At 68.0% G+C, this 53,943-nt stretch carries 73 protein-coding genes (1 of these 73 only partly in view); 57 read left to right on the top strand and 16 right to left on the bottom strand.

The genetic code is table 11. The annotated features are described in order from the left end of the window. The 39 genes from IEY93_RS00365 to IEY93_RS00175 form a co-directional block, all read left to right on the top strand. A protein-coding gene (locus IEY93_RS00365; RefSeq protein WP_189160884.1) for a hypothetical protein crosses the window boundary here: on the top strand, positions 1-304 show its 3' portion. It extends 56 nt beyond the left edge of the window; only the last 304 of its 360 coding nucleotides appear in the window; its start codon lies off the left edge, out of view; it ends in the stop codon at positions 302-304. Between the two features lie 80 nt (positions 305-384). Next, a complete protein-coding gene (locus IEY93_RS00360) occupies positions 385-546 on the top strand; it encodes a hypothetical protein (protein WP_189160883.1) in 162 nt (53 codons plus the stop codon). A gap of 410 nt (positions 547-956) precedes the next feature. Next, positions 957-1,196 (top strand): hypothetical protein, encoded by a 240-nt coding sequence (locus tag IEY93_RS00355; RefSeq protein WP_189160882.1) that lies wholly within the window; start codon positions 957-959, stop codon positions 1,194-1,196. A gap of 193 nt (positions 1,197-1,389) precedes the next feature. Continuing rightward, on the top strand, positions 1,390-1,671 hold the full coding sequence (locus IEY93_RS00350; RefSeq protein WP_189160881.1) for a hypothetical protein: 282 nt from the start codon (positions 1,390-1,392) through the stop codon (positions 1,669-1,671). A 1-nt stretch (position 1,672) separates the two neighbouring features. Then, entirely contained in the window at positions 1,673-2,065 is a 393-nt protein-coding gene (locus IEY93_RS00345; protein ID WP_189160880.1) for a phage tail fiber protein, read from the top strand. Positions 2,066-2,098: 33 nt separating this feature from the next. Continuing rightward, complete coding sequence (locus tag IEY93_RS00340; protein ID WP_189160879.1) at positions 2,099-3,589, top strand: hypothetical protein; 1,491 nt, start codon at positions 2,099-2,101, stop codon at positions 3,587-3,589. Between the two features lie 19 nt (positions 3,590-3,608). Continuing rightward, positions 3,609-3,896, top strand: coding sequence for a hypothetical protein (locus tag IEY93_RS00335; RefSeq protein ID WP_189160878.1), 288 nt, complete (start codon positions 3,609-3,611; stop codon positions 3,894-3,896). Between the two features lie 10 nt (positions 3,897-3,906). Further along, positions 3,907-4,587, top strand: a complete 681-nt coding sequence (locus IEY93_RS00330) for a glycosyltransferase family protein (RefSeq protein WP_189160877.1) — start codon at positions 3,907-3,909, stop codon at positions 4,585-4,587. 8 nt (positions 4,588-4,595) lie between these two features. Next, entirely contained in the window at positions 4,596-5,150 is a 555-nt protein-coding gene (locus IEY93_RS00325) for a class I SAM-dependent methyltransferase (RefSeq protein WP_189160876.1), read from the top strand. Between the two features lie 2 nt (positions 5,151-5,152). Further along, a complete protein-coding gene (locus tag IEY93_RS00320; protein ID WP_189160875.1) occupies positions 5,153-5,728 on the top strand; it encodes a methyltransferase domain-containing protein in 576 nt (191 codons plus the stop codon). Further along, complete coding sequence (locus tag IEY93_RS00315; protein WP_189160874.1) at positions 5,725-6,591, top strand: NAD-dependent epimerase/dehydratase family protein; 867 nt, start codon at positions 5,725-5,727, stop codon at positions 6,589-6,591. Before IEY93_RS00320 ends, IEY93_RS00315 begins: the two co-directional genes overlap by 4 nt. Continuing rightward, on the top strand, positions 6,588-7,268 hold the full coding sequence (locus tag IEY93_RS00310) for a galactosyltransferase-related protein (protein ID WP_189160873.1): 681 nt from the start codon (positions 6,588-6,590) through the stop codon (positions 7,266-7,268). The genes IEY93_RS00315 and IEY93_RS00310 overlap by 4 nt, the downstream gene beginning before the upstream one ends. Next, a complete protein-coding gene (locus IEY93_RS00305) occupies positions 7,265-7,930 on the top strand; it encodes a hypothetical protein (RefSeq protein WP_189160872.1) in 666 nt (221 codons plus the stop codon). Before IEY93_RS00310 ends, IEY93_RS00305 begins: the two co-directional genes overlap by 4 nt. Beyond that, on the top strand, positions 7,920-8,618 hold the full coding sequence (locus IEY93_RS00300) for a hypothetical protein (RefSeq protein WP_189160871.1): 699 nt from the start codon (positions 7,920-7,922) through the stop codon (positions 8,616-8,618). Before IEY93_RS00305 ends, IEY93_RS00300 begins: the two co-directional genes overlap by 11 nt. A gap of 352 nt (positions 8,619-8,970) precedes the next feature. After that, the gene (locus IEY93_RS39500) at positions 8,971-9,693 is read left to right on the top strand and encodes an endonuclease VII domain-containing protein (RefSeq protein WP_203967881.1); all 723 of its coding nucleotides are present in this window, start codon (positions 8,971-8,973) and stop codon (positions 9,691-9,693) included. After that, on the top strand, positions 9,578-9,886 hold the full coding sequence (locus IEY93_RS39650) for an HNH endonuclease (protein ID WP_372444377.1): 309 nt from the start codon (positions 9,578-9,580) through the stop codon (positions 9,884-9,886). The genes IEY93_RS39500 and IEY93_RS39650 overlap by 116 nt, the downstream gene beginning before the upstream one ends. A 97-nt stretch (positions 9,887-9,983) precedes the next feature. Next, positions 9,984-10,286, top strand: coding sequence for a hypothetical protein (locus tag IEY93_RS00285; protein ID WP_189160868.1), 303 nt, complete (start codon positions 9,984-9,986; stop codon positions 10,284-10,286). Continuing rightward, positions 10,279-10,488, top strand: coding sequence for a hypothetical protein (locus IEY93_RS00280; protein ID WP_189160867.1), 210 nt, complete (start codon positions 10,279-10,281; stop codon positions 10,486-10,488). Before IEY93_RS00285 ends, IEY93_RS00280 begins: the two co-directional genes overlap by 8 nt. Further along, a complete protein-coding gene (locus IEY93_RS00275) occupies positions 10,485-10,811 on the top strand; it encodes a hypothetical protein (RefSeq protein WP_189160866.1) in 327 nt (108 codons plus the stop codon). Before IEY93_RS00280 ends, IEY93_RS00275 begins: the two co-directional genes overlap by 4 nt. A 38-nt stretch (positions 10,812-10,849) precedes the next feature. Beyond that, positions 10,850-11,986, top strand: a complete 1,137-nt coding sequence (locus tag IEY93_RS00270; protein WP_189160865.1) for a hypothetical protein — start codon at positions 10,850-10,852, stop codon at positions 11,984-11,986. A gap of 115 nt (positions 11,987-12,101) precedes the next feature. After that, positions 12,102-13,043, top strand: a complete 942-nt coding sequence (locus tag IEY93_RS00265) for a hypothetical protein (RefSeq protein ID WP_189160864.1) — start codon at positions 12,102-12,104, stop codon at positions 13,041-13,043. A gap of 666 nt (positions 13,044-13,709) precedes the next feature. After that, positions 13,710-13,970 (top strand): GIY-YIG nuclease family protein, encoded by a 261-nt coding sequence (locus IEY93_RS00260; protein WP_189160863.1) that lies wholly within the window; start codon positions 13,710-13,712, stop codon positions 13,968-13,970. A gap of 562 nt (positions 13,971-14,532) precedes the next feature. Next, positions 14,533-15,123 carry a bifunctional DNA primase/polymerase gene (locus IEY93_RS00255; protein ID WP_189160862.1) on the top strand — a complete coding sequence of 197 codons (591 nt, stop codon included), beginning with the start codon at positions 14,533-14,535 and terminating at the stop codon, positions 15,121-15,123. Between the two features lie 32 nt (positions 15,124-15,155). Continuing rightward, complete coding sequence (locus IEY93_RS00250) at positions 15,156-15,665, top strand: phage terminase small subunit (RefSeq protein ID WP_189160861.1); 510 nt, start codon at positions 15,156-15,158, stop codon at positions 15,663-15,665. A 74-nt stretch (positions 15,666-15,739) separates the two neighbouring features. Then, positions 15,740-17,344, top strand: a complete 1,605-nt coding sequence (locus IEY93_RS00245) for a terminase large subunit domain-containing protein (RefSeq protein ID WP_203967878.1) — start codon at positions 15,740-15,742, stop codon at positions 17,342-17,344. Continuing rightward, the gene (locus IEY93_RS00240) at positions 17,341-18,783 is read left to right on the top strand and encodes a phage portal protein (protein WP_189160859.1); all 1,443 of its coding nucleotides are present in this window, start codon (positions 17,341-17,343) and stop codon (positions 18,781-18,783) included. The genes IEY93_RS00245 and IEY93_RS00240 overlap by 4 nt, the downstream gene beginning before the upstream one ends. After that, the gene (locus IEY93_RS00235; RefSeq protein ID WP_189160858.1) at positions 18,758-19,522 is read left to right on the top strand and encodes a VG15 protein; all 765 of its coding nucleotides are present in this window, start codon (positions 18,758-18,760) and stop codon (positions 19,520-19,522) included. Before IEY93_RS00240 ends, IEY93_RS00235 begins: the two co-directional genes overlap by 26 nt. Positions 19,523-19,618: 96 nt before the next feature. Beyond that, positions 19,619-20,365 carry an endonuclease domain-containing protein gene (locus tag IEY93_RS39645; protein WP_372444376.1) on the top strand — a complete coding sequence of 249 codons (747 nt, stop codon included), beginning with the start codon at positions 19,619-19,621 and terminating at the stop codon, positions 20,363-20,365. 149 nt (positions 20,366-20,514) lie between these two features. Beyond that, positions 20,515-21,147 (top strand): hypothetical protein, encoded by a 633-nt coding sequence (locus tag IEY93_RS00225; protein ID WP_189160856.1) that lies wholly within the window; start codon positions 20,515-20,517, stop codon positions 21,145-21,147. Between the two features lie 13 nt (positions 21,148-21,160). Beyond that, positions 21,161-22,117 (top strand): phage major capsid protein, encoded by a 957-nt coding sequence (locus tag IEY93_RS00220; protein ID WP_189160855.1) that lies wholly within the window; start codon positions 21,161-21,163, stop codon positions 22,115-22,117. Then, positions 22,117-23,247: a glycosyltransferase family 4 protein gene (locus IEY93_RS00215; protein ID WP_189160854.1), complete on the top strand. Its 1,131-nt coding sequence runs from the start codon at positions 22,117-22,119 to the stop codon at positions 23,245-23,247. Before IEY93_RS00220 ends, IEY93_RS00215 begins: the two co-directional genes overlap by 1 nt. Before the next feature lie 11 nt (positions 23,248-23,258). Continuing rightward, entirely contained in the window at positions 23,259-23,657 is a 399-nt protein-coding gene (locus tag IEY93_RS00210; protein WP_189160853.1) for a hypothetical protein, read from the top strand. Between the two features lie 5 nt (positions 23,658-23,662). Next, on the top strand, positions 23,663-24,004 hold the full coding sequence (locus tag IEY93_RS00205; RefSeq protein ID WP_189160852.1) for a hypothetical protein: 342 nt from the start codon (positions 23,663-23,665) through the stop codon (positions 24,002-24,004). 12 nt (positions 24,005-24,016) lie between these two features. Continuing rightward, positions 24,017-24,349, top strand: coding sequence for an HK97 gp10 family phage protein (locus IEY93_RS00200; RefSeq protein ID WP_189160851.1), 333 nt, complete (start codon positions 24,017-24,019; stop codon positions 24,347-24,349). Then, a complete protein-coding gene (locus IEY93_RS00195) occupies positions 24,342-24,719 on the top strand; it encodes a hypothetical protein (RefSeq protein WP_189160850.1) in 378 nt (125 codons plus the stop codon). The genes IEY93_RS00200 and IEY93_RS00195 overlap by 8 nt, the downstream gene beginning before the upstream one ends. Before the next feature lie 65 nt (positions 24,720-24,784). Then, positions 24,785-25,366, top strand: coding sequence for a phage tail tube protein (locus tag IEY93_RS00190; RefSeq protein ID WP_189160849.1), 582 nt, complete (start codon positions 24,785-24,787; stop codon positions 25,364-25,366). Continuing rightward, a complete protein-coding gene (locus IEY93_RS00185) occupies positions 25,366-25,728 on the top strand; it encodes a hypothetical protein (protein ID WP_189160848.1) in 363 nt (120 codons plus the stop codon). The genes IEY93_RS00190 and IEY93_RS00185 overlap by 1 nt, the downstream gene beginning before the upstream one ends. A 32-nt stretch (positions 25,729-25,760) precedes the next feature. Continuing rightward, positions 25,761-26,225 (top strand): hypothetical protein, encoded by a 465-nt coding sequence (locus IEY93_RS00180; protein ID WP_189160847.1) that lies wholly within the window; start codon positions 25,761-25,763, stop codon positions 26,223-26,225. Positions 26,226-26,268: 43 nt separating this feature from the next. Continuing rightward, positions 26,269-30,969, top strand: a complete 4,701-nt coding sequence (locus tag IEY93_RS00175) for an NlpC/P60 family protein (protein WP_189160846.1) — start codon at positions 26,269-26,271, stop codon at positions 30,967-30,969. Between the two features lie 54 nt (positions 30,970-31,023). Here IEY93_RS00175 and IEY93_RS00170 read toward each other — a convergent pair whose 3' ends face one another. Continuing rightward, positions 31,024-31,665 (bottom strand): DUF4352 domain-containing protein, encoded by a 642-nt coding sequence (locus IEY93_RS00170; protein WP_189160845.1) that lies wholly within the window; start codon positions 31,663-31,665, stop codon positions 31,024-31,026. Between the two features lie 158 nt (positions 31,666-31,823). On the opposite strand from IEY93_RS00170, the gene IEY93_RS00165 reads away from it, so the two are divergent. The 14 genes from IEY93_RS00165 (at position 31,824) to IEY93_RS00100 (ending at position 40,715) form a co-directional block, all read left to right on the top strand. Continuing rightward, the gene (locus IEY93_RS00165) at positions 31,824-32,069 is read left to right on the top strand and encodes a hypothetical protein (RefSeq protein ID WP_189160844.1); all 246 of its coding nucleotides are present in this window, start codon (positions 31,824-31,826) and stop codon (positions 32,067-32,069) included. After that, the gene (locus tag IEY93_RS00160) at positions 32,056-32,517 is read left to right on the top strand and encodes a hypothetical protein (RefSeq protein WP_189160843.1); all 462 of its coding nucleotides are present in this window, start codon (positions 32,056-32,058) and stop codon (positions 32,515-32,517) included. The genes IEY93_RS00165 and IEY93_RS00160 overlap by 14 nt, the downstream gene beginning before the upstream one ends. A 65-nt stretch (positions 32,518-32,582) precedes the next feature. Further along, entirely contained in the window at positions 32,583-33,044 is a 462-nt protein-coding gene (locus tag IEY93_RS00155; protein ID WP_189160842.1) for a hypothetical protein, read from the top strand. Between the two features lie 11 nt (positions 33,045-33,055). Beyond that, positions 33,056-33,283, top strand: a complete 228-nt coding sequence (locus IEY93_RS00150; protein ID WP_189160841.1) for a hypothetical protein — start codon at positions 33,056-33,058, stop codon at positions 33,281-33,283. Between the two features lie 2 nt (positions 33,284-33,285). Continuing rightward, complete coding sequence (locus IEY93_RS00145; RefSeq protein ID WP_189160840.1) at positions 33,286-33,981, top strand: hypothetical protein; 696 nt, start codon at positions 33,286-33,288, stop codon at positions 33,979-33,981. Positions 33,982-33,991: 10 nt separating this feature from the next. Next, a complete protein-coding gene (locus tag IEY93_RS00140) occupies positions 33,992-35,059 on the top strand; it encodes a phage distal tail protein (protein WP_189160839.1) in 1,068 nt (355 codons plus the stop codon). Positions 35,060-35,095: 36 nt separating this feature from the next. Then, positions 35,096-36,922: a hypothetical protein gene (locus IEY93_RS00135; RefSeq protein WP_189160838.1), complete on the top strand. Its 1,827-nt coding sequence runs from the start codon at positions 35,096-35,098 to the stop codon at positions 36,920-36,922. Continuing rightward, positions 36,922-37,329 (top strand): hypothetical protein, encoded by a 408-nt coding sequence (locus IEY93_RS00130; protein WP_189160837.1) that lies wholly within the window; start codon positions 36,922-36,924, stop codon positions 37,327-37,329. The genes IEY93_RS00135 and IEY93_RS00130 overlap by 1 nt, the downstream gene beginning before the upstream one ends. Before the next feature lie 132 nt (positions 37,330-37,461). Continuing rightward, positions 37,462-37,842, top strand: coding sequence for a hypothetical protein (locus tag IEY93_RS00125; RefSeq protein WP_189160836.1), 381 nt, complete (start codon positions 37,462-37,464; stop codon positions 37,840-37,842). 16 nt (positions 37,843-37,858) lie between these two features. Further along, complete coding sequence (locus tag IEY93_RS00120) at positions 37,859-38,233, top strand: hypothetical protein (RefSeq protein WP_189160835.1); 375 nt, start codon at positions 37,859-37,861, stop codon at positions 38,231-38,233. Positions 38,234-38,236: 3 nt separating this feature from the next. Beyond that, the gene (locus IEY93_RS00115) at positions 38,237-39,061 is read left to right on the top strand and encodes a CHAP domain-containing protein (protein WP_189160834.1); all 825 of its coding nucleotides are present in this window, start codon (positions 38,237-38,239) and stop codon (positions 39,059-39,061) included. A gap of 119 nt (positions 39,062-39,180) precedes the next feature. Continuing rightward, complete coding sequence (locus IEY93_RS00110) at positions 39,181-39,960, top strand: phage antirepressor N-terminal domain-containing protein (RefSeq protein WP_189160833.1); 780 nt, start codon at positions 39,181-39,183, stop codon at positions 39,958-39,960. 99 nt (positions 39,961-40,059) lie between these two features. Beyond that, entirely contained in the window at positions 40,060-40,335 is a 276-nt protein-coding gene (locus IEY93_RS00105) for a holin (protein WP_189160832.1), read from the top strand. 116 nt (positions 40,336-40,451) lie between these two features. Continuing rightward, complete coding sequence (locus tag IEY93_RS00100; protein WP_189160831.1) at positions 40,452-40,715, top strand: hypothetical protein; 264 nt, start codon at positions 40,452-40,454, stop codon at positions 40,713-40,715. 390 nt (positions 40,716-41,105) lie between these two features. Here the strand turns inward: IEY93_RS00100 and IEY93_RS00095 are convergent, their stop codons facing one another. From IEY93_RS00095 to IEY93_RS00035, 13 genes are all read right to left on the bottom strand, one after another. Then, positions 41,106-41,447 carry a hypothetical protein gene (locus IEY93_RS00095; protein ID WP_189160830.1) on the bottom strand — a complete coding sequence of 114 codons (342 nt, stop codon included), beginning with the start codon at positions 41,445-41,447 and terminating at the stop codon, positions 41,106-41,108. A gap of 3 nt (positions 41,448-41,450) precedes the next feature. After that, positions 41,451-41,675: a hypothetical protein gene (locus IEY93_RS00090; protein ID WP_229690740.1), complete on the bottom strand. Its 225-nt coding sequence runs from the start codon at positions 41,673-41,675 to the stop codon at positions 41,451-41,453. Positions 41,676-41,788: 113 nt separating this feature from the next. Further along, complete coding sequence (locus tag IEY93_RS00085; protein ID WP_189160829.1) at positions 41,789-42,229, bottom strand: RapZ C-terminal domain-containing protein; 441 nt, start codon at positions 42,227-42,229, stop codon at positions 41,789-41,791. 31 nt (positions 42,230-42,260) lie between these two features. Further along, positions 42,261-42,527 carry a WhiB family transcriptional regulator gene (locus tag IEY93_RS00080; protein ID WP_189160828.1) on the bottom strand — a complete coding sequence of 89 codons (267 nt, stop codon included), beginning with the start codon at positions 42,525-42,527 and terminating at the stop codon, positions 42,261-42,263. After that, positions 42,521-43,063, bottom strand: coding sequence for a hypothetical protein (locus IEY93_RS00075; protein ID WP_189160827.1), 543 nt, complete (start codon positions 43,061-43,063; stop codon positions 42,521-42,523). The genes IEY93_RS00080 and IEY93_RS00075 overlap by 7 nt, the downstream gene beginning before the upstream one ends. 146 nt (positions 43,064-43,209) lie before the next feature. Next, entirely contained in the window at positions 43,210-45,387 is a 2,178-nt protein-coding gene (locus tag IEY93_RS00070; RefSeq protein ID WP_189160826.1) for a hypothetical protein, read from the bottom strand. 34 nt (positions 45,388-45,421) lie between these two features. Next, positions 45,422-46,429, bottom strand: a complete 1,008-nt coding sequence (locus tag IEY93_RS00065; protein ID WP_189160825.1) for a hypothetical protein — start codon at positions 46,427-46,429, stop codon at positions 45,422-45,424. Beyond that, complete coding sequence (locus IEY93_RS00060; RefSeq protein WP_189160824.1) at positions 46,426-46,653, bottom strand: hypothetical protein; 228 nt, start codon at positions 46,651-46,653, stop codon at positions 46,426-46,428. Before IEY93_RS00060 ends, IEY93_RS00065 begins: the two co-directional genes overlap by 4 nt. Beyond that, the gene (locus tag IEY93_RS00055; RefSeq protein WP_189160823.1) at positions 46,650-46,841 is read right to left on the bottom strand and encodes a hypothetical protein; all 192 of its coding nucleotides are present in this window, start codon (positions 46,839-46,841) and stop codon (positions 46,650-46,652) included. The genes IEY93_RS00060 and IEY93_RS00055 overlap by 4 nt, the downstream gene beginning before the upstream one ends. 98 nt (positions 46,842-46,939) lie before the next feature. Further along, complete coding sequence (locus IEY93_RS00050; protein ID WP_189160822.1) at positions 46,940-48,520, bottom strand: hypothetical protein; 1,581 nt, start codon at positions 48,518-48,520, stop codon at positions 46,940-46,942. 137 nt (positions 48,521-48,657) lie between these two features. Next, positions 48,658-48,909 (bottom strand): hypothetical protein, encoded by a 252-nt coding sequence (locus IEY93_RS00045; RefSeq protein WP_189160821.1) that lies wholly within the window; start codon positions 48,907-48,909, stop codon positions 48,658-48,660. A gap of 139 nt (positions 48,910-49,048) precedes the next feature. After that, a complete protein-coding gene (locus tag IEY93_RS00040; protein WP_189160820.1) occupies positions 49,049-49,273 on the bottom strand; it encodes a hypothetical protein in 225 nt (74 codons plus the stop codon). Continuing rightward, positions 49,270-49,569: a hypothetical protein gene (locus IEY93_RS00035; RefSeq protein WP_189160819.1), complete on the bottom strand. Its 300-nt coding sequence runs from the start codon at positions 49,567-49,569 to the stop codon at positions 49,270-49,272. The genes IEY93_RS00040 and IEY93_RS00035 overlap by 4 nt, the downstream gene beginning before the upstream one ends. Before the next feature lie 176 nt (positions 49,570-49,745). On the opposite strand from IEY93_RS00035, the gene IEY93_RS00030 reads away from it, so the two are divergent. Next, a complete protein-coding gene (locus IEY93_RS00030) occupies positions 49,746-50,024 on the top strand; it encodes a winged helix-turn-helix domain-containing protein (RefSeq protein ID WP_189160818.1) in 279 nt (92 codons plus the stop codon). A 304-nt stretch (positions 50,025-50,328) separates the two neighbouring features. On the opposite strand, the gene IEY93_RS00025 is transcribed toward IEY93_RS00030, so the two are convergent. After that, positions 50,329-50,715: an ATP-binding protein gene (locus tag IEY93_RS00025; protein WP_189160817.1), complete on the bottom strand. Its 387-nt coding sequence runs from the start codon at positions 50,713-50,715 to the stop codon at positions 50,329-50,331. Positions 50,716-50,900: 185 nt separating this feature from the next. Between IEY93_RS00025 and IEY93_RS00020 the strand changes: the two genes are divergently transcribed. From IEY93_RS00020 to IEY93_RS00010, 3 genes are all read left to right on the top strand, one after another. After that, positions 50,901-51,152, top strand: coding sequence for a winged helix-turn-helix domain-containing protein (locus IEY93_RS00020; RefSeq protein WP_189160816.1), 252 nt, complete (start codon positions 50,901-50,903; stop codon positions 51,150-51,152). Between the two features lie 158 nt (positions 51,153-51,310). Beyond that, complete coding sequence (locus tag IEY93_RS00015; RefSeq protein WP_308425719.1) at positions 51,311-52,174, top strand: helix-turn-helix domain-containing protein; 864 nt, start codon at positions 51,311-51,313, stop codon at positions 52,172-52,174. Between the two features lie 11 nt (positions 52,175-52,185). Next, positions 52,186-52,389 carry a DUF397 domain-containing protein gene (locus tag IEY93_RS00010; protein WP_189160814.1) on the top strand — a complete coding sequence of 68 codons (204 nt, stop codon included), beginning with the start codon at positions 52,186-52,188 and terminating at the stop codon, positions 52,387-52,389. A 701-nt stretch (positions 52,390-53,090) separates the two neighbouring features. Here IEY93_RS00010 and IEY93_RS00005 read toward each other — a convergent pair. After that, on the bottom strand, positions 53,091-53,768 hold the full coding sequence (locus tag IEY93_RS00005; protein WP_189160813.1) for a M15 family metallopeptidase: 678 nt from the start codon (positions 53,766-53,768) through the stop codon (positions 53,091-53,093). Between the last annotated feature and the right edge of the window lie 175 nt (positions 53,769-53,943).

The following is a 53,943-nucleotide window of genomic DNA, read 5'->3' as shown; positions in this document are numbered from 1 at the left end:
GGTCGAGGACGCATTCGGCCATGTGCCGTACTTGGTCGGTTCGGCCGCTCAGGGCAAGGTGTGGCGGGACGTGGACGTCCGGCTGATGCTGCCTGACGAGGAGTTCGACGCCTTGTTCCCCGGCCACGGCAAACCGGACATCACGGATGGCCGCTGGTCGCTGCTGTGCGCCGCGCTCGCCGAACTTGGACGGGTCCGCACGGGCCTGCCGATCGACTTCCAGATCCAGCGCGCCACCGAAGCCAACGAGCGCTACAACGGCGTCCGGCACGCCTTGGGCCTACGGCTCCACTGGGACGCCTGACCAACACCCCCTGAACCCCCCGAAGGGCCGATGACCACCACCGCTGACTCCACTTCGCTCAACCCCCCCCCGGAGTGATCGTGAACATCTTCGAAGCTGACCGGGCCTACCAGGGCTTCGGTGTGGACGGTCTTGTCCTGTGTGCCGCCTGCGGGTTGGCCGTCGTCGACGGCTGGCAGCCGGAGCACACCCGGTTCCATGAGGCACTCGCTGCGCTCGTCCCGCTCAACCCCACCCCCTAACCCCCTGGAGACCTCGATGGCTACGTCTGCGCCCACATCGAACACATCCGTCGCGCCGGGCTGGGAGGGCACCGTCGGCCCGTTCGAGAGTCAGTACGGTGAGCCTCACGTGTACGCCCGTGACGTGCACTCTGGCTCGGGGAACTGCGTCTGCGGCGCGGCGCTCGGACATCGCCGGCATGTCCAGGCCGCACCCGGTGTTCCAGTCCCTGATTGGGCACGGTCGTGAGCAACAGCCGCAAGCGGGCGATCCGTGCCCTGATGGCTGAGACGGGCTTGAAGTACACCGCAGCGATGCGCGAGCTGGACCGGCGAGAAGCGGAACGGGAGCAGGGTACGGCGGAGCCGACGGCATCGGATCACCGGACCCCTGTCGAATAAGTGTTCGAACATCTGGGTAACCTGCACCTATGCAGGACCGCCCACCCGTCGTCTGGCTCCCCAGCCTCGACCATGGCGCCCACCTGCTCGCCTGGCTGCTCCGAGACGACGGCGAATGGTGGGCGCACCTCCAGGTGATCCACTTCGTCCCTGACGCTGGGTTCGGCCAGCGGGGCACGTTCTACGGCTGGGAGCTCACCGCACACTCCTCGCTGATCGAGCAGCGCGCCGGTTGGGACTACTCCGGGGTGCCTCGCCGCCGTACGTGACCGGCCGGGAGGTGCTCGTGAGCTGCCTCCTGTTCTTCCACCGCTGGCAGGACGTTCCAGGCACGCGGGTCGGCCGGATCGTCAACCAGCGGTGCTCGAAGTGCCATAAGACCCGCGTCCACATCTCCTGATCTTCAGACCAGCAAGCGCCGACCTCTCCGGGTCGGCTCTATCGCGTGCCCGGAGGACATGAATGACCACTGTGTGGCTCGGCAACCGCAAAGCGGTCGAGGTGACTCGCAAGTCTGACGGCTCCGCCGAGCGCCGGCCCTTGAAGGGGAAGCGCTGTACGACGGTGTCCCCACCGGAGGGGCAGCCCATCGGGGACACGTTCACCGCGATCACCGGCGCGGGCGGTCTGTGGCCCTACCATTCCGACGCTCCCGCTCCGGCCTGGGTCGCGTCCACCGATCCTGCTCTCGCCCAACTGCTCGCCTCCCACTACGGGTGCGAGCTCCGCGACCCGGAGGCCTGACATGTTGACCAACGGCGGCCGTGATTTCGTCGCTGACTCGCTTGGGAAGTCGGCTTCCCGGCCCGCGGTCGCGGACTACATCGCGCTGACCGCGAACTCCACGTCCCCGTCGGCGGCGGACACCACCCTGTCGGGCGAGATCACTACGAGCGGTGGCGGCCTGGTCCGCGCGCAGGCGACCTACGCGCACACCAACGGCCAGGCGACGTACACCCTGACCAAGACCTTCACCGCGAACGGCTCGGATTCGCTCCCCGTTACGATCGCGAAGATCGGCGTGTTCAACGCATCCTCGGGTGGCACGCTGGTGTACGAGACGTTGCTGGGTGCCACGGCAACGCTCAGCGCCTCCGGTGACGCCCTGGCGATCACTGAAACCGTCACGATCTCCTAGCGCCCTGCCGGCTCCTACTTTGGAGGTTCGGCTGTGGCGTGGAGTCTCGTCGCGTCGGACACCGCCGCGTTCGCCGACGGCAACGCCGGCCACATCTTCGATCTGGGATCGGCGCCGACCGTCGGTGACATCGACGTCCTGTTCGTCAACTCGGACACGGTGGTGTCCACCCCGGCCGGGTGGACGCTCCCTTCGGGCGGGTCGCTGGTCACCAACCAGGGCGCGTACGTCTTCTACCGGATCGCCGTCGGCGGCGAGAGCAGCACGGTCACCATCACCACCAGCGGTGACTTCAACGCCGCCGCGGGCTGGTCGCGGTGGCGCGGTGGCAAAGCCTTCGACGTGGCCGGCGGCGCGCAGGTCAACTCCGCGGTGGGCGGCGCGACCCCGTCGCTGACGTTGGGCCCGCTGGCCGAGGCCAACGAGCTGGTCGTCGTCGCCGCGTTGTTGCACCGGTTGGCGTCTCCGACGCCTTCGACGCCGGTGTGGTCGTCGGGGTACACGTCGCTGACGTCGGTTACCCAGGGCACCGGCAACCCCGGGTGCACGCAGTTCGTCGCGTACAAGACCGGGGCGGGCACGGCATCTGAGACGCCGTCGTGCACGTGGACCGACGGCGCGTTCGACCGGTACATCCTGGCGGTCGCGTTCACGATCGATCCGGGCGGGCCCGCGCAGCGTGACGCAACCGACTCGGTGGCCGTCTCCGACGCGACCGCCGGGACGCTGGCCGCGGGCCGGGCGTCAGCGGACTCGTTCACGGTGTCCGACAGCCCGTCTCGCGCCGTCACCCGGACCCGCGGAACCTCTGATGTGCTCGCCGTCTCCGACAATGCCGGGCGCGGAGTGGCCGTCCTACGCAACGCCGCAGACGAAGTCGTCATCTCAGACGACCCGGGACGCGCCCTCACCGGGTCGCGGGCCGCCACGGACTCGGCCGTGCCGACCGACACTCCTACCCGTGCCCTGTCCACAGCCCGATCGGCGCCGGAGACGGTCCAGCTTGGCGACACCGCCACCTCGGCCGTCACTCTTCTGGCCGCAGCCACTGACGCTGTGAGCGTGTCCGACGACGTGCAGGCCGTCCCGACCACCGTCGCCGGCGCATCCGACTCCGCGTCCTTCGAGGACACCGCAGTCGCGGTCCTCACTCTTTCTCGCGGCCTGGCCGACACCGTAACTGTTGAGGATGTGGCGTTCCCAGCGTCCACCGTCGCCGCGTCCGCCGCCGACACTCTCACCTTCGACGCTGCAGCCGCTGCCGCGGCACTGCTGCCCCGTACCGTCTCCGATGCCGTCGACTTGGCCGACGAACCGGCCGCGGCTTTGGCGTACACCGCACACGCCGCCGACGCCGTCCACCTGGCCGACACCGCTACCCGGTCCGCGCAGACGTTCCTCCGCCCCGCAAGCGACGCCGTGCACGTGACCGACACCGCTACCATCGCTGACCCCGGCATCGACATCACCGTCACCGTGGCCGCGCCGACACGTGTCTGGTCCGTCGGCCGCCCGTGGATCTGACTCGGCAGGGGAGGCGCCGATGCCCATCTTGACCATCCCCTCGGAGTCCAAGGAGTACCTGCACGTCCCGGTGACCGGCACAGGCAGCTTGAGTGACTACCCGGTGGAGATCGCCGTGGTCCCTTACGGGACGGACCCGACGTCGCCGGCATGGAAGACGGCCGTGTGGGACGGCGCCAGCGCCAAGGTCCTCATCGGTCCCGGCACGTCATTGGAACTCGTCGCTGGTCCGTACGGGGTGTGGGTGCGCATCACGACCAGCCAGGAACGACCGGTCTTATACGCCGGCCCGATGAAGATCTCCTAAGGAGCCGTGTTTGTCTGACCTGCTGGTGATCGTCCCCTCGCGCGGGCGTCCCTCCGCCGTAGCCGAACTGCTCGACTCGTGGAGGCAGACCACCGGCGGTGCCGCCGAGCTACTCGTCGTGGTCGACGACGACGACCCGGCGCTGCCCGCCTATCGGGCTCTTGACGTCCAGGTGCGGGTCCACGCCTCAACGGGGACCCGTGGCATCGTGCCGGTGCTCAACGCGGCTGCGATCGAGGCGGCCGAGTCCTACCCGATGGTGGGTTTCTTCGGTGACGACCACCGGCCCCGCACCCAGGCTTGGGATGTGACGCTCGCCGAGGCCCTCGCCGAGCTCAAAACGGGGCTTGTCTACGGCGACGACCTGCTCCGCGGGGAGGCGCTGCCGACAGCCGTGGCGATGACGTCGAACATCGTGACAACCCTCGGCTGGATGGCGCCGCCGACGTTCACCCACCTGTGGGTCGACAACGTGTGGCACGACCTGGGACACACGCTCGGCCGTCTCCGCTACCTGCCAGGCGTGGTGATCGAGCACATGCACCCCGCCGCGGGCAAAGGCCAGTGGGACGAGCTGTACAAGACCGTCAACGACGACTCGATGTACGCCCGGGACAAGGCGGCCTACAAGGCGTACCACGAGTCCGGCCAGTTCGACCGTGACGTGGCCGCGCTGCGCACCCTGCCCTAGGAGGCCAGGTGCGTAGACAGCTCCGCCCCTTCTACACCCCCGACCAGCTCGCCCAGGTGTACGCCCGTCCCTACGACCACACCCGTTGGGCCGACCATGTGGAACGGGTCGCCAGAACCGTGCAGGTGCTGGACGTGTTCGCCGCGGCGACCGGGGCCGAGACGGTGGCCGACCTGTCGTGCGGGGACGGCGCGATCGTCGCCCAGTCCACCCACCTGTGGCGCGCCACGCACCTGGGCGACTACACCACGACCGGCCCGATCGAGCAGACCCTGGCCACCCTGCCGCAGGTCGACATGTTCGTGTGCTCGGAGACGTTGGAACACGTCGAAGACCCCGACGGGCTGCTGGCCGGCATCCGCGCACGCGCGTCACATCTGCTGCTCACCACCCCGTGCGGTGAGGATGACGACGCCAACCCTGAGCACTACTGGGGCTGGGACACCGACGACCTACGAGAGATGCTGACCGGCGCCGGCTGGTCCGACTGCCAGGTCGAGCTGTTCACCCCGCAGTCGGTCGCCTACTACACCTTCCAGATCTGGACCTGCACCCGGAGGTGACGGTGACCGAGTGGCGCCTTTTCGACGGCGATACCCCGCACGTGTCGACGTTCGCCTTCCACGAGCACCGCGACCGGGCCCCGCATCTGGAGCAGCCGTTGCACCGCGACCGGCTCCACACCGCGGCCGACGCGATCCGCCGGCTCGCCCCGGCCAGCGTCGTCGATCTCGGCTGCGGCGACGGCGGCCTGCTCAGCCTCCTGGACGGCATCCCCGCATGGGGGTACGACTTCCACCCGGCCAGCGCCACCGCGTGGGCCGGCCGCGGCGTCATCGCTGAACGGCTCGACGTGTTCAACGCCCGCCACGTCCCCCGCTGGGGCCAGCTCGCCGTCATGACCGAAGTTCTGGAGCATCTCGCAGACCCGCACGGCGCCGTCGAATGGGTGTCCCGCCACGCCCAGTTCACCGTGGCCTCCTCACCGAAGGACGAAACCGGCGACGAGCACGGCGACTGCCACGCCTGGGCGTGGGACATGGACGGCTACCGAGCCCTGTTCGACCCGCACTTCGAGGTCCTCGACCACGTCCCGGTCGGCTGGTCGCAGCTCGTCGTAGGACGGAGCCGTAACCTGTGAAGGTTCTCCTCACCGGGGCGGCCGGGTTCATCGGCCGGCACCTGGCCGCGGCACTCGACGGCCACGACGTCGCCGCCGTTGACGTGCTGCGCGGCTCCAACGCCTTGGACGTGTTCCGCCGCAGCGACCGCCACTTCGACCTGGTGCTGCACTGTGCCGCGGTGCAGCCGCACCGGTCGGCCATCGACTCCTCACCCGCAACCGTCGGCGCAGGGTGCCTGGAGCTCGACGCAGCGATGTTCGCGTGGGCGGCCCGCACCCGACCGGGCCGCGTCATCTACTTCTCCTCGTCGGCGGCGTACCCGATCTCTCTGCAGCGGTCGGGGATGGAGGTTCGCCTCCACGAGTCACACATCTGGCTGGACCGGCCTGAGCAGCCTGATGCCATCTACGGCTGGGTGAAGCTCACGGGGGAGCAGTTGGCGCGCCGCTACCGCGAGCAGGGCGGCGCTGTGACGGTCGTCCGCCCGTTCTCCGGCTACGGCGAGGACCAGGGTGAGCGGTTCCCGTTCGGCGCGTTCCAGAGCCGGGCGCAGCGCCACGAGGACCCGTTCACCATCTGGGGCGACGGCACCCAGGTCCGCGACTGGATCCACGTGGACGACCTCGTAGGCGCCGTCCTTGTTGCGGCCCGCGAAGGCGTGGACGGTCCGGTGAACCTCGGCACAGGTATCGGTACCTCTATGACCGAGCTCGCCGAGCTGTTCGCCAAGGAAGCCAGCTACTCGCCGGCCGTCGACTACAAGGCCGACGCGCCCGCCGGCGTCGCCTACCGGGTGTGCGACCCGACGCGGATGCTCGACTTCTACGAGCCCCGCGTGTCCCTCGCCGAGGGCGTCCACCGGGCCATGGGAGCGGCGTGACCATCACCGTCGTCATCCCCTACCGCGGCACCGCCCCCGAAAGGGAACGTGCCTACGTCGCCGTCTCCCGGGCCTTGCATGACATCCTCCCCGACACGCTGTTCCTAGCAGTGGACTCCGGCCACGACCCGTTCAACCGGGCCGCGGGCCGCAACCTCGGTGTACGGCTCGCCGCCGACTCGGGTTGCGATGTCGCGGTCATCTGCGACGCCGACACCATCCCCGAACGCCAACCACTCCACGACGCCATCACCGGCGCCCTCCGTGACGGCAGACTCCACACCCCCTACGGCACATTCCGCGGCCTATCCGAGCAGGGCACCGCCGACTTCTTCGCCGGACGCCCAGCCGAAGACTGCGACGCGGAGCTGGTCTACGCCTGGTCGGTCGGCGGGGTATTCGTCATCCGCCCCGACGCCTGGACGGCCGCCGGCGGGATGGACGAAAGGTTCACCGCCTGGGGTGCGGAAGATGTCGCGTTCCGCCGCGCCTGCGACACACTCCTCGGCCCCACCGTCCGCCACCCCGGGCAGATCGTCCACCTGTGGCACCCCCCAGCGCAGCGCACCGGGACACCGGCCAACGACGCCGTGTGGGAGCTCGCCCAGCGGTACGCCGAAGCCGAAGGCAACGCCAAAGCGATGCGGAGCCTGATCGCAGAGAGGCCGGCCGCGTGACCATCCCCCTGATCGTTCTCGGCAACGGCCGCCAGGCCTGCATCCTCCGCACGATCGGCTCCATCCGCGACCACCTGAAGGGCGTCACGTCCCTGACGATCGTCGACGACTCCGGGGACCCCGAATACCGGCGCTGGCTGGAACGGGAGTTCCTCACCGAGGTCGTCCCGGTAGCCGACGAGCGGGCAGGTTACTGGCAGGCGATGCGGGCTGTGTGGCGGGCCGCCGCCGGATGCGCTCGAATCTTCTTCTGGGAGGAAGACTTCGTCCTCAGCGAGCCGGTAGACGCCAGCGAGCTGCTCGACGTCCTGGACACCCACCCGCATCTGACACAGATCGCCCTGCTCCGACAGCCGTGGTTCGGCAACGAACGGGCACACGGCGGGCTGATCGAGGCGCTCGAAGTGCAAGGCGCCACCTTCGAGGAACGCACCGACGGCCGCCACCACTGGATCGAGCACCGCGCCTGCTTCACCGGCAACCCGTCGCTGATCCCTGAGCGCACCCTGCGGCAGCCATGGCCGGACGGCTCGTGGTCGGAGTCCCGCTTCGGCCGGCGCCTCTTCCGGGACAAGGCCGCCCGCGGCGCGTACTGGGGCCGCCGCGGCGACCCGCCCCGGGTGACGCACATCGGCGCGGAGAGGACGGGCCATGACTACTGATCTCCGCGTCCTCGTCGCCATCCCCTGGCGGTCTCAACCCGATCGCGTCTACGCCCACCAGCTCACCCGTGAGCGGTACGCCGAACTCCTCCCCGGCGCGGACATCGTGGACGTGGACACCGACCACGCCCCGTTCTGCCTGGCCGGGTGCCGCAACAAGGGCGTCCGCCTCGCCGAGCGGGCCGGCGCCGACGTCGTCGTTTTGGGGGACGCGGACACGCTGCCCGAACGGGAACCGCTGCTCGCCGCGATCGCAGGTGCCTCGCGCGACGGCCTGGTCCACCTGCCCTATGCCGAGTACCGGTCCCTCGGGGGCCGAGGCACCCAGCAGTACCGCACCGGCGTCCCGCTGGAAGCCTGCCACCACCTGACGATCCCCGGAGCCTGCTCCGGCGTCTACGTGACCACCCCGCCCACCTGGTGGGCGCACGGCGCCCAGGACGAACGCTTCAAAGGCTGGGGCGCCGAAGACGCCGCCTGGTGGGCCGCACACACGACCCTCCTTGGCGCCCAACCGGTACGCCACGAGGGCCGGGTGTACGCCCTCACCCACGAGAGCGCCGTCAAGGAAGGCCCGCAGTACACGGCGAACTTCGCCCTCTGCTTCCGCTACCACCAAGCCCAAGGCGACCCCGACGCCATGCGAGCGCTGATCGCTGAACGCACCGAAAACGTCGGTGTGGCCTGAGATGATGGTGTGACAACCAAAAAATGGACCCCGGCGAGTGCTGGTAACACTCCCGGGGCCGTGGCCGACCTGATTGGACCAGGACGACGTGAGCGATGCTACGCGCACATGCGCGGAGTGTGGAACAGACATCTCTGATCGTGGCCCGACGGCGCAATGGTGCAGACCTTGCATCAAGACGCGCAGCCTGATCTTGGGTAAGGCTCGCAGCGCGGCAAGGCGAGCGGTGAACGGAGAGATCCGGCAAGAGCTTGCCAAGGATCGCCCGTGTGCTAGGTGCGGCACTCTCTTCACGCCCAACCCGTCGGCCAGCACGGGGCACTCCTACTGTTCCTCTACCTGCCGTAACTACATGGCGAACCGCCGCCGCAGAGGGAAGAGCGATGCTGCTCTACCTACTGCCGTGCAACTGCCCAAGTGCGCAGTGGAGGAGTGCACGAAGCGGGCGAAGAACGGGACCGCCCGCTGGTGTAACGCCCACTACATCCGCTGGTACAAGTACGGCGACCCGCTGCTCACCGGCCACACCGCGCCGAAGTCCGACGGGACCTGTCGGCATTGTCAGGGTAAGACCCCTGGCGGCCGGAAGTACTGCTCGACGATTTGCGAGAACCGCTCGCGGTCCGGCAAGGAGGACGTTGCTCGGTTCTGCCGGGTTTGCGACGTCGAGATTCCGGCCGATAGCCACCTCCGGAGGGTGTTCTGCTCTAAGGCGTGCAAACGCATGGACGGCCGGGCCCGCATGTACGGCCTCACAGCTAAGGACTACTACGCCATGTACACCGCCCAGGCGGGCAGGTGTGCAGCGTGCGGTGATGCCACGGACTCTCTTTTTATCGACCACTGCCACGCGAGTGGCCGTGTACGCGGACTGCTCTGCACCCTGTGCAATACCGGCATCGGGATGTTCAAGGAAGATCCTGATCGCTTGCGAGGCGCTATCGCCTATCTTTCCGGGGGTGCCAAGAGTGCCAAACGCGCAGTGGCGGGGGCACGATCGCCGAAGCACGCTCCCACCCAACTGGGAGGCAGTTCGCATCGTCGTCCTAACGCGCGACAACTACGTCTGCTATGAGTGCTCGGGCTACGCCACCCATGTGGATCACGTCAAGAACGCCGCATCCGGCGGCACAGACGAGTTCGACAACCTCAAGGCCATGTGTGAGCCGTGTCACCGCGTTAAGTCGTCCGCCGAGGGCGGCCGGGCGAAAGCCGCTAAGCAGGGCCGCCGTCAGCGTCCCCCGGAGCGCCATCCCGGCCTCCGCTAACCCCCTTTCAAGATCCTCCGGCTGATCCCCGGAGGTAGAGAGCCCCTGCGTTCCCTCATGCGCCAGGGGCTCTCGCCGCGCCATGAGGAGACACCCGATGCTCGAACAGGTGAAGGCGGCGCTGAGGCGCACCCGTCGCACAGAAAACGCCTCAGCCGCGCAGCGTATCGCCGCCATGGAACGGCAAGCAGACGCCGACAGACTCGGAGACGACGAGCGACTGGCGAGAGCAATCGCCGCCGCCGAATGTGCCGCCCACGGACACGTCGGCCCCATCCCGGTCGAGCCAGAGGTGGACGCCGCCAACGACTACGCCCCATGGGGGCTGGTTTCGCCGTTCCGTCGAACTCCCTCGTGCCAGCGGTGCGGAGTCGAGCTCCCCGAGGCGCCCGATGTCTGAGCCGTTCAACCCTGATGACGTCGCTCACAAGCTCGCCCAGGCCGTCGCCCAGATGCGGGAGATGCTCGCCCCTCTGGACGAGGCGACCCTCGGCTACCGCCGCCAACTCGAAGAGACCGGCTGGTCGCCCGAGGCAGCCGAGGAGATGGCCCTGTCGTTCCACAGGATGGCCATCGGCCAGATGGCGAGCTCCGCCGGATGACCCGCACCCCTGCTGCGGAAGACCCCGAAGACTGGACGGCCGGCATCGCCCGCGACCTCCCCGCGGTCCGCGCACACGTCGAGGGCATTGCTCGCAGGCTCCGCGAACTCGGCGTGCTCCCGCCCGACCAGCCCCAGCCGAGACCGCCCTCGGAGCCTCCAGTACTGATCGTTCTCCGCCCTGGAGACAAGGTCCTCGTCGCCCTGGTCGAAGACCCCGGTGAGGCCGAGGCGAAAGACCTCGCCAACACTCTGCAGGCCTCGTTCCCCGGCGTCTCGTTCACCGTCGCAGGTGGCGTCGCCGGGATCTGTGTTCAGAGCTGACAGCACGGCTCACCGAGCTACGCGATGGAGGTGCCCCGGTGGGCCGCCACAGCATGGGCTGGAAAGAAGATCTTCACCCCCGCGACCATGACGGCAAATTCACGAGCGGCTCGGGCGGTTCCGGCCGCGCGCCGTCCACGCCCGCCTACACCAGCACCTATGACCGGGCGGGGAACGCCATCAAGCCCGGAACCCGCATCAAGATCGCCAAGGGCAAGAACAAGGGCCAGACCGCCACGGTAACCGCCATCGTTCAGCAGTATCCAGTGGCGAAGATCGACGTCGATATCGACGGCAAAGGTCGAGCCACGCTTTATGCCCGCGACACCAACCTGGACAAAGGTTCCGACGCTAAGGCGGCGCTCCCTGCGAACGTCGCCCGACGCTCCCAAGGAGAAGTCCTCCGCCCAGACGATGGATACAGCTTCCCGCAGGCAGTCACCTCCGCCGAGATCCCCTTGGATGACGGTTCGACACTCACCCTGCACAAGAGCAACGGCGACGCCATCCATGTCGGCAACGGCACCAACGCCTCCGCCCTCACCATCGACGAGATCGAAGAGATCGAATCGTCCATCAATAACGCTCACCACGGCGGCTTGGACATCGGTGAAAGCGAAGACATCGTCGACATGGACGGCGGAGCATTCGGCCGCGTCACCAAGACCGGCCGCAACCAGTACCAGGTAGACATCGACGGCCGCCAATCCCTCACCCTCACCCCCAAACAGGCCGACCAGATGGAATCCGAGGCCCAGCGCATCCAGTCAGCGCGACGCATCCAAACCGCCTACGGCCCCGCCGACGTCTACCTCACCCCCGGTGGCAAACTGGGCCTGCGCGCCTCAGGAGGCTACGGCGAGTACGTGGACGTCGAGTTGTCCCCCTCCCAGGCCCGCAAGCTGAGCGACGCCATCACCGCCACCTACGACGGCTTCGACCCCAACGGGGAGCTGAACAACGAGGACGGGTCGCGCATCGACCAGGTCGACGTCCCTCTCGGTAAAGGCCAGTCAATCCACGTCGAACAGCAAGGCCCCACGCCAGGCGAAAACGGCGGACCTCAAGGTGACCTGCTTCTCGAAGCCGGCGACGGCAGTTGGTCCATCACCGCTGACCCGAACAGCTACGACGATCTGACCGACGCGATCAGAGACGTGAACGACATGCTCTAGCCGGCGGCCACGCCCGCGGCGCCTTCCCCCGACGTGCGGTTCACCTTGGCCAGCGGCATCGCCGGCTTGTGCATCCAACCCTGACCAAGATCAACGACCTGACGGGAGGTGCCCGATGGGTCGCCACAGCACCTGGAACGAAACCGACCACCCCCGCGCCTTCGACGGCAAATTCGCCCACGCCGTCACCGGAGGCGCGCCCAGAGACGGAGGCGACAAGCCTCGCCGCGGAATGCCCGACGCCATCACAACCTCCGACATCCCGGTACGCGGCGGCAAGGAACTCGCCCTCGACTACCACCGCGACGGCACGGTCACCATCTCCTCAGGCAAGGCCACCGTCCGCCTGTCGGAAAGCAACTTCTCCCAACTGGGTCGCCTCCTCGACCGCTTCGACGCCGAGGACACAGAACCTGGCCGTGAGGAAACACTGACCGACATCCAGGTCCGCGGAGGCTCCGCCCACAGCACCCTGAACGCCCTCGTCCGCAAGGACGAAGACGGCACAGTGTCCCTGCATCTTGCCCCCAGCGACGACCCGTCCTACGAAGACATGCAGAACGCCCCCGCCTTGCGTCTCAACAGCAAGGACATCGCAGCCTTCCACAACGCGAACACCAGAGCCGAAGCCGCCACCCGCGTGGACACCGGAAACGGCGACGTCGACCTGTTCATCGGAGACGACGACAAGTTCACCCTCCGCCACCTCGACGACGACGGCCGACCCAAAGAGGTCAAGTTCACCCCGAAGGACTTCGCCAAGCTCAGCCACGCCATCGACGCCGTCATCGACGGCTGGGACGAGGAAGACGACTCCCTCGCCGACGACGAGGTCGTCACCAAGCGCACCGTGCGCACCAGTGCCGGCACCATCAACGTCGAGATCCATGGCCCCTACGATGGCCGCAACCCCGGAGACAGGCTGGAGATCACCGCCCAAGACGGCTCATGGGGCATCGTCCTCGACGGCTCCACGGAGAGAGACTTCGCCGAAGCCATCAGCAAAGTCGAAGTAGCCGGCGAAAACCTGGAGATCTACAACGCGTCGATGAAGTGAAGGCAGTGACATCGCACCTGCCATCTTCTCCGCGTGACCGGGTAGCAGCAAAGATCGACCGTCTCCCAGCAGGGAAGGTGATCAGACATGGCACGCAGATCCGCAAGTCGAGGTGGAAACGCCGAGACTCTCCGCCGCTTCTGGTCGACTGGGGAGGGCGGAAAATCCATCAGGTGGGGCACCAAGGGCGACTGGACTAGGTGCACTAGAAAACTGGCCAAGTACCTCGGCCCGCGTGCTCGGGGGTACTGCCAGAACCTGCACAAGCGAAACACCGGCTACTACACCGGCGACCGCAGAAACCGCTGAGGCTGCCGGCGCTCCCAGACAACCCATTAGGTGACCCCCGCGACGAGTGCAATCGCCCGGGGGCGTGGCCACACCTCTGGAAAGGTGCGACACGTGCACGCTACTCCACTGTGCCCCACATGTGGACTTCCCTCTGTGAAGAGGACCGCAAGTCGTTCGAAGAGGAAGCTGCAAGGCTTCATCCGCTGCGTAGCTACTTCCTGCTGGAATTCGGCGACCGCGATCATCGGAGACGTCCCTCTGTGCACTGATCATCAAAGGACCGTGACGGCCGATCTGGGCTTGACTGCGCAGGGAGAGGATGCGCCTCCGATTGTCCGGAGCTTCGTGTACTACATCACTTGGCCAGGTGTAGACATGATCAAGATCGGCACCAGTCAGGCGCTCCGCAAGAGACTCGCCAGTCTGTCGCGCTCGACAGGCAAGCCCCAGCTTCTTGTTGTCGAACCTGGCGGCTACCAACGAGAGCGATCGCGACACTCCCAATTCGCCAGCCTCAGAACGGCTGGCACCGAGCTGTTCAGGCCGGCTACCGTCCTGTTGGAGCACATCGATAATCTGTGCCAGAAGATCCCTCACTGGCGGGGTATGGCTAACGTTGGCCACGAATGGGACTGATATCCCGAGTGACTCAACAACCCCACCGACAACGTTTTTGTTCGGGACATTCGAGCCAACACCCCGTCGAGCCCAGGCCGGCATGTGGTCAACCGCATGGGCGGCACCATCGGCTGGCTACTTGTCCACCACAGCCTCGACGCGCGAGAACACAGCAAAGGGGGGAGCGCATGGCCCTGCACCTCGTCCCCGAAAGCGAACAGGCCGGCCACCAGACCTCATACGCCTGCCCTTGCCGGCCCCGCAGGGACACCGTCGAACACCAAGGGGCACTGCGATGGGCAGTAGTCCACCAGTCCTCGAATGCCACACAGAACATTGAGAGCGCGCCACCCCACGCCGAGTGACGCAGCGTCACCAAATCCTCTGTCGAAATGTCCGATTGCTACCCACCCTGGGGGATCATCCCCCCATGGGGCATAAAGCCAGATCGGCAGGTATACGCGCTCGGTGTGCGTACGGGTCTGAGACCTCCTGGGATCACTCAGCGTGACCTGCATCGATCTTGGCTGGATGAGGTAATCGCTGGTCAGCGCGTGTCTATGTGTGACATAGTGTCGCCATGGCCAATCGTCCGAAGTGCGCGGAACCCACCTGCGGGGAGCCGTTGCGCGCGCTGGCGCGGAGTGTGGCCAAGTACTGCTCGGCCCGGTGCCGGCAGCGCGCCAGCCGCCGGAGGCGTGCGATCCCCGCGGAGATGACCAGGCGGGAGACATGGGTGCGGCGCACAGCCCGGAAGGTGCCCGTGACCACCGGCCACCGGGTGGCGTCGGCCACGGACCGGTCGACGTGGACGACCTACCGGTCAGCGTGCCGCTCCTCGGCCGGCGTGGGTCTCGGGTTCGTCCTGGACGGCTCGGGCGTGGTGTGCATCGACCTGGACCACTGCCTCACCGGCGGCGTGGTCGCACCTTGGGCGCAGGAGATCTTGGACCGGCTGCCGCGGACGTTCATCGAGGTGTCGGCTTCCGGGCACGGCTTGCACATCTTCGGCCGCGGCCACATCGCGACCGGTCGGCGAATCCGCCGCGGCGACGGTGCCGCGATCGAGGTGTACGGCGATCGCCGCTACATCGCGATCACTGGAATGCGATACAAGTCGGCACCCCCTGTTCTCGCTGACCTTTCCGAGGTCCTCGCCGACCTCATCTGACCCCCTACTGCAGTCATTGGAGGTGATCCTCCATGGCTGGAATGGGCCCTGCCCCTAAGGACCCGTCGCGGAGGGCGCGCCGTAATAAGGATCCGCAGCCGCAGACGATTCTCCGGTTCGAGAAGGCTGAGGCGCCGGAGCTTCCATCGTTCGCCGTTGAGAAGGACGGCGATCTGATCGAGTGGAAGTGGCCGTCGCGGACGGTGGAGTGGTGGGAGACGTGGAAGTCCTCGCCGCAGGCTGAGCACTTTTCTTCGACCGACTGGCAGTTCCTCCTCGACACGGCGCTGATCCACGCCCGGTTCTGGATGGGGGACCTGTCGGCGGCTGCCGAGCTCCGGCTGCGGGTGGCCAAGCACGGCGCGACCATGGAGGACCGGGCACGGCTGCGGATGGCGTTCGCGGAGGCCGACGAGAGGGACGCGAAGCGCCCTCCGGCGCAGCCCGCGGCCAGGCAGCGCTACGGGGATCTTCGAGTACTGCCGGGCGTCGACAAGCAGGATGACACGGGGACCGACGGGGCAGCCGCTGGCGGAAGCTGAAGCGCGAGGGGGGAAACCTCTTGCCTTGGCGTCCGACATACCCCGGGGAGCGGCCGACGCTCGGCTGGGGCGTATTGCAGTGGATCGAGGAGCATCTCGCGGCGCCTGACCGCACCGACTACGAGCCGCTGATCCTCACCAAAGAGCAGGCCGCGTTCATCCTGGCCTTCTACGAGGTCAATCCGGTGACGGGGAAACGCCGTTACCGGCGCGCGGTGTACAGCCGGCCGAAGGGCTCGGGTAAGAGCCCTCTGCTCAGCGCCATCTGCTGTGTCGAAGCGCTCGGCCCGGTCGTCTCCGACGGCTGGGACGCTGACGGCCAGCCCGTCGGCAGGCCCTGGGCGGACATCCGGACGCCTTGGGTGCAGATCTCGGCGACGAGCGAGGACCAGTCGAAGAACGCGTGGTCCCCGCTGCTGGAGATGTTGCGCGAAGGGCCGGTTGTCGATGCCTACCCAGGCGTCGAACCAATGGACACCTTCGTGGCGCTGCCGAAAGGCCGGATCGAGTTCGTCACCGCGGCGGCAACGAGCCGGGAAGGTAACCGCCCGGTGCACGTCTGTTTGGACCAGACCGAGTCGTGGACGCCCACGAATGGCGGTGTCAGGCTTGCCGCGACCTTGCGCCGGAACCTGGGCAAGACGGGCGGGTCGTCCATCGAGGCGCCCAACGCGTTCGTGCCGGGCGAGGAGTCGGTGGCCGAGCAGTCCGCCCAGTACCTGCAGCAGATCCTGGAAGGCAAGGCGCGGGATGAGGGTCTGCTGTACGACCATCGTGAGTGGCCTGCCGAGACCGACATGGCAGACTACGAGTCGCTGTACAACGGCCTCGCCTACGCCTACGGGGACTCGGCGAACCTGTCCGACGGGTGCCGTATCCACCAGCCGCCGTGTGAACGCCGCGGCTGGGTCGACCTGGACCGGATCGTCGCAGAGATCTACGACCCGGCCACCGACCCGCAATCGGCGAGGCAGTACTACGGCAACCAGGTCACCCATGCCGCCGACTCGTGGGTGTCCCAACCGGAATGGGCCGCATGCGCCGACCCGGCGAAGGTCGTCGCCGATGGCGAGCGAATCACGCTCGGCTTCGACGGCAGCCGACACCGGGAACGGGGCGTCACCGACGCCACAGCGCTGATCGGGTGCCGCGTCTCCGACGGGCATCTGTTCGAGGTCGCAGTGTGGGAGCAGCCGGACGGCCCGGCCGGCAGGGACTGGTGGGTACCGCTCCCTGAGGTTGAGGCGGCGATCCGGACGGCGTTTCACCGGTACAAGATCGTCGGGTTCTACGCCGACCCCGCAGCGGACTGGCGGTCGTATGTGGCGAGCTGGGAGTACACCTACGGCCGGCGGCTCCGGGTCCGGGCAAGCCAGCAGCATCCAATCGAGTGGTGGATGAACCGCACCAACTATGTGGTGCGCGCTCTGGAACAGATCCACGCCGCGATCACCAACAGGGAGCTGACCCATGACGGGTCGTTCGCTCTCACCCGGCACATGCTGAACGCTCGCCGCCGGCCGTCCCGGTCAGGGCTGCAGATCGCGAAAGAGCACCCGTCGAGCAGACGGAAGATCGACGCAGCCATCGCCGCGACACTCGCCTGGCAGGCACGCCTGGACGCCCTGTCCAAGGGCCTGGGTCGCAGAGGACAAGGACGGGCGGTGGTGCTGCGATGACCCTCTCCATCCCCGACCTGCCGCTACTGACCCTGTCGGACGACGAGCGGCTGCTGCTGGACGCGCTGCGGGCCGAGCTGATGGCGGACCGATTCCGGTTGGAGCTGCGGGACTGCTACTACAACGGCGAGCAACTCGTCCGCGACCTAGGCATCTCGATCCCGCCGCAGCTTCGTGGCCTGCACACGGTCATCGGGTGGCCGCAGATCGGCGTGGACGCCTTGGAACAGCGCCTGGACATCGAGACGTGGCGGTACAAGGACACCCCCGACACCTCCGATGAGCTCGCCGACATCTGGGAGCCGAACGAGCTGATCTCGGAGTCGCAGCTCGCCCACTTGGACGCGCTGGTGTACGGCCGGTCGTACGTGGCGGTCGGGTCGGGTGACTGCGGCTCGGACGACTGCCCGCCACTGGTGACGGTCGAGTCGCCGCTCGACATGACGATCTTCTATGACGCCCGATCCCGGGCCACCACGGCGGCGCTGCGGGTGTACAAGCTCGACGGCGACGACGCCGCGGCGCTGTACCTGCCGGATTCGACGGTCCATGTGATCGCGACGAACACCGGGTGGGAGGTCATCGACCGGGACGAGCACGAACTCGGTGTGGTCCCGGTGGTGCGGATCTCCAACCGGCAGCGCACCGCTGACCGGGTCGGCCGGTCGGAGATCACCCCGGCCGTCATGTCGGTCACCGACGCGGCGTGCCGGACGCTGATGGGAATGGAGGTGGCCCGCGAGTTCTACGGGGCGCCGCAGCGGTACATCCTCGGCGCGTCCGAGAGCGCGTTCCAGGACGCCGAAGGCAACCCGCTGAGTGCGTGGGAAACCTACCTTGGCCGGGTTCTCGCCCTGGAGCGCGACGAGGACGGAGAGGTCCCGACGATCGGCCAGTTCGCCGCCTACGACCCGTCGGTGTACACGAGGATCGTCGACCTGTACGCGCGGATCATGGCCACACAGCTCGGCCTGCCGCCGCACTACCTCGGCTACACCACCGACAACCCCGCCTCAGCGGACGCGATCCGCTCAACCGAAGCCCAGTTGGTGAAGCGGGCCGAGCGTAAGCAGGCGCTGTTCAACACGCCGTGGTCGCAGGTGTTCCGCCTCGCACTGCTGATCAAGACCGGGGACCTGCCGGACCGTGCCCGCCGTATCGAAACGGTGTGGCGCAACCCGGCCACCCCGACCGTGGCGTCGCAGACAGATGCGGCGACCAAGCTGGTGCAGTCGCAGATCCTGCCGGCGGACTCCGACGTGACGCTGGAGATGGTGGGCCTCACCGAAGGGCAGCGGCAGCGGGTCCAGGCCGACCGGCGCCGCTCCCAGGGCCGGCAGATGCTGACCGACCTGGGTAACCAATTGGCCGCGGAGCGCGCGGCACGTGGCAGACCGGCGCCGGAGGCTCAGGGTGACGCAGCAGACCAGGGCGGCTGACTACCAGGCCGCCCAGCGCGCACTGTCCGCCCGGCTGGCCGAACGGATGGGCCCGCTGTGGGACCTCATCCGGCTCGGGGCGTTCGCCACAACCGTCCCTTTGTGGATCGACGCCGTGGTGGAGCTCCTACGCCAGTTCGCCCGCATGTCCGGGACCCTCGCAGCGGACTACTACGACCAAGAGCGGGAGCTGTCCGACGCGCGGCGGCTGTTCGTTCCGTCGTCGGCGGAGATCCCTGACGGTAAGGCCGAGGCGTCGCTGCGCTGGGCCACCAAGAGCCTGTGGGTGCCCGAATCGCAGAATCCGCCGCCGATCGAGGACCGGCTCGCCGCGGCCGAGCACCTCGCCGAAGGCGTCGCACAGAAGATCGTCGCCGACGCTGGGCGAGACACCATCGTCGAAGCTCTCACAGGCGACAGTGAAGCGCTTGGCTGGGCCCGCCACACGGGGCCGAATGCGTGTCACTTTTGTGCATTGCTTTGTTCGCGCGGCGCTGTTTATCATTCCGAAGCAACGGCGGGGGCTGGCGCGAATAGCGGGTTTGAGGGGGAGGGGTCCTACAAATTCCACGACAACTGCGATTGCGTGGTGTACCCGATATTTCAAGGCCAGAAGTGGAATCCGCCTGATTATGTACGCGAGTGGGACCGACTGTATGCTGAGTCCACTCGTGGCGCCTATGGCACCAAGGGGAAACTGCGTGCATGGCGGAAGGCTTTCGAGGGGCGCGACGAGTAGCTCGATAGGTAGAATGCTCGCGACAACCCAAAATTGACCCCGGCGGGTGCTGGTAACACCCCCGGGGCATGGCCGACACTTTCTAGGAGTGCCGACATGGCGAAGCGTACCCGCAAGACGGGGAAGCTGTACACGTGCGCATCCTGCGGCGAGCGCAGAGTCCTGGATGAGATGCGTCACCTCGGCTCGACGCGAGGTAAGGCGCCCTCTACCTGCAGGGAGTGCCGTGACTCGCACCCCACTGACAGTTGGTGCGACCCGCACAGTCAGTGGCATCCGGTAGGCCTGTTCAGGAAGAACGGGCAGGGCCGTCCTGGCTACCGGAACCGTTGCATGGAAGCCGATAGCTACCAGGCGTCGCGCAAGAGGGGAATTCCGCGCGTAACATGTGAGTCATGCCAAGAGTCCATGGACTCGTGGACCTTCTCGCAAAGACGCAACTGGACGCCGACCTGTCGCAAATGTGTGGACCTTAATCCAGGACAGCGCTGGTGTCGTGACTGTCGAACCTGGCTTGACGAGTCGAAATTCTGCCGCACAGGAAAAGATGGCAAGTTCCGCGCAACCCGCTGCACTCCGTGCCGGGCCGCATACTCGCACAGCGTCACCGTGGCGGAGGTACTTCGCCTGCAAGGAACGACGACGCCCTGCTGTGCTGCCTGTGGCGCGACGAGCAACCTGAAGATCGATCATGATCACACCTGCTGTCCGGCTGAAAGGTCCTGCGGCAGATGCGTGCGCGGCTACCTCTGCCACGAGTGCAATACGGCGGAGGGCCTCCTCAAGACACCGGAGCGAGCGGCGTCGCTCGCCGTGTACATGGCGAAGTTCACGACACCCTAGCGTTCCGATCCAGCTTCCGAAAGGCCGCCATGGAGCGGCCTTTCGGCGTTTCCAGGCCTGCCCAGGTGCGGGCCTTTTGATGTCCCGCCTCGCGCGGGTGATCACCCATGGCCGCAGCCGCGATGGCGGGCCGCTCACGAGAGGCCGCGATGGCTGACAACGACAACCCCACCGAGCACGCCGACGACACCGTCCCCCAGGGCGACGTCGACCCCAACCCGGGCGAGGGCTCCGCGACGGAACCCGCCGATGACGGGGACGGCAAGCTCGGCAACGCCGGCAAGGCGGCACTGGAGCACGAACGCAAGGCCCGGCGTGAAGCCGAGAGGGCCAAGCGTGAGGCCATAAGGGCCCACAGGGACCTGGAGCGCCAGCTCCGAGAGATCCAGGACCGGGAGAAAAGCGACCAGGAGCGGGCCGTCGCCCGCGCCGAGGGCGCCGAGAAGCGTGTGGCAGGACTGCTCACGCGCGCCGTGCGCGCCGAGGTCAAGGCGCTGGCCGCGAGCCAGTTCGCCGACATCGAGGACGCCATCGCCTTCCTGGACCTTGCCTCCTACTCCGACGAAGACGGCGAGATCGACGTCGAGCAGATCAAGTCCGATCTCGCCGAACTGCTGGAACGCAAGCCGCACCTGGCGAAGAAGACGACGCCGGTCGAGCCGGAGCGCCGGCGCCCGGCGCCCGATCGGACCCAGGCGTCCAGTGCCAATTCCCCACGATCCTCCAACCCCGAAGACGTATTCGCGGGGTTCATCAAATCGCGGCTCAACAAGGGCCGCTGAAAGGTAGCGCCCGATGGCGACGACCGACCCGCTCCTTCTCTCCGATGTCAATGACGCGCTGCTGCCGCGGACCATCACCGCCCCGATCTTCGAGAAGTCGGTGGAGATGTCGGCGGTCATGCAGCTCGCGCGGCGTGCCCCGCTGGCGATCGACGCCACGACCAGCATCCCCATCCCGATGGACGTTCCCACGGCGGACTGGGTCGGCGCCGGTGCGCGCAAGCCCCTGTCGTCGGGCGGTATCGACGTCAAGCAGATGACCGCGAAGAAGCTCGCCGTGCTCATCCCGGTGTCGGAGGAGGTCGTGATGACCAACGCCGGCGGTCTGTGGAGCCAGCTTCAGACGGACCTGCCGACCGCGTTCGCTCGCGCGTTCGACTACGCCGCCATTCACGGCAAGACCATGAAGGGCGCCACGGGCCCGTTCCCGGACCACCTGATCGAGACCACCAAGTGGCAGGAGCTCGGCACCGCGCAGCAGACCAACGGCGGGATCTACGCCGACCTGGTCGGCGGCATGAAGGAGGTCGTCGATGACGACTGGGACTTCACCGGTTTCGCCGCCGACCCCCGGCTCAAGCCGGACCTGCTGCTCGCGACCGACGCCAACGGCCGCCCGATCTTCGTGGACACCACCACCCCGGGCACCAACGCCGCGTCGGCCGGCACGCTGATCGGTGAGCCGCTGGCGTACTCGCGGTCGGTGTCCGGTAAGCACCGCCGCCAGTCCACCTCTACCGACAGCGGCCTGCGGGCCATCGGTGGCGACTGGTCGCAGGCCGCCTACGGCGTCGGCATGGACATCACCGTGCGGATCTCCAAGGAAGCCACGTACATCGACGAGGAGGGCGGCGTCCACAGCGCGTTCCAGGAAAACCTGGTGCTGCTCCTGGCGGAGGCGTACTACGGGTTCGTCCTCGGTGACGTCGAGGCGTTCGTGAAGTACACCACGAACGGCTACATCTCCTGATGCCGCCAACCCGGACGGCGGACGGCAACCCTCCGGCGAAGAGGGCCAGGCGGACGGTGAAGCCCGCCGCCGAAACGGGAGGCGGCACCCCGCCGGTTCCGCCTCCCGCACCTCAGCCCGCGTCGGCCGCCGAGAAGACCACCGACCCGAAACGGATCATCGTCCGGATCCACTCGGCGCCTCCGCACCACAACGCCGGCGGGGAGCTGGCTCTGTTCTCGATGCTGCGCCCCCTTGCCGAACGCGGCCACCGGGTCGAGGTGTGGCTGTCGAGGTACGGCAAGGCCCGCGACCCGTACCTCCTCGATGGTGTGCTGGTCGTTCCGCTGGCGTCCCGGCTGGATTTCGGTGCGGCCATCCGCCATGCGGACGTTGTGATCAGCCAGTACGAGAACGTGCCCGCGGCGGCGGCACTCGCGCGAGGGTACGGCATCCCGTTCGTCGCCCTGGCGCACAACCCGGCACCGGTCATCTTCAAGAACATCGCGGCCGGGACGACGGCACTGGTGGTGTACAACTCGCTGCACTTGCAGGCCGAGGCTGACGCGATGTTCGCCGAACGGCCCAAGTGGACCCGTCCGGCGCGGAGCATCATTGTCCGGCCGCCGGTGTTCGCGCAGGACTATGCCACCACCCCGGGCGATCGGATCACTCTGGTCAACCTCAACGAGGCCAAAGGCGGCGGGCTGTTCTGGAAGCTCGCCGCACACCTTCCCGATCGCCGGTTCCTCGCCGTGCAGGGCGCCTATGGGCAGCAGATCCTCCGAGACCTGCCGAACGTCGACCTCATCGACCACGTGGCGGCGGACCGCATGCGGGACGAGGTGTACGCCCGTACCCGGGTCCTGCTGATGCCATCCCACGTCGAGTCGTGGGGACGGGTCGGCGTGGAGGCGTTGGCCAGCGGTATCCCCGTCGTCGCGAACCCGACCCCGGGCCTGTCCGAGGCCCTCGGAGACGCCGGCATCTACGCCGAAGCCAACGACCTGCAGGCGTGGATCGCGTCCATTGAGGCTCTCGACGACCCGGCGACATGGCAGGCCGCATCCGATAGGGCGCTGCAGAGGTCCAAGGAGCTCGACCCGTCTGAGGACCTGGCCGCCTGGGTGAAGGCCATCGAGGAACTCTAAGGAGGTCCCCTGTGGCGCTCACCGCGGTCGACCTCGCCTTGTACCTCGGCGTGGAGGAGATCCACGCCGAACGGGCCGATCTGCTGCTTTCCCAGGCAACCGTGCTGGCCGAGTCGGTGGTCAAACCGCTGCCCGCCGCGGCGTCGGCGATCGTCTTGGCGATGGCGGGACGGGCGTACGCCAACCCTCAGGGCGTCTCCTCTGAGACGGTCGGCCCGTACACCGTGTCCAGGCCGCAGGCCGGCCTGTACATGACCAAGGCCGAGACGGCGGCGCTGAAGCGGATCGCCGGCCGCGGTGGAGCGTTCACTATCGATCCGACGCCGGCGGACGCGAGCCCTGCGGCGACGTGGCCGCTGGAGGACGCGGACCTGTGGCCGGAGTCTCGGCTCTGGTCGGACGGCGAGTGATACTGATGCCTCTCCCGCTGCCCCAAGGCGAGACCATCACCGTGCTCAACCCCGGCGCCCCAACACGGGACAGCGCCGGCAACTACCTGCCCGGCGCCGACATCGAAACCCCGATCGAAGGGTGCGCCATCTGGCCGACAGGCAGCACCGAGGACACCGACACCCAAGACCAGACCGCCGAACGCCTGTCGGTGCTGATACCGCCGGGCACGCCGGTCAGCTCCATCAGCCGGGTGAGGGTCTGGGGCTACGTCTACAACGTCACCGGGGCACCCATGCCGTGGCGGTCACCGCTCACCGGAACCTCCGCCGGCATCGAGCTGCACCTGGAACGCGTGTCCGGCTGAGAGGAGGACGCGGTGGCCAAGGCCAAGTTCAGGCCGAACAACAAGGGCATCGGCCTCATGCTCCGCTCCCAGAAGATGAAGCGAGAGATGGAACACCGCGCCGACCTCGTCGTCGGTTACGCCCAGGCCGACGCGCCACGCAAGACCGGCGACTACGCCTCCTCCTTCGAAGTCGAGGCCGGCACCAGCGAGTCGCCGATCAAACTCGGCCAAGGGGATCGGGCGTGGGCGAAGGTCAAGAACTCCTCCTCGCATGCCGCGGCGGTCGAGTTCGGCAACAAGCAGGTGGGCGAAGGGCAACGGGTGCTCGGTCGCGCGGTCGACCGGGTGACGTCGCATGGTTGACGTGGAGGCGCTGGTCGCCACGTGGATCGAAGCGAACGTCGACAACATCCGCGGCATGTCGGAAACGCCGGCCAACCTCGACGCCCTGGTGCCGGTCGCCAAGGTCCGGCGCGTAGGCGGCCCGTACGACGGTTTCAAAGCCGACCGGGCGACCGTGGACATCGACGTGTTCGACTCCACCCGCGACGGGGCGATCGCCGCGGCGCTGCACGTGCAGTGGGCGCTTCACCACCGGTTCGATCGGTCGAAGGTCGGCGACGCGGTCGTGTGCCGCGTCGAGACCCTCACCTCGCCGAGGCCTCTGCCGTACGACAACACCGGCCTGCGCCGGTTCGGCGCCACCTACCGGATCACGGTCCACTCGGCCTGATCCCAACCGAACCACTCCCAGCCCCGTGCCACCGGCCGGGGCTTTCGTCATTGAAGGGATCTTCGATGGTCACGATTGCTCGTGCCGACGACCTGGCCGTTGTCGGTGCCGACGGCGGCGCGTGGGCTGCCCCGCTGGGCACCGCTCAGCCTGTCGACCCGCGCAGCGCGCCTGCCTCTCCGTGGATGGCGATCGGCGCCATCTCCGACGATGGCCTGTCGATGGGGTTCGATGAGGACTCCGAGTCCTTCACCCCGTGGGGTCTCAGCAGCCCGTTTCGGACTGTCGTCACCAGTTCGACGCGTACGTTCCAGTTCACGATGTGGGAGACGAAGAGGCCGGTGGTCCGGTCGCTGATGTTCCGGCAGGACATCGCCAACCTCGACCCGACCGACGGCGTCGTGAGCTTCGCCGAGTCCGGCACCGTCACCCCGGACAGGCGGAGCTGGATCTTCGACATCTACGACGGCGAGAACTTCGAACGGATCTACGTCCCCGAAGGTGAGATCACCGACCGGGGTGACATCACCGCTGCCCAGGGCGAGATGCAGGGCTACGAGGTCACCGTCACCGCCTACCCCGACTCCGCCGGCAACATCTCCTACCGCTCCTACCTCGCCCCCGAACTCTTCGAGGTCAACTCCTGATGACAGCAGCTCGACCCCGGGTGATCACCCAAAGCGGTGAACCCGTCGTCCACTTCGATCTCGACGCCGTCGAGTCCGAAGCGCGAGATGAACACTTCACCTTCACCCTCGGCGGTGAAGTGTTCACCATGCAACCTCCCGAGGACGCCGACTGGAGAGTGGTCGACGACATCTCCAACGGCGCCGGCCTCACAGCATTCGTCCAGGAGTTGCTCGGCAACGACTACGAGAAGTTCGCCAAGCACAAGCTGACCTCCCGAAAGCTCGGCCTACTGATCGACGAGTGCACCCGGTTCTACGGCATCACGCCGGGGGAATCGCAGGCCTCCAAGCGCTCCTCGAAGAGCACGCGGAGGCGATAGAAGCCGACCTCAGGTTCCACGTCCAAGGGGGCGTGGACCTGCGGGACCTGTGGCGGCCAAGTGGCGGACAGTCCCGGCTGACGTGGCGCCTGCTGGGCAGCTTGATCCGCCATCTGCCTCCAGAGTCCGCGACCAAGACGGCGATCCGCAACGCAATGCCAGAAGGCGACCTCAGGCAGGCATCTCAAGCGGCGGACCCATCCACCGGGCAGTGGTCTCAGACGGAGATGCTGCTCGCGCAGCTCATCGACGCAGTCCGCTACCTGCGCTACACCATGCTGCGTCTTGAAGTGGGCAGCAAGGCCGGCAAGCCGCCCGAACTGGTGCCGAGGCCGGGCGTCAGCCCGAAGACGCCACGGAAACGCCAGCTCACCCAGCAGCAGCGCGAACTGCTGTTCCACCGGATCCACGGCGGCCACATCGACGGGCACGTCCTGGGCCAAGAGGCGCAACCTGCCACGGTCCGCCGGCAAGTTCCCAACGTCCCCGGCTCCTAGACCGCCGCCGTGCGCGGCTCACAACCGTATCGGGGGGTGAGTCGTGTCGGAGTTCACCGCGGGCGATGTAATCGTCCCGGTCGTCCCCTCGGCCCGAGACTTCCTCAAAGACCTGCGCAAGCAGGTCCTCGGCGACGCCTACAAGGTCGGACAGGAGATCGGCTCCGAGATCCAGCGGGGCATCAAGGACAAGCTCGCCGGGATCTACGAGCCGATCAAGGAGCAGACCCAGCGGCAGAAGTCGCAGGCCCCCAAGGACGGCGAAGAGGTCGCGGGAGCGTTTGCCCGCGGATTCAAGTCCCGCCTACAGGCGGCCTTCCAGAGCCTCCCGAAGGCCGAGATCGACGCCGACTCGACCGCGGCGCAGGTCAAGATCCAGGAGCTTCGCGCCCGGATGGCTGCGCTGTCCAGCAAGACCGTCGGCGTCGACATCGACGCGGGTGCGGCTCTGGCCGAGGTCGCCGCCATCCAGCGGGAGTTGTCCGCGGTGGACGGCAAGGACGTGTCCGCGGACGTGCGGGTGGACATCGCTTCCGCGCTCGCCGAGCTCGCCGCCATCGACGCGATGCTGGCCGGCGTCGACGGCAAGACCGCCCGGGCCAAGGTCGACGTCGACATCTCCGGCGCGCTGGCCGCCATCGGAACCGTCAGCGCGGCCCTCGCCGCTCTGGCTGCGATCCCGGTAGGCGCATCCCTCGGAGCTGGGCTGCTCGCGCTGTCGGGGCCGCTCGCCGCCGCCGGCGCCGGACTGGGCGGCCTCGCTGCTGTGGCGGCTCCGAGCCTCACCCGGATCAGCGACGCGTTGAAGGACCAGGAGAAGGCGGCCAACGGCGCCAGCGGCGCGCTGAACAGCGCCGCGGGCGCGACGCGGAACCTGGCGATCGAGCAGGCTCAGGCGCAGATCCAGGCCCTTCAGGAGATGACCGCCCAGGAGCAACTCCAGGCCGCTCTGGACCGGGTCAAGGACGCCTCTGACGCGGTCCGGTCGGCCAAGCAGCGCCTAGCGGAGGTCGAACGATCCGGGGCGGCGGCCGTCCAGTCGGCCCTTGATCGGGTGGCCCAAGCCGAGCGGTCTGTGGCGGACGCCCAGCGGGACGCCAAGCGCGCCCAGGAAGACCTGAACCGGGCCCGGAAAGAGGCCGCTCAGGACATCCAAGACCTGAACAACAGCCTCAAGGACTCCCAACTCGACCTGCGGGAAGCCAACCTCGACCTGACCGACGCCGAGAAGAACCTACAGAAGGTCCAGAACGACCCCAAGGCCTCCGCCGAGGACAAGGAACGCGCCGAGATCGCGGCTGAGCGGGCCCGGCAGCGGGTCGCCGAGCTGACTCTCCAGATCGAGCGGCTACAGGAGGAGCAGACCAAGGCTGACAAGGACGGCGTTGAGGGGTCGGACAAGGTAGTTGCCGCCAAGGAACGCTTGGAGGCGGCGAACCAGCGCATCATCGACCAGCAGGCCGCCCTGGCGAAGGCCCAGGCTGATGTGTCACGAGCCGAGCAGGATGCGGCCAAGCAGCGCCTGGACGCCTTGAAGGCCATCCAGGCCGCCGAGAAGCGGCTCGACGATGCCAAGCGGGCCGTCGAGCAGCAGAAGCGGCAGATGAAGATCGCCAAGCTGCAAGACAAGATCGCCAAGTTGCGGGCTAAGGACCAAGCCAAGCAGGCCGCGGCGGCTGCCCGCAATGCCGCTGCCCGTCAAGCCAAGGGGGGCGACAAGTTCGCCGAGTTGTCGCCGGCCGCTCAGGCCGCGGCCAAGGCGATCAAGTCGTTCCAGGACGCCTACCTGAAGTGGCAGGAAAGCCTGGAACCCGCGGTCCTGCCGGTGATCACAGGCGGGCTGAAGCTCGTGCAGGGCCTGTTCAAGCCATTGACGCCGCTGGTCAAGGGTGCCGCCGGGGCGTTGACCGGCCTGGAGAAAGCCGCGTCGAAGGCCCTTGGCGGGGCGGTCTGGCAAGACTTCTTCAAGCAGCTCAGCAAGCAGGCCCCTGGTGCAATCACCGGCCTCGGCAAGAGCCTGGGCAATATCGTTACCGGGATCGTCGGGGTCGTCCGGGCCTTTTTGCCATTCTCCAAGGACGTGGTCGGCGGGATTGAGGCGGCCACCGCGAAATTCGCCGCCTTCGGCAAGAGCCTCGGGCAGAGCGAGGGCTTCAAGTCCTTCATCGCCTACGCCCGGGAGAACGGCCCCAAGGTGGTCGAGGTCGTGAAGAACATCTTCACGGTCGTCAAGAACCTGTTCGCGGGCCTGGCCGGTGATGGCCCTGGCGTGCTGGACCTGATCGTCAAGATCACCGGCTTCTTGGCCGGCCTCAGCCCCGAGACGCTGCGGACCTTCGCCTTGGCGGCGATCGGTGTGGTGACCGCGTTCAAGGGCTGGAAGGTCATCACCACTGCGGTCGACGGGGTCAAGAAGGGTATCGAGACCACCAAGACCATCGTCAACGGCGCCAAGGCCGTGTGGGGCGGGCTGAGCAAGGCCGCGGTCGGTAGCGCCAAGCTCGTCAAGGGCGCGGCGTCCGGGATCGCCTCGGCGGCCCGCGGAATCGGCAAGGGCGCCGGAAAGGCCGCCTCGGCGGTGTGGTCGGGCATCTCGACCGCCGCCGGCAAGGCCGCCTCCGTCGCCAAGACCTCTGCCAGTGCCATCGCTGGCGCGGCTCGCACTGCAGGGTCCGCGGCGGCGAAGGGCGCGTCAGCGGCATGGGACGGCATCCGAGTTGCCGCAGGCAAGGCGGGTTCCGCGGCTAAGACGGCTGGTAGCGCGATCCTCGGCGCCGGTCGGGCCGCGGCCACTGCGGCGGTCGGCCTGGGCCGGGTCGCGTTCCAGTACGCAGCGATCGGTGTGCAGGCTGCTGCTGCCGCGGCGAAGCAGTTGATCGCTGCTGCGGCTCAGCGGGTCGTGGCTGTGGCGACCACGGTGTGGGCCGTCGCCCAGCGGATCCTCAACCTGGCCCTCGCGGCCAACCCGATCGGCCTGATCATCACGGCTATCGGCCTGCTCGTCGCCGGCCTGGTGTACGCGTGGAACAACTCTGAGACGTTCCGCAACATCGTCACCGCGGCCTGGGAGGCCATCAAGGCCGCCGTCGTCGCCGCCTGGACGAACTACATTCAGCCTGCTCTGCAGGCGCTGTGGCAGTTCATTTCCGGGACGCTGGCACCGATCTTCACCTGGCTGTGGAACAACGTCATCGTCCCGGCCTGGAAGGGCATCTCGTCGGCAGTGTCGGCGGCCTGGACCAACTACATCAAGCCCGCGCTGCAGGCCCTGTGGAACTTCTTCACCAACACCCTCGGGCCGAAGATCCTCTGGTTCCACACCACGATCGTCAAGCCGGTCTTCGAGAAGGTGAGTGCGGCCATCAAGTGGGCGTGGGAGCAGGTCATCAAGCCCGCGCTGAACGCCCTGTGGGGCTTCATCGTCAACACTCTCGGGCCTAAGGTCCTCTGGTTCCACGCGAATGTGGTGCAGCCGGTCTTCGCCAAGATCGGCGAGATCATCAAGGGGGCATGGGAAAAGGTCATCAAGCCGACCTTCGAGTTCCTGGTCAAGTTCATCACCCAGGACATCCCGAACGGATTCCAAAAGGGTGTCGACCTGATCGGCAAGTTCTGGGACGGCCTGAAAACGGCAGCGAAGAAGCCGGTCGAGTTCGTCGTCAACACCGTGTACAACAACGGCATCGTCAAAGTGTGGAACGCGGTCGCCGACATACTCGGGTTGAAGGACAAGAAGCTTCAGCCGCTGGCGTTCGCCCGGGGTGGCATCTACCCCGGGTACACGCCCGGCCGTGACGTCGGGTACGCCGCGGTGTCCGGCGGCGAGGCCATCATGCGGCCGGAGTGGACCCGCGCCGTCGGCGAGTCGTACGTGCACAAGATGAACGCGGCGGCCCGCTCCGGCGGCGTGGCAGGTGTTGCTCGGGCGCTCGGCGCGGTCGGCGATCCGGGCCCGTTCGCGGGTGCGTTCGCCGGCGGCGGCATCGTCGGCAACCTCAAGGACCTGCTCGCCGGAGGGTTGAAGGCGGGCGCGGAGGCGTTCTTGAACCCGCTGCTCGGCCAGGCGTCCAAGGCCATGGGTGACTCGGCGTGGGCGAATTTGCTCGCCGGGGTGCCCCAGACGATGGTCAAGAACGTCATCGACTGGATCGGGAAGCACGACACGGGCAGCGGCGACGGCGGCAAGGCCGTCTCCTACGCCCGCGCGCAGATCGGCAAGCCCTACCAGTGGGGTGCCACCGGACCGGACTCCTTCGACTGCTCGGGTCTGGTGATGCGGGCCTGGCAGGCCGCGGGGGTGACGGACATCCCGCGGACCACCTACCAGCAGATCCCATGGGTGAAGCCGGTCAAGTCGCCCAAGCCGGGTGACCTTGGCTTCCCGCACGAGGGCCACGTCTGGATGTACGCGAACCCGACGTCGCGGATCGTCGAGGCCCCGTACACGGGGGCCAAGGTGAGGGAGGTCGCGGCCCGGGCGGCGATGCTCATCGGCCGGCCGCCGAGCCTGTTCGACTCCGGCGGCTACCTGCCGACGGGCACGTCCCTGGTGCACAACGGCACCGGCCGGCCCGAGCCCGTCTTCACCGATCGGCAGTGGAAGGCCATCGCCTCCGCGCCGGCCAGCGGCGGCGACGGTGCGCTGTTGCGCATCGACAAGTTCGAGGCCACTCCCGAGCAGTCGCCGTACGCCATCGCCCAGGACCTGCGATACCTGCTGGGGTCCCAGGTCCGGCTGAAGTGAGAAAGCCCCGCCGGGCACGCAGCCGGGCGGGGCATTCTGCACGAGGCGGTTGGCCTACGACAGGTCGACCTTCACGCCGCCGGAGAACATGCTGTCGTGCAGCTCGATCTCGGCCGGCTTCACGTTCTTCGGCAGGTCGAACAGGACGACGCCTTTCACGGTGTTGCCCGGGTTGATCTCTTCGTACAGGCTCTTGGAGTTCTCCAGGTAGAGGGCGGCCTCGGAGCTGGCGGAGTACTCGCGGCCCTTGGCGTCGAAGAGTTTCTGCGTGTCACCGATGAAGGACTGCGGTTCGTCGCCGATGTTCTTCACGGTCACGTTGATCAGCCAGAAGACGCCCTGGGCGTCTTTGTGGAGGAAGTCGCCGCCAACGCGGGTGGCCTTGGCGAGTTTGGTGACCTTGAAGGCGAACTTGCCGTCCTTGACGACCTGGCCGATGCCGGGGACGTCGGGCTCGGAGTCCTTCTTGTCTTCGTTCTTGGCCTTCGACTGTCCCTTGGACGGGGTGTCGGTGGTCTGGGCTGTCGTCGTGCCACTGGGGGCGCCGCTGGCGAATATCGCCGCGCACCCGGCCATGAGGACCAGCAGAACGACGAGCCCTAAAAAGATCTTCAGGCCCGTGCGCTTCTTCTTTGGCGGGGGAGCATGGTGGCCGTAGTGGCCCTGTGGGACTGGCGGCCCGTACGGCTGGCTCATGTCGAACTCCTGACGCTGATGGAAAGACGTGATCCCCCGATCTTCAGGGCATGTTGCCACGTTCCAACGACGCAGTACTGCGGGTTGTCGATCCGTGATGCATCGGCCGCACATCTGACGGTCATTACTTCCCATTTATTGCGAAAGGCGGCTTTTGCGTGTCTTCATATGACCCCGACAGGGACGGCCCGTACGGGGACTGGCTGAAGGCCAAGGGCGTCCGGCAGATGAACCGGACCCACGCCACCCAGGACCAGGTGACCGAGGGGCGCACCGAGAACGGCGGCCGGTACAAGGCCGTGCGGGACCAGCTCGGCCACGTGGTGACCCAGAGGACCGAGCCCGACGGCCGCGAACGCCAGGACGTCACGATCAACCTGGGAGGTCCCGGTGGCGATCACTGACGGCGTTTTCGTCGCCACCTACCTGGATGCCTTGAACAACGTCATCGCGCTCAACCTGTCGTCGTCGAGCGCATTCAAAATCGCGTTGTTCACCAACTCGCTGGTCCCCGACTTCTCGCAGACGGGAGCGGCGTACGGCTCGTCGCCGCTCAACACTGCCGAAGTTTCTGGAACCGGCTACACCTCGGGTGGGGCGGCGCTGTCCGGCGCGGTATTCGAGGAACTGTCGGGGAGCCCGGGGACGGCGCGGTGGACGTTCACCTCGCCTGTCCAGTGGACGAGCTCCACGATCACGAACGCCCGGGGCGGCTTGTTCTACGTGCCGGGCATCAGCAATCGCGCCGTGCTGCTGCGCACGTTCGGACAGGACTACAGCACTCAGGCGGGCGACCTCACCGTGAACTTCCACGCAGACGGCGTGTGGAAGAACCTCTTGGTCGCCTCGTAATCCGGCACCTCGCCTCGTTTCCCCTGCCCCGTGGCGGGGGTTTTGTCATGTAAGGGGGAGGCCAGGTGGCCACCTACACCGTAGAAACCAACGGCAACATTTCTCTGTCCGCGGCCACGGCCAAGACCATCCTGGCGGCGATCAACGGCAGCCGGGTCATCAAGGCGACGGAGCTGAGCGTCTCCTTCGACGGCGCGAGCCCCACCGCGGTCCCCGTCACGGTCGAGCTGTGCAGCTCCACCCAGGCGACGGCGGGCACGACGACCTCGCACACTCCGGCGCAGGTGTCGGGAGCGACCCGCTCGCTGACCGCTGCGACCGCGGCCCGCAACTACACGGTCGAGCCGACCGTGCTGACGGTCCTCAAGAGGTGGCTGGTCCACCCGCAGGGCGGCCTGCTGGCCATCCAGTTCCCGCTCGGGCGCGAGCCACAGAAGACGGTCAGCGGTCACGCCCTGTCGGTCCGCGTCACCGCGCCGGCCACGGTCAACGTGCAGGGCTACCTCGAATTCACCGAAGACGAGTAAAGGGGCTGACGATGGTGTACCTGTTTTGGCGATGGCCGGGCGAATGGCGGGACGCCGACGGCACCGTCCACACCGAACGCAAAGCCCCGTACGAGTCGCTTGACGCGGCGCTGGGGCAGGCCGAGTACGACTTCGGTCGGTGCCAGGACTCCGACGACTACGCCTCCTCGCCGGTGCGGATCGAGTCGCAGGACGGTTCGCAGACGTTGTGGACGGCTCCGATCCCTGACGGGCGGTAGGCGTGGCGCTTGCGATCGGGACGTCACCCTCGCTCGTCAGCGGATCCGGAGAGACCCAGACGACGGCGTCGTTCTCCCCGCCGGCGGATTCGCTGCTGGTGGCGGTGGCGATGCTGTACGACTACGAAGGCGGCGGCCGGAGCCCCACCAACACCGGGACGCCGCTGACGTGGACGCTGCAGGAATCTGACGACACCACCCCGGCGACGTCGGGTGTGCGGATCTACACCGCGATCAACGCGGCAGCGCAATCCGGGATCACCGTGTCCGCGCAGTTCAGCAACGGCAGGGGCGCGCTCAAGGTTTACGTGATCACCGGGCATGATCGCGTCACTCCGGTCGGCAACACCGGGTTCGGAACCACATCGACCGGTAACGCGACGGTGACCGGCTACTCCTCCACGCGTGACGGGTCCCGCGGCATCTGCGGAGCGATCGACTTCGATCTCGGCTCGCTGAGCTCCAGCGACGTCGCGGAGGCGTTCACCAGCGGCGGTATCGCCATTCCGGGCCTCGCCATCAGCAAAGCCTCCAACACCACCGGTGTCAGCACCAATGTCACGTTCAATATGAACAACGGCAGCGGGTCCGCTGACTGGGCGTGGGCGGCGGTCGAGATCATTCCCGAGATCGTCAACCCGCGGCCGGTGCACATCGTTCAGGTCGGCCAGGCCGTCATGCGCTCCACGCTGATCTAAAGGGGGGCTCGTGGCTCGGATCGGCCGAGGTTTCCCATCCACTCCCATCGCCCGGTCCCGGTCCCGGCCGGTCCACGCACCGATCGGCCTTGGTGTTTTCGCCACGACGTCGGCCTTCCCGGCGATCACGGTCACCTCCCCGTCAGTCACGGTCGGCCTGAGCGTCTTCGCCACGACGTCGGCCTTCCCGGCGCTGACCGTGGACTACGACACCCAGTTAGGCCTGGGCGTCTTCGCCACCACGTCCACCTTCCCCCCGATCGCCGCGTCGGCCCCCGACCTGCCCGGCCGGCTGCTCACGGGTGATTTCCAGATCGAGTGGGCCAAGCAGGTTCTTTTCGGTGTGGCGCCCTACTTCGTCATCAGTGTTGAGGGCTGGGACGAGTTGCCCGAGCTGGACTCGGGCAACGCGCCCAGGTCGGCGCGGCACGGGTCGTGGACCGGCCGTGACTTTGCCCAGGAGCGGCAGGTCAGCGCCGTCATCGCGATCTCCGACGACCCTGCCAATGGGTTCGCGGTGTCCCGCCGCGACTTCCGCCGCCTCATCGGCGCCTCCGAGGACGGCTCCGAGCAGGAACTGGTGATCCGCGCCAACGGGGAGACGCTGAAGGCCAAGGCGAAGGTGTCCGGCCGCGTCCTGCCGGCCGAGCACTACGGCCAAGGGTTCACCGCGGCGTCGGTGCGGTGGACCTGCTCAGACCCTCGCCGCTACGACCTGCAACAGCAGTCGGTGACCGTCGCCCCGGGCGGGGTGAACTACTGCGTCAACGACGGGGACATCTCCACCAACCCGCTGATCAGGATCAACGGGCCCGTCACCAACCCGGCGATCACCAATGTGACGAACAGCCGGACCTTGCGGTTCATCATCACCCTCACCTCCGGGCAGCAGCTCCTCGTCGACACCGACAAGGGCACGGTCACGCTGGCCGGGGCCGACCGCATGGACGCCTTGTCCGACCTGTCGGTCCCCGTCGAGGAGTGGGTGCTGCCCGCCGGCACGAGCCTCGTCTCCTACAGCCCGTCCAGCGGCGGCGACAACCTCGTCGAGCTGCTGTTCTCCTCCGCCTACCTGTGACCTTCGGGGACGCCGCGACCATCCAGGGGGTGAGTCGTGCCGTTCCGTGCCGCTGCGACGACCACCTCGGCCTCCCCGTCATTCCAGGCGACGGCGCCCACGCTCGCCGTAGGCGATCTGCTTTTTCTCATCCAGGTGTCCGACCGGCCGTCCGGGATGCAGACCCCTTCAGGCGGGTGGATCCCGCTGGCGCAGGTCAGCACCGAGGGCAGCCGCACCAGCGTCTGGTGGCGCACCGCTGAGGTCTCCGAGCCGTCCTCCTACACCTGCACCCAGGGCGCCGCCGGTGACAGTGTCGTCATCGTCGCGGCGATTTCGGGTGCCTCGTCGGCGACACCTCGCGTCACCTCGGCCCGGTCCTCGGGTAGCCAGATCCTCTCCCCGGCCGGGAGCCTGCCATCGGGCACGGCCACCGAGCTGCGCGTCGCCACCGGCGCCAGCGCCTTCAGCAACACAGCGACCTGGGCTGCCCCCTCGGGGTTCGCCGAGCGCGCCCAGGCTCGGTCCCAGGTGTACACCTCCGCCGTCCTGGCCACGCGCACCATCACCTCGCCCGGCTCGACCGGTGAAGCCCTGTTCGAGGCCAGCGCCAGTCTTGCCGATCTGCACGCCATCACGATCCTGGTCCCGCAGCAGGACGCGACAGGCGGAGGCTCCGACACCCCACCACCGACGGTCCCGGCGCTCCCAGCGGACGCCCGGCAGGTCCACTACACCTACGTCTTCTGCGACCTGCGCACCGATGAGCTGATCTGCAAGGACCTCGACCTGAAGGACGTGTCCTACGAGCGGCGCATCGGCGAAGCCGGCACGTTCTCCGCAGGGATCCTCATCCCCGAGGACGACGAAGGCGTCACCGCTGCGAAGGTCGCCCGTATCCTGCCGCGGCACCCCGAGGACATCTCCACCGGTCCCGGGCGGACCGTGGTGCACGTCTACCGCAACGGCGTCGTGTGGGGGTCCTACATCATCTGGTCCGCGTCGGTGAGCCGCCAGGGCCGGGGGCCGATCTCCGTCAGCCTCTCCGGGGCGAGCCTGGAGTCCTACCTCACACACGTCAAGATCCGTAAGGACTTGACGTTCACGGCCACCGACCAGGTGGAGATAGCGCGCAGCCTGCTCCACGAAATGCAGACCGAGGCACGCTACGACATCCACCTGCAGATGCAGGCCGGCACGACGGACGTCCTCCGCGACCGGACCTATCTGGCGTCCGAGTCCAGCACCTACGGCGACCGGCTCGCCGAGCTCGGCAAGGTCGACGACGGGTTCGAATGGTGCATCCAAGTCGTCGACAACGGCGACGGCACCCGCACCCGCGTGTGGACATGGGGCTACCCGACCCTCGGCAGCGACGCCACCAACTACAAGTTCCAGGAGCCCGGCAACGTCCTGTCCTGGCAGGAGGACGTGGACGCCACCCGCGGCGGGACCGCGTTCCAGACCCGCGGCGAGAGCATCCAGGACGACGCGAGCAGCACTTCTGAGCCGCTGGTGTCGGACGTGGTGCTCGCCGAGGACCACATCGACGCCGGCTGGCCCGGCCTGGACGTCACCGCGGACTACTCCAGCGTCACCGAGGTCACCACTCTCAACGCCTACGCCACCTGGTGGGCGACCAACCGGGCCGGGACGGTGCGGGTCCACCAGGCCACCGTGCGACTCGAACCGAACTCCAGCTTCGGCCCCGGCAACCTGGGCGACCGGGTCACGGTGATGCTCGCCAACACCTGGTGGCCCATCGTGGCTGGCGTCGCGAGCTTCGCCAAGCGCTGGAGGGTCGTCGGCCTGGCGTTCAAGCCGCCCACGAAGGGCGCCGGCCAGGAGGAGTGCACGTTGACCTTCCAGGAGGCAGAAGACTGATGCCCGAGTACAGGGACGACATCCTCGACGTCATCGCCGGACTTCAGGCAGGCCAGGCCGGCCAGTTCAGCAGCGGACAGAGACGCCCTCCTCAGACGAAAGCCTCCGCCGGGTGGGTGATGCCCAACCGGATCGAGCCCGAGGCGCCAGACGACGGCGCCCACATCTATGTGGTGAACGGCGAGATGCGGTGGAAATCAGAGACAGGGCAGGACTACAGCCTCATCCCGCCCGAGATCCCGAAAGCCGCTCGCACAGAGATCGCGGCCAACATGACCGCAGGCGCCACCGCACCGGCGTCTTATGACCAGGACTATGTTGCCCGGTTACGCGACGACGTGCGCGAGGTCCGTGCACAGCTCAACGCGCTGATCAACAGTTTGCGCGACGCCAACATGAGCTTCTGAACCGTGCCGCCCGCGGTCTCACCACAGGGCGGGCGGCACCCATCCGACCAGCCGGAGAACCCAGCAGACGGGACAGCCATGCGTAGGTTCGTGCCCCTTGCGGAACATCCCTTCGAGCTTCTATTCGGGGTCGTGGAGTTCGGGGCGGGGGTCGCCCTGATCCTCGGGGTGGTGCCACCGGCCAGCCTGAACTCGACCCTGCCCGGGGTGGTGGTGTGGGTGTGGGGCGTCATGCAGTTGCTGGGCGGAGCACTCATCATCGCCGGGATCCTGCTGAGGTACCTGCGGCCGGCTTTTCTGCTACTGGGGTTACGGCTGGAACGGGCCGGGCTATGGCCCCTGGCGGCAGCCTGTTCGGTGTACGGCCTTGTTGTGCTGGGTTACGCGGGTGTGCGTGCCCTGTATCCCGCAGTGATGCTGCTGGCGTTCGCCGTGGCCTGCGGGGCCCGCGCCCGGTCGGTCGCCGGGATCGAACGAACCATTCATAGATACGGGGGATCTGTTGGCGACTGATTGGCTCACTCCGGCAGTGGTCGCACTGCTCGCCGGGGGTGCCGGTTCGGCGTTGACGACCGTGGTCAAAGCACGCGTCGACCTGCGGAAAGCCCGCATGGATGAAGAGCGGCAGCCGGTCGAGCTGGAAAGCGTGTTCATCGGCGGCGCGGAGAAAGCCGTCCAGGCGCTTCAGGTGGCGTTGGACCGGGCGGAGAGCACCATCACGCGATTGGAGAACAGCCTGACCGAGCGCGACGAGAAACTCGCCGACCGGGACAGGCGCATCGCCGAGTTGGAGAACGAACTCACCAAGACCCTCGCGCGTCTAGCTCAACTCCAGGACCGATGTGAGCAGCTCACCACACGCCTTGCCGAGTTACGAGACGAACGACCCGCAGGAGGTGTGTGACCCGTGACAACCCTCGAAAGGGTGCGCCGAGAGGTGCAGCGGCACATCGGGTACCGGGAGCACGGCACCAACGACACGCCGTTCAACCGGGAGTTCGGGAAGCTTCCCGGCTACCCGGCCGACGGGTACGGGTACCCGTGGTGTCACACCTTCGTGTCGGTGTGCCTGGGCCGCGCGGGGCTGTCCCCGGACGTGGAGTTCCCCTGGACCGCCGGCTGCGGGACCGGCGTGACGTGGTTTAGGGCCCGTGGCCGGTTCGGCACAGTGCCCCGCGAGGGGGCGCTGGTGTACTACGGCCCGGGTGGCGGCACCCACGTGGAGTGGGTGGAGAAGGTCACCCCGGGCGAGATCACCACGATCGGCGGCAACACCAGCGGGAGCCTGGACGGCCGGTACTTCAACGGCGACGGCGTGTACCGCAAGACCGTCGCCCGATCCAGCCCTCGGATCTACGGCTACGGCTACCCCGACTACGAAGGAGACGACATGCCCAGCGCCAAAGAGGTCGCGGACGCCGTGGTGGAGCGGCTCACGTACACCCTGACCAAGGACCTGTGGGCCGTACGGGAAGGCCTTTTCCCCGAGGGGCAGAAGATCGACCCCAAGACGTTCATGCGACAGGTCTGGGCCTACGGCAAGGACGGCTACAACAAGGACCGGGAGATCCTGGCCCGGCTGGACGCACAGAACGAGGCGCTGAAGGCGATGGCCGAGGCGCTCGCCGCGAAGGACGCCGCCGTGGACCCCGACGCGCTTGTGGCGCGCATCCGGGAGGCCATCGAGCACGTGACGATCCGCCTGGATGCCGGCCCGGAGAAGACCGACTGACCTGAAGTCCAGCACCACACGCAGCCCTGACCAGACGGTCGGGGCTTTTTGTATGCCCGGGCGCCTGCGAGCACAGGCTCCCGGGCTGGCGAACCCTCAAGTAGAGATTGAGAGTCACCATGCCTCAAGGTAGCAACGAAGTCGTCCACATCCCATTCCATGGCGACGAGATCCTCGCCATCGACGTGGACGGCAAGCCCTATGTCGTCGTGAAGCCGGCAGTCGAGGCGATCGGCCTGGACTACTGGGCACAGATCCGCAAGCTGCGGGAACGGAGCTGGGCAACTACCGCTTCCAAGGCGGTAGTTGCAGCAGATGGCAAGGTCAGAGACATGGTCACGTGCGATGTGCGGACCTTCCTGATGCTGCTGGCCACCATCGACGAGAACCGGGTCGCGGCGGACGTCAAGGACAAGCTTGTCGCCTACCAGGCCGAAGTCGCCGACGCCATCGAGGCGTACTGGACGCAGGGTGGGGCGCTCAACCCGCGGGCCACGCGGCAACAGCTCGACGAGATTGCGGAAAGCGCCGAACGGCGGATCCGGATGCTCGGCGCAGCCAAAGGCTTGGTCGACGACCGGTGGTTAGAGGCCATGGCCCGCGAGCAGCTCGCCATCGGCCTGGGGCGCGAGCCGGAGCAGGACCCCGCCACGAGGTTCCTGACGGTCGCCGAGTACTTGGAAGAGCAGGGCGTCTCCGGCTCCGAGGTTCGCAAGCTGTCGCCGACGTTCGGCAAGAGGCTGAAGCTCGCCTACGTCGCCCGCCGCGGCGAGCCGCCCGGCAAGTCCCTGCGGTTCGTCGATGGGGCGCAGCGCGAGGTCTTCGTCTACACCGAAGCTGACCGGGACCTCTTCGACGCCGTGTGGGCCGAGTTCAACGACGACCTCGTCACGACCTGAATTGCCCTCAAGGCAACTCGGACCATCTGACCTGCGGCGACGCGGGTCTCTTCACTTGCCCGCCCCTCAGCGGGCCTTGAACCCCCTGAGGAGGGGCGAATGTCTGTATCCAAGTGGGCGACCGGAGCTTTCTGGTCCGACGCCGTCGAGCGTGCTGTCCGTACCGCCGCCCAGGCTGCGCTCGGCATCGTCGGCGCGGGAACCATGGGGCTGCTGGAGGTGGACTGGCCCACGGTCGGCTCCGTCGCAGGGCTCGCGGCCGTGGTGTCGCTGCTGATGTCGTTCGCCGCCGGAAGCACGGGTGACGCGGCCACGGCCGGATTCACGACGACCTCGACGCCGGCCCCGCGCACCGAGACCTACCGCCAGTCGTGACCGGCAGGTGACCGGTGCGCTGGTGGAGCTCCCTCCGGAGCCTCGCACGAATCCCTGAACAACTCGCCCGCATCGAGCAGGCGCAGTCACACCTCTACAGGAAGGCAGAACAGATCATGGGTAAGCAGGAAGACCTCGACGCGATCGTGGCTCGTATCGACGCGGCCGTCGCCGGCATCCGTCAGGACATCGCCGACATCAAGGCCGCCAACCCCGAGGTGGACTTCTCGGCGCTGGAGCAGCGGGTCGCCGGCCTGGAGGCCCTCGACGCCGAGAACCCGGCCCCGGTTCCGCCTCAATGGCAAAGCGTCAGGTGCTATGGCGCCTTGTTGACGGTGTCGAGCAGTGTTTGCGCGGAGGCGATTTCCCCGGGGGTGTAGCAGTCCGTGTTATTGATCATTAGGTGTGCGCCCGTGCGGAATTCGGCTGAGGCCTTTAGCTGTCCGTCGTCGATGGTGAGCAGCCGGTCGCCCTTTTCGATGTGCTTCCTCGCCTCGGCTTTGATGCTCGTGCACCTGTCGCTCACAGAGGCCTCGCCGTTCGACTGCGTCCCTCCGACGAGGTACCCGGCATAGAAGAAGGCGCCGACTGCGAGCAGGCCACCGGTGACTTTGAGAACGGTCTTCTCGCCCGGGAGTAACCGTGAGGGGCGGGCGGGGTGGGAGGTTTGAGGGGTCACGGGAGTGAGACGCGGGTCGGCCGCCGCTGGTGTACCCCGGGAACGCGAACGCCCCGCCACCCGATGGGAGCGGGGCGTCAAGGAAGATGTCTTAGGCGTCTACTAACGCCTGATCGGCCGGGCGTACGGCCATGCACTGCTCGTGAACTGCTCTAGCGAGCTCATCCCAGCCGGGCGTGCCATCCCCAATGGCGTGTATCGCGCTGCGAACTACGGCCACGAGTTTCTGTGCCGCCTCGGGTAGATCGGCTACGTCGAGGAACATGCTGATCATCGCCTCGCCGCTGGCGAGACTAGCGGTGATGTCCGGGTCCTCAACCGCTTTGTCGGCGTCCTCGATGGCCAGGAGCTGCTCCATGAGGTCGTCGAGGTGCGGTTCGAGGAGTGCGAGGTCGCCCTCGAAGGCGATGCCCATCTCGGCTCGGAACTTCACGGGTCAGCTCACCTCCTTCCAGCAGGTCTCTCGCTTCAACTTCTTACGGAGCTCTTTGAGGTAGTTGGGGTTGGACGGGCTGATCTTCACGGTGCTCCAGTGCTTGTCGTCGCACGGACACTTGATCTTCCAGTACCCCCGGCCTGTCGGCGGAACAACCTCCCACTCCTGGTCCTCTGCTTCGTCGAGAAGCTTGCGGATCTCCTTGTCGGGATGCTTCGGCGGCATGTCCTGATTTCGCCTCAGTGCTCTGTGAGTGTATGTTCCCGGCCCATCCCCGCCTAGACCGCCCCCGCCTCACCTTGGCATACCGCGCAGGGCTTCGGCAGCTCTTTGCGAGGTCAGGTCACTGTGTCGTCGCATTCGCCTGTGGCGAAATTGGGGTCCCCTTCTTGATGTTCGATCACCGGCTTGTCGACGTCGCGGTGCCGGACCGCGGCCCGGAGGTCTCTTGCGCGGAGCTCCGCGGCGACTCCTTCGGCGATGGCCGGTGCGCGGTGCCGGCCTCCGCCGCAGCCGACCGCGAGGACGATGTGTGGTTTGCCGGATTTCAGCAGGGCGACGGCCATTCCGGCTGCCGCGGTGATGGCGTCGCGGACGCCGTCTGTGGCGAGGACGTGGTCGCGTACCCGCGGGTCGAGTCCGGTCAGCTCGCGCATGGCGGGGTCGTCGTGGGGGTTGCGGAACAGGCGTCGCGCGTCGAGGGTGGCGTCGGCCTGCGGTGGGGCGTCGTGGCCGTAGCCGAACGAGACGATGTCGATGCTCTGGCGGGTGGCGGACATAGTGCGCGGTACCTCCGTTTGGCGATCTTGGTCAGGCTGCGTCACGCCGGAGCCGGCGGCGCTCCTTCAGGCCGAGCCCACCCCACACGCCGTGCTCCTCGCAGGCGTCGAGCGCGTAGGCCAGACACTCGGCTCGCACCGGGCAGTGTCGGCACACCTGCTTCGCCCGCTCGGCCTGGGCGGCGTTGCCGTCCTCGGGATACCAAAGGTCGGGGTCGACTTGGCCGCACAGCGCCTGGTCTATCCACGCATTCTCGGCGGCCAGGTCTGCGAGGGTGGCGAGCAGATCGGTCAGCATGAGGGGTCCTCTCCAGTGATCCACCTGCCGTTGCGGGGCATCTGCCCGCCGCGGGCGACCAGGTCGTACACCGCGGCGTAGGTTTCGCCGAGCTGTTCGGGGGTGTCGTTGAGGCGGGCCGAGGCGGCGCGGAGCCGTCCGGCGAGGGGTGCCAGGACGTCCAGGGCGGTCGTGCAGTCGGCGACGACGGCCTGCAGGTACTCCTTGTCATGGGGGTTGCTGGTGGCGTTCAGGTGGGCGCGTGCGCGGGCCCGTTCGGTCGCCGCGGCGTGACGGAGGCGGATGTAGTCGTGCCACCGGTCGGCGATGTCGTCGAGCAGGTCGCAGATGCCTTCGATCAGGTCGCGGTCTTGTGGCCACGGCGTGCCGGTGGCGTTCACGGGGTAGGCGCCGAGGGCGATGGTGGCGGCGATGATGCCGGCGTATGTCCGCGGGTCCAGGCCGGTGGCGCGGCACCGGCCGGTCAGATGCTCGGCCTGGGCGGCGAGGGCGGTGGTGTCGGCGAGGGTCTCGGCGTGTCCGGTCCAGGTAGTCACGTGCGGGCACCTCCTGCGTGTGACGGTGGGTGACGGTGGGGTCGTCGGGTGAATGTCCCAGCAGGAATGTCCCAACTCCCCCATAACGGGGCGGTGGGGGAGGGGCTGGGGACAATTCCCGGAAGGGGCTGCTGGGACAATTACGGTTACTCTTCGTGGTCGTCGATGGAGTCCGCGGCCTCTTCGGTGGCGGCCTCTTCGATCTGCTCGACGGCCAGTTCGTGCTCGAACTCGCCGTCCACGCCCTCGCCCGGCGCCGGGTCCGGGGCTGGCTGGGCGGCCAGGTGCCAGCGGGCTCCCCGCCCCTTCCCTCGGAGCTCCACGACACCTTCGAAGCGCAGCTTGTCCAGGCACCGCCACGCCCCCGACTTCGACACCCCGACCTCGTAGCCGAGCTCGGCCTGCATCGCCCGCTCCGCCTCCCGGGTCGTCGTCCCCTCGGGGGAGGAGGCGAGCCGCAGCAGAAGGCTCCGGATCTCCGGGGTCATCTCCGTCTGGTCGGCGGCCTGCCGGCGGCGGGCCATCGCCGCGGCCTTGGCCTGCCCTGCAGTCAGCTCGTCCACAGCGGGAACGACGACCTCGGCGAGGCGGGCGCGGGCTTCGGCGCGCTGCTGGGCGGCCCGGTCGATGGTGTCCTGCGGCATGTCGGCCTCCGGTGCAGGGGCGGGCGCGGGCTTCGGTGGGGTGCGGCGGGTCCGGCGCGGCGCCGGTGGTTCATCCCCGGTGATCGCGGCAAGCTTGTCGCCGAGGAACTCCACCAACTCCGGCTCCAACGGGCACGGGGTCCGGCTGCGGACGAGACGGTCGATGTCGGGGAGGTCCTTGAGCTTCCACGTGCGGCCCGACGTCCAATGACCGGCCAGGTCGGTGATGAGCGCGACACCGGAGTGGCCTTCGCCGTAGCGCATCATGTCGGGCATCGTGAGGCCGATCTCGCCCAGGACATGCCGGATCTCGCTCTCCCCGGCGGTCTTGAGCAGCGCGAACAGGTCGAACATTTTCTTGATCTTGCCGTTGCCGAGGAACTCGACGGTTCCCCGACCGCCGGCCACGACCACCGGGACGCCTTCGCTGCGACCCCGGGTCATCAGGTCGCCGAACACCTTGCGGGTCGCCATGCCGATGGCGTCGGACTCGCCGAGCAGGGTGTCCACCTCGTCCACGTACACCGGGATGAGCGGCTGGGAACGACGTGGGATCACCGTGACCTCGTCACCGTCCTGGGCGGCCCGCCAGTCGATGATCGCGGCGACCAGCTCAAGGATCCGTAGCGCCTTGACCCGGTCGCCGGGCCCGCAGGCCGACAGCCCGAGGGCGGGGCGCCAGCGGCGCATCTCCTTGCCCTTGCCGACGCTGATCCCGATGGGGAACACGTTGTCGGCAGCGGTGTCCCGCTCGATCAGGTTGGACAGGGTGACGGTTTTGCCGCCGCCGGTGATGGCGACGACGAGGACGCGTTTCGCCCCGTCCTCGTCCCACAGGGACACCTGCAGAGGGTTGCCGGTCTCGGGGTCCAAGCCGATGATCCGCGGCTCGCGCCCGTCGGCGACGGCCGGAAGGGGGATCTCCGGGGTGGCGTCGAGCAGCGGATGCGGCAGCGCTTCGGCCCATGGGTCCTTGTACCGGATGCTGATCGTGATCCGGCCGGCGATGTCGCCCCGCCGGACCTTCACCCGGGAGGGGCGCAGCATCTCCTCTTCGGCGATCAGCTCCTCGACGCCGGAGGCGACGAGCTGGGAGGCGCGTTTGCCGGTGCCGCGGGTGTCGACGACCATCTGCTCGCCGAGGCGGGTCTCCCGCCAATCCAGCAGGTGCGATCCGCCCAGGCCGTAGCGGGGGGCGCGCACGTGCCAGTCCTCCTTGGCGTTCTCCCAGGCGATGGCCTGGACGATGCCGGGGTCACGGCGGTACGCCCAGTAGGTGAGTCCGTAGGTGGCGGCGGCGAGCCAGGTCATCAGACCGTGAGGCCCGGCGGTGGGCCCGAGCGCGGTGGCGGCGGTGACCCATCCGCCGGCGAGGACGGTGACCGCGGCGGCGCGGGCCGGGTCGGTGGCGTCGCCGGGCTGGTTCATTGCCCGGGTGTACATGCCGAGGGCGGCCAGCGCCGTCAACGGCACCCCGAACAGGGCGGGCGCTTCCATGGTGTGGGCAAGGGCCGCGAGGCCGTACACGGCCGGGGCGAGCAGGTGGGGGCCCCGCCGGAGGTGGTCGGCCTGCACCCATCCGGCGGCACGGCCGAGCAGCCCGTGGCGCCGTGCGGGCGGGCGGGCGTACGCGGCGGCGACGTCCTCGCCGGCGTCGAGGGTCATCGGGTCGACGGTCATCAGGGGGCCTTCCGGTGGTGCTCGAACAAGGGGGTCAGGAGCTGGCGGCGCCGGTCATCCACCGGCCGTTGTGAGGAAGCACCACACCCGCAGCCGCCAAGGCGAGGACCTCCCCGTACACGGCCCTGAACTGGGCCAGCGCTTCGGCCATGCGGATCGAGGCGTCCGACATGTGCTCGCTGTAGATGGTGACGCCCTGGACCGAGGACGGGTCGAGGCCGACGTCGTTGACGCAGTTCTCCCGCGCCGAGTCCAGCGCCTGGGCGTAAGCCACCACGCCGGCGGCTTCGCCTTTCATCCATTCCATGAGAGCGGCGTCGTTCTCCGGGTCGAAGTCGGCGACGGCCGCGACCAGGGTCGCCCAGTGCGGGGGAAGAGCGACCTCGACGGGCGGAGCAGCGTCGGTGACGGTGTCGGCGGGGGCGGTCATAGCGGGCTCTCCAGAGGTGTTCGGCGGGTCGTAGACGGGTCGAGGGCGAGGGCGGGGCGTGTCGGGCGGGTCCGGGCCGGGGATCGGGTCGGACACCGGCCTGACCCGATCCGCGGGAGCCTGCTCGGCGGCGGGGGCGGGTTTGGTGAGGCGGAGCAGCACGAGGACCTGGCGGAGCGACACGCGGACCCGGGCCGGTGTCGCGCCGCCGCGGCGGGGCCGGTTGGCCCACGCCTCCCGCCACTTGTCGACGATCGTCTGCTCGGTGCGGCCGGCCTGCCGGTGCTCCCACCGGGCCCGCGACCGTCGGGCGGCCCACTTCCCTGCGCGGCTGCACGCGGTCTTGACCGCCCGCCATCTCCGGCTGCTGCGCCGGGCCGTCGACCCCAGGACCCGCCCGGCGATCTCCGCCGCGGCGGTACCCGCGTCGTCGGCCTCCACCGGCCGGGCGCCCGTCGAGTTGTACATGACGACCAGGCGGGACTTTCGCGGCACCCGCCCGGTCCGGCCGCCACTCCTGGTCGCCTTGGCCGACCGGCGGCCCGACTTGCGGGACACCGCGGCCACCCCGAGGCCGACAGCGACGACCACGGCCGCTTCCAGCCCGGTCACGACTCGCCCACCTCAGGGTCGGCTTCGCCCCACAGCTCCAGCAGCGCCGAACCGGCCACAGTGAAACCGGCCAGTACAGCCACCGCGGCCACGCACACCCACGTAGGCAAGCCGGTGACCCAGCCGAGCAGCAGCGTCACCGCGGTCCAGCCGAGCACACCGCCACCGGACGGGCGGAACTCCCAGCAGCGGACGGCGAACACCCTCCAGTCCCGCCGGCTCACTGGAAGAACGCATTCCACAGAGAGCTGATGCTCATCCCGGCGAAGGTCGTCCTGCCGGCGAGCATGGCGCCAGTCAGGATGCCGAACGACACCAAGCTGATGAGCTCGATCACCTTGGTCTGCCGCGTCCAGACCAGGACGACGATCCCGGCTCCCAGGGCGATCCACAGGCCCTGCATCCAGTTCACGAGGTACCTCCACGTCAAGAGAAGAAGGAAGGTCGGATCGGGGACGCGCGGTGGTCGCAACGGCGAACACGTTCACACCCGCGTCCCCGAACGGGCTTTCAGGAGGCGGCGGGAGCGGACCCGTTCACGGACCGCTGGACGGCGGCCGGACGAGACGTGGACGCGACCAGATCGGCGTCCGTGTCGGCCGGGCGGATCGGACGGCCGTCAGGGGCGAACGTCCACCCCTGCCGGGCGAGGATCTCCTTGCCCTCGGCGATCCGGTCGCCGCACCAGGTCGGCCTGAAGCCTGTCCGGTCGGCGAGGGTCCACTTGGACAGGACCTCGCCTGCCTTGACGCGCTTGACCCACCACTGCGCCACCCGGCGTCTGTCCTGCTCAGTGGGCTTCTTCTGGTCGTCGTCCTGGCCGGGTCCTGGACGCGTCCCCTTGCCGTCCCCACGACCACCAGGCCCCGTACCGTTGCCTGTCCGGCCGTCCGGGTTGCCGTCCGCGGGTGGCAGCGGGAACCGGCCGTCGAGGGGGCGCCGCTCGGGACGCGTCCACACCTCGAACGGGACCAGCCGGCCGATCGGGTACGGGCTTCCCGGGTCGCCCATGATCCGCCGTCGCGGGGCGGGGATGACGGCCGCCGGGGTGGTCGCTGTCCCGGACGCGTCCTGGCCGCGGCCAAGGCCGCGAGCGGCGACCACGTCGGCGGGTTCGCGGAGCATCTCCTGCGACCACTTCGACAGCCCGGCGGCCAGCAGTCGCGACCCTGGGAGGTCGTCCCGGGTCTTCGCCGCGGGGTGGTCGACGCCGGCCCACGGGTCGATGTCGGGCAGCCCAGCGAGATGGGAGCCGCTGCGCAGGGCTGTCACCTTGTCGAGGAGGATCCGCTTGGTGTCCGGGTTGGTCGCCAGGTCGGTGTGCTCCTCGCCCTGCTCCAACGCGGCCCGGAGACGCGACTGGGCCGCGGCGAGCTTACGGCCGTAGACCCCGGCGTCCTGCAGCTCGCGAACCTTGACCGCGGCGCGGGCGATCCGGGTGAGACGCCGGTGGACGTCCACCTCGCTGGCGGTCCGGTCCTCGGCCTCGGCCAGGCCGAACCACACCATGACCCGTTCCAGGGTGAGACGCCAGTGGATCCGGCCCCGGCCGGTGAGCCGGTGCCGTTCGACGGCCATGCCCCGCTCCCACAGCCACGCGGCGACCAGTGGAGCGGCGAGACGGAAGATGGCGCCGGGGATGCTGTCGGCGTCCAGGGCGGACAGCACCGCGGACAGGCTCGTCAGCACCCACACGGCGATGCCGTCGATGCCGGCGGAGAAGTTCTCCCGCATGTTGCGGCGCGCCCGCACCGCGCTGGTGATGACGGCGACCTCGATGAACGCGAACAGCAGCAGCCGTAGCGGCCCGTCGAAGCCGAGGACGTCTCCGGAGAACTTCCACATGCCCTGCGCTGAGACGCCGGTGGCGATCGCCGCGGCGGCGATGGTCAGGGAGTCCTCGGCCGGGCGGCCCTCGGTCACCTTTCGGGTGGCGCTGAGAGCGTGCTTGGCGCCCCAGGCGAGAGCACGGTAGGCCGCGCGGAGGGCGAAGAACGTCAGGACCAGGAGCACCAGGCCGGACGCGCAGATGACCGCCGTGGCCCCCGGGTTGGCGGCCACGAAAGCGGTGATCTGATCGATAGGGGGCAAATGATCAACGGGACTACCGTTGACCTGCATAGGAGCACTAAGGTGCGTCATTGGATCGCAGACCCTTGGTTGAAGTCGGGTGGTCTGTGGTCAAGTCCCGGGGTCGGTGTTGGTAGCACCGGCTCCGGGGCGCAGGACTATTCGGTTGTGGGTTCGCCCGTGGCGGGCGGGTTGTTCGCGAGGTAGCGGAGTCGTTTCGACACGGCCTGCTGGGTCATCCCCGAGGTCGCCGCAGCGATCCGCTCTTGCGTCCACTCGCGCCGGCGGGCTTCGAGTAGCAGCTTGTCCCGTTCGGCGCGGGCTTTCTCGCCGTCCTCGATTCGCCGGGTGGTCTCGGCGAGTCGTTCTGTGAGCATGGAGTCGCTCACCTCCGGCTCGTCGTCTGTCACTAGTCGTGTATACCGCAGTCTAGCTCATATTACAACCTGGTTGTAGAAATCGGCACATGACGGCCGCGTACAAACCCCTCGACCCGAACCGGAGCGCCACGAGTACATGGCGCTCCGGCGACCAGGCCGGACAGGAGCATCATCCGCCGGGGGGTGGCGTGAGGTGGCGGAACTCTTTCTGTAGCCAGCGTTGGAACGCCGCGGCGAGGATCATCATCCGGGCGTCTTCCACGCGCGCCAGAGGCAGGAGCTTCGCAGCGTCCGGCGGGATCTGGAACTCCCGCAGCTTGCCGGCCTCGAACGCCGCGTAAGCCTCATCGACCAGCTGGGCCCACAGGCTCTGCCCCTCAGGAGCGGCGGTCATGGCTTCGCCGGCCGAGGGCCCGACCGGACGACGGTCTTCCCGGTGTCGTCGCGGTAGGCGGACAGAGTCACCGCGCCGTACGCATACCCCGGCTCCGGGGAGGCGAAGGTGTCGAGCCGGGCGGCGCGGATCACGCCCTGACTCTGCGCGGGCATGCCGTCCAGGGCGGCGAGCAACTCGCGCCGGGCGTCGTCGCGGGCCCGAGTCACTCCGCGGGCGCCGTCCCCGGCGGGGGTCTCGGCGTCCCACGCCCACAGCAGGCGTGGCGCGTGGTCGTCGTGGCTAGGCTGGGTCATCGGATCAGGACCTCGCTTCCTGGTCAAGGGCCCGTCCGGTCGTCGCTAGCGCCGGGCGGGCCCGCCCTATGTTCTGGGGCCTGTCGGGCAGAGTATGACGCGGCATACAGCGGTGTATAGCGGCATGCCGCTACCTGCACGTTTGTGCCGCGTAGTGCACTTCTACGGTGGGCCATATGGCAGATACGCAGGCCGTGCCGCCGTTCGACCCCACCGAAGCGGCCTACATGTACGCGCAGGTCGCCGACCACGTAGCCGCCCGCATCCGGGCAGGCGAGCTGGGCCCCGGGGCGCGTCTTCCTGGAGAGCGGGCGATGGCCGAGGAGTACGGCGTAGCGCTCGGAACGATCCGGCGGGCCGTCGAGGAACTGCGAGACCGCGGATATCTGGTGACCTTGCCGGCGAAGGGGACGTTCATCACGCCGCGCGACCAGTGGCCGGCCGACGAGAACTGAGGCACGTCCACGGGGGCGCGATCACGGAGGTGCCCGCGGGTCGAGCGCGGGGCCCTGCATCCCTCGCCGATGCAGGGCCCCGCATCGCCGGACCACCGGGAGGTGGATGGGGACTCCGGCGACTTCTGTGACGCCATGGGCCGCCGCGGGGACGGCGGGCCATGCCGAGACGGTGTGAATCGAGGAGTACGTCCCGAGGGCGAGGCCCCGAGCAGACGTGCAGGCGGCAGGCGCCTGCTCGGGACCTCTCATCCAGCCGTGCGCGGGGCGTGAAGACACGCACGGCCGGGCTTCGGGTGGGTGTCTACCGGTTCAGCCACATGGTCCATACGACCTTCCCGCCGCTCTCGGTGGGGTCGATGCCCCACTTGTCGACGAGCTCGTCCACGATGTGCAGGCCGCGGCCATTGAGGGACTCGTCGCTCACTCGCGGGGGCGGGATGAACAGCGGGGCCTGGTCGGTGACCTCGCCGGCCAGGCAGTTGCCGTTGACGCGCAGGACGACATCGATGGGCGGCTTGCCGTGGATGATGGCGTTGGTGCACAGCTCGTCGATGGCGAGGGTGACGTCATCGGCGAGGTCGCCGAGTCCCCATTCGGCCAGCGAGGTGCGGATCAGGTCGCGGACCGTGCCGAGAGCGCTGGGGTCCCCGTCGGGGTCGTGCCAGTGCTCTTCCTTCAGGTCGTTCACGTGGCCTCCTGGCGGGCCGGGGCGCGGTGGTGCTCTGCGACGGCATCGGCACCACCGCGCCGGCTCGTGGCTCCCGGCCGGGGTGGCTGGGAGAGTTTCGAATACTGCGTGCCATGACCTGCCATGAAAGGGCATGCCCGGTTCCAGCAAGCTGTGCTGTGGCATGACCTAATACGGTCGCCGCCATGATCAACTTTGATCCTGACAGGCGGGTATGGGAGCAGGTGCACGAAACGCTCATTCAGCGGATCGAGGCCGGGGTCTACAAGGAGCGGAACCCGATCCCGAGCATCGTTCACCTCCAGCAGGAGTTCGGGGTGGCCCTGGGGACCATCCGCAAGGTCGTGCGGAAGCTCGCGGACGAGGGCTACGTGAATCCCATTCCTGGGCGCGCCACCTATGTGCTTCCGCGTGACAGGTGGCCGGCCGGGGAGTGAGAGGCGTCCTTGTCCGTGGGCTCCGATCGTCGGTCTGTACTCCACGTAGTGCCTGGGTAGCTCTATGCTGGGGGTAGCGGGCCGCATTTGCAAGACCCAAATAAATTAACTGAAATGTCAGCTAGGTCCGATCCGCCTGGACTTACCATCGAAGCCCGATGGCAGAAAGGCCGGCCATGACCCACAGCCCCACAGTCAGGCGTCGACGCCTGTCGGCTGAACTGCTCAAACTCCGCACCAACGTCGGCTTGACCGCCGACGAGGTCGCCAAGCGACTGGAGTGGACGCCCAGCAAGGTCACCCGCATCGAGCGCAACGAGTGGAAGCTCCCCGCCGTCCGGGACATCCGAGACCTGCTCGACGTCTACGGGGTCACCGACGACGAACACCGCGAAGCACTGTTCACCCTCGCCCGGGAAGCACGCCAGCGCGGATGGTGGGTGGACTACCAAGACGTTCTTGGCCCGCGAAGCGTCGCCGAGTTCGAGGCCGACGCGGCGCATATCCACATGTACGAGGCGCTCGTCATCCCCGGGCTGCTGCAGACCGCCGACTACGCTGCCGCGGTGTTCCGGGGCGGTCAGGTCCTGGACCAGGCGTTCGTGGATCGTGCGATCGCGGCTCGCCTCGCGCGGCAGGAGATTCTGGAGCGGGACAACCCGCCCTACCTGTGGGTGATCCTCGACGAGGCCGCGCTGCGGAAGAAGGTCGGCGGCGCCGCGGTGATGCGCGACCAGCTCCGCCACATCGTCGAGATGTGCTCGCGGCCGAACATCGCCGTCCAGGTCGTCCCGGACGAGGCCGGCGCCCATGCCGCGATGAGTGGATCATTCGTCATTTACGAGTACGCGACACCCGAGGATGGCACTCTTGTCTACGTCGAGACAGGGATAGGTGACCTGTTCCTGGAGCGACCTGAAGAGGTCAGCCGCTATACCGTCAAGTACGACCATGTGCGCGCGCTGGCGCTCTCCGAGGAGGCGACCGTGGCGCATCTGGAAAGTCTGTCGGCCCAACTGTGAGGCGAGGAGCCATGGCGTTTACCCAGCCAGAGCTCACCTGGCGCAAGAGTTCCCACAGCACGTCTGATGGAAGCAACTGCGTCGAGGTGGCAGAGTTGTCCGGCGGTGGCCGGGCGGTGAGGGACAGCAAGAATCCCGGGGGGCCGGTCCTGCGGTTCACCGCCGGCGAGTGGGCGGCGTTCATCGGTGGCGTGGTGGACGGCGAGTTCGACTAGCCGCAGCAACCTGGAGCGGGCCTCGGGCGTGTACCCGGGGCCCGCTCTCGGCGTTTACCCGTGTTCGAGGATAGTTCGAACACTGTGGACGCGCGAGAGCTCGCCATGGCCGATGCGGGATGCGGGCCGCCGCGTGCCGGCCTTCTTTGACCGCGGTTCCCGGCCGTCGCTCCGGGCCCGCAGTCTCGCCGGTCCCGGCTGCCAGCAGGGTGCCTGGGGGAAGGCCCATTCGGAGTCGGTGGCGAGGATTTGCCGTATATCCGATAGTAGCCAACAGTGTGCGATCAGTAACGGCAATGTCCTACAAGAGGTAGGAGGACTCTTTGGCGGACCGTGTGCCATCCGGCCATCCCTATTGCACACATAGAGCGTCCGTATAGGCCCGTGACCTGCGGAAACCTACAGCAACGGATTGGTTGCACACGTAGACGCGGAAACCTGCGTTTATGCAGGTCAGCACACAAAATAAGGGGTGAAGGATTATGAGTCCGCTGCTCTGACCGGCTGAGCTACCGCCCCGCAAGCCTGGAGTCTCTCATAAGTTGGCGGCCATGTGAGCATGGCGAGTTGTTCACTTTGGCCGCCTCCCTCACAAGTTTGCCAGACCGAGGGGCGAGGATGAGCGGCTCAGGTGCTGGGGAGCGGCTCGCCCTCGCCCGGCGGTCAGGGAGCGGCGCAGGTGAGGGCGGTTACCGGCGTTCTCAGTGGGCGGGGCGGCCGGACAGGGCGGTGGCGTCGAGCAGGCCGTAGCGGGCGGCGGGGGCGCCGGTCGTGTAGGCCCAGTAGCGGTCCCCGTACGACCAGTGCCACCATTCGGTGGGGTAGTTGATCAGCCCTGCCGCCGTCAGGACCGACGCCAGGAGGCGCCGGTTGCCGGCCGCCTCCGGCGAGATGAGCGGGGAGGCGGTGTAACAGGCCCCGTCGGGACCGGTGGGAGTGGCGTTGACCTCCGTGCCCATCGGCAACTCGGCCCCGGCCTCGGTGCAGAGGGTCAGGTCCACGGCGGCGCCCGCCACGTGCGGCGCCACCTCGGGAGGGGAGATGTACCGGCCCGCCTCCGCCCGGAGGCGTTCCCCGCTCCAGTCGGGGTGCAGGCTGCGGAGCTCTTCGACGGACTCGGTGAAGTACTGCTCCTGCAGCGCGGGCGGCCGGTATCCCTCGACCACCAGGATCCGGAGCTCGTGCGGCAGGAGCGCCTGGGCCACCAGGAGCCGTTCGGCGACGCTCAGCCGCAGGTGCGCGTAGGCCCCCGCCGGATCGGCCAGCCGCCGGTCGATGAGGACCCCGTCCGACCCGCGCAGGTCGACCAGGGGCTGGCCGCACTCTTCCACCGGCAGCGCGAGGATCCGGGAATCCGACAACAACGTGATCTGTGGCATGGGTGGCGACACCTCGTTCTTGGTGGGGAGGCGAGAGAGGAAAGCCCCTGTCCGTCGAGGTCATCGGCGGTACAGGGGCGTGGTTCGCAGGGAGGTCTCCAGGGGTTATCGGACGATGCCTTGGGTGTCGGTGCCGTCGCCGTTCCAGTCGCCGATGACGGGGAGGTCGGCGGTG

Source organism: Sphaerisporangium melleum (assembly GCF_014646695.1).
In the GTDB taxonomy this organism is placed as follows: domain Bacteria; phylum Actinomycetota; class Actinomycetes; order Streptosporangiales; family Streptosporangiaceae; genus Sphaerisporangium; species Sphaerisporangium melleum.
This window is presented reverse-complemented; position numbering and strand designations above follow the sequence as displayed.

What these genes read in the sequence shown, in the direction of transcription:
- IEY93_RS00285 (WP_189160868.1), top strand. Translation starts at nt 9,984, where the DNA reads ATGCTCGAACAGGTGAAGGCGGCGCTGAGGCGCACCCGTCGCACAGAA.
- IEY93_RS00225 (WP_189160856.1), top strand. Translation starts at nt 20,515, where the DNA reads ATGGCTGACAACGACAACCCCACCGAGCACGCCGACGACACCGTCCCC.
- IEY93_RS00215 (WP_189160854.1), top strand. Translation starts at nt 22,117, where the DNA reads ATGCCGCCAACCCGGACGGCGGACGGCAACCCTCCGGCGAAGAGGGCC.
- IEY93_RS00035 (WP_189160819.1), bottom strand. Translation starts at nt 49,569, where the DNA reads ATGACCCAGCCTAGCCACGACGACCACGCGCCACGCCTGCTGTGGGCG.
- IEY93_RS00080 (WP_189160828.1), bottom strand. Translation starts at nt 42,527, where the DNA reads ATGCTGACCGATCTGCTCGCCACCCTCGCAGACCTGGCCGCCGAGAAT.
- IEY93_RS00205 (WP_189160852.1), top strand. Translation starts at nt 23,663, where the DNA reads ATGCCTCTCCCGCTGCCCCAAGGCGAGACCATCACCGTGCTCAACCCC.
- IEY93_RS00185 (WP_189160848.1), top strand. Translation starts at nt 25,366, where the DNA reads ATGACAGCAGCTCGACCCCGGGTGATCACCCAAAGCGGTGAACCCGTC.
- IEY93_RS39500 (WP_203967881.1), top strand. Translation starts at nt 8,971, where the DNA reads ATGGCGAACCGCCGCCGCAGAGGGAAGAGCGATGCTGCTCTACCTACT.
- IEY93_RS00010 (WP_189160814.1), top strand. Translation starts at nt 52,186, where the DNA reads ATGGCGTTTACCCAGCCAGAGCTCACCTGGCGCAAGAGTTCCCACAGC.
- IEY93_RS00275 (WP_189160866.1), top strand. Translation starts at nt 10,485, where the DNA reads ATGACCCGCACCCCTGCTGCGGAAGACCCCGAAGACTGGACGGCCGGC.
- IEY93_RS00030 (WP_189160818.1), top strand. Translation starts at nt 49,746, where the DNA reads ATGGCAGATACGCAGGCCGTGCCGCCGTTCGACCCCACCGAAGCGGCC.
- IEY93_RS00195 (WP_189160850.1), top strand. Translation starts at nt 24,342, where the DNA reads ATGGTTGACGTGGAGGCGCTGGTCGCCACGTGGATCGAAGCGAACGTC.
- IEY93_RS00255 (WP_189160862.1), top strand. Translation starts at nt 14,533, where the DNA reads ATGGCCAATCGTCCGAAGTGCGCGGAACCCACCTGCGGGGAGCCGTTG.
- IEY93_RS00090 (WP_229690740.1), bottom strand. Translation starts at nt 41,675, where the DNA reads ATGCCGCCGAAGCATCCCGACAAGGAGATCCGCAAGCTTCTCGACGAA.
- IEY93_RS00020 (WP_189160816.1), top strand. Translation starts at nt 50,901, where the DNA reads ATGATCAACTTTGATCCTGACAGGCGGGTATGGGAGCAGGTGCACGAA.
- IEY93_RS00130 (WP_189160837.1), top strand. Translation starts at nt 36,922, where the DNA reads ATGCCCGAGTACAGGGACGACATCCTCGACGTCATCGCCGGACTTCAG.
- IEY93_RS00110 (WP_189160833.1), top strand. Translation starts at nt 39,181, where the DNA reads ATGCCTCAAGGTAGCAACGAAGTCGTCCACATCCCATTCCATGGCGAC.
- IEY93_RS00350 (WP_189160881.1), top strand. Translation starts at nt 1,390, where the DNA reads ATGACCACTGTGTGGCTCGGCAACCGCAAAGCGGTCGAGGTGACTCGC.
- IEY93_RS00240 (WP_189160859.1), top strand. Translation starts at nt 17,341, where the DNA reads ATGACCCTCTCCATCCCCGACCTGCCGCTACTGACCCTGTCGGACGAC.
- IEY93_RS00085 (WP_189160829.1), bottom strand. Translation starts at nt 42,229, where the DNA reads ATGTCCGCCACCCGCCAGAGCATCGACATCGTCTCGTTCGGCTACGGC.
- IEY93_RS00345 (WP_189160880.1), top strand. Translation starts at nt 1,673, where the DNA reads ATGTTGACCAACGGCGGCCGTGATTTCGTCGCTGACTCGCTTGGGAAG.
- IEY93_RS00015 (WP_308425719.1), top strand. Translation starts at nt 51,311, where the DNA reads ATGGCAGAAAGGCCGGCCATGACCCACAGCCCCACAGTCAGGCGTCGA.
- IEY93_RS00105 (WP_189160832.1), top strand. Translation starts at nt 40,060, where the DNA reads ATGTCTGTATCCAAGTGGGCGACCGGAGCTTTCTGGTCCGACGCCGTC.
- IEY93_RS00300 (WP_189160871.1), top strand. Translation starts at nt 7,920, where the DNA reads ATGACTACTGATCTCCGCGTCCTCGTCGCCATCCCCTGGCGGTCTCAA.
- IEY93_RS00005 (WP_189160813.1), bottom strand. Translation starts at nt 53,768, where the DNA reads ATGCCACAGATCACGTTGTTGTCGGATTCCCGGATCCTCGCGCTGCCG.
- IEY93_RS00220 (WP_189160855.1), top strand. Translation starts at nt 21,161, where the DNA reads ATGGCGACGACCGACCCGCTCCTTCTCTCCGATGTCAATGACGCGCTG.
- IEY93_RS00355 (WP_189160882.1), top strand. Translation starts at nt 957, where the DNA reads ATGCAGGACCGCCCACCCGTCGTCTGGCTCCCCAGCCTCGACCATGGC.
- IEY93_RS00250 (WP_189160861.1), top strand. Translation starts at nt 15,156, where the DNA reads ATGGCTGGAATGGGCCCTGCCCCTAAGGACCCGTCGCGGAGGGCGCGC.
- IEY93_RS00070 (WP_189160826.1), bottom strand. Translation starts at nt 45,387, where the DNA reads ATGACCGTCGACCCGATGACCCTCGACGCCGGCGAGGACGTCGCCGCC.
- IEY93_RS00190 (WP_189160849.1), top strand. Translation starts at nt 24,785, where the DNA reads ATGGTCACGATTGCTCGTGCCGACGACCTGGCCGTTGTCGGTGCCGAC.
- IEY93_RS00335 (WP_189160878.1), top strand. Translation starts at nt 3,609, where the DNA reads ATGCCCATCTTGACCATCCCCTCGGAGTCCAAGGAGTACCTGCACGTC.
- IEY93_RS00100 (WP_189160831.1), top strand. Translation starts at nt 40,452, where the DNA reads ATGGGTAAGCAGGAAGACCTCGACGCGATCGTGGCTCGTATCGACGCG.
- IEY93_RS00170 (WP_189160845.1), bottom strand. Translation starts at nt 31,665, where the DNA reads ATGAGCCAGCCGTACGGGCCGCCAGTCCCACAGGGCCACTACGGCCAC.
- IEY93_RS00280 (WP_189160867.1), top strand. Translation starts at nt 10,279, where the DNA reads ATGTCTGAGCCGTTCAACCCTGATGACGTCGCTCACAAGCTCGCCCAG.
- IEY93_RS00040 (WP_189160820.1), bottom strand. Translation starts at nt 49,273, where the DNA reads ATGACCGCCGCTCCTGAGGGGCAGAGCCTGTGGGCCCAGCTGGTCGAT.
- IEY93_RS00265 (WP_189160864.1), top strand. Translation starts at nt 12,102, where the DNA reads ATGGGTCGCCACAGCACCTGGAACGAAACCGACCACCCCCGCGCCTTC.
- IEY93_RS00150 (WP_189160841.1), top strand. Translation starts at nt 33,056, where the DNA reads ATGGTGTACCTGTTTTGGCGATGGCCGGGCGAATGGCGGGACGCCGAC.
- IEY93_RS39645 (WP_372444376.1), top strand. Translation starts at nt 19,619, where the DNA reads ATGGCGAAGCGTACCCGCAAGACGGGGAAGCTGTACACGTGCGCATCC.
- IEY93_RS00260 (WP_189160863.1), top strand. Translation starts at nt 13,710, where the DNA reads ATGATCAAGATCGGCACCAGTCAGGCGCTCCGCAAGAGACTCGCCAGT.